Source organism: Simplicispira sp. GW247-4R2A, from assembly GCF_059424465.1.
In genome coordinates this window covers 29,839-87,005 of sequence record NZ_JBWKZM010000001.1, presented here as the reverse complement: position 1 = coordinate 87,005, position 57,167 = coordinate 29,839, and the positions used below count along the sequence as shown (strand labels likewise).

Sequence of the window (57,167 nt, the reverse complement as noted above, 5' to 3'; positions counted from 1 at the left end):
GCTGATCGACGCCTATTTCTCCGGCACCAAGCTGCAATGGCTGCTCGACAACGTGCCCGGCGCGCGCGCCCAGGCCGAGCGTGGCGAACTGGCCTTTGGCACGGTCGATAGCTGGCTGATCTGGCAGCTCACCGAAGGCGCGGTGCACGTGACGGACGTGACCAACGCGTCGCGCACCATGCTGTTCAACGTGCACAGCAACCAATGGGACGAGGAACTGCTGGCGCTGCTGCGCATTCCCGCCTCGCTGATGCCACGCGTGCAGCCTTCTTCCAGCCACTTTGGCGAGGTCGTGCCCAGCCTGCTCGGCCACAGCATGAAGATCGGCGGCGTGGCGGGCGACCAGCAAAGCGCCCTTTTCGGCCAAGCCTGCTTCACGCCCGGCATGGCGAAAAACACCTATGGCACCGGCTGCTTCCTGCTGATGCACACCGGCCAGGCGTTCCGCCAATCGGAAAACGGCCTGCTCACCACCAGCGCCGCACAGACCACCACCGAGCCGCAGTTCGCCATGGAGGGCAGCGTTTTCGTCGGCGGCGCCGTGGTGCAGTGGCTGCGCGACGGCCTGCGTGCCATCAAGAGCAGCAGCGAAGTGCAGTCGCTCGCCGAGAGCGTCCCCGACGCTGGCGGCGTGATGATGGTGCCGGCCTTCACCGGCCTGGGCGCGCCTTACTGGCAACCCGAGGCACGCGGCACCATCACCGGGCTGACGCGCGGTAGCACGCTGGCGCACATCGCCCGCGCGGCGCTGGAGAGCATTGCGTACCAGAGCGCCGCGCTGCTGCACGCCATGTCCCGGGATGCGGTCGCCGCCGGCAGCGCTCCAGTGGCCGAACTGCGGGTGGATGGGGGCGCCTGCGTCAACGATTTGCTGATGCAATTTCAGGCCGATCTGCTGGGCATTCCGGTGGTCCGCCCCGCCGTGGTCGAGACCACGGCCCTGGGCGCCGCGTATCTGGCGGGCCTGTCCTGCGGTGTCTACGCCAGCACCGATGAGCTCTCGCGCCTATGGCGCGCCGAGCGGCGTTTCGAGCCCACGCTGGCGCCAGTGCGCGCAGCGGAACTGATGGCCCGCTGGGAACACGCGGTGCGCCAGGCCACGCTCGCGCCCTGAAAACCCGGGAGCAGCCCGAGAAGGCCGTGCACTGGCGCGCACGCTGCGCTACGGCGACAATGCAGTGGCCTGCTATGTCCCTCTGGAACCGCCATGCCTGATACCTCTTCCGCACCTGTTCCCGCTGCCCCAAACCCTGCCACCGCGCCCAACGCCATTGCCTTCATTGGCGGAGGCAATATGGCCAGCGCCTTGATAGGTGGCCTGATTGCCCAAGGCTTTGCGCCCGAGCGGATCGAAGTGGTCGAGCCCTTCGAGGCCGCGCGAGACGCCTTGCAAGCGCAATTCGGGGTTACCGCGCAGGCGCTGCCCGGCCCGCAACTGCGCAGCGCCGACCTGGTCGTCTGGGCAGTCAAGCCCCAGGTGTTCCGTGAAGCCGCACTCCAGGCCCGGCCACTGACAAGCGCTGCGCTGCACCTGAGCGTGGCGGCCGGCATTCGCAGCAGCAGCATTGCGCAGTGGCTGGGCAGCGAGCGCGTGGTGCGCGCCATGCCGAACACGCCAGCGCTGATTGGCCGGGGCATCAGCGGCCTGTTTGCCCGCCAGGCAGTGGATTCTGCCGAGCGCCAGCGCATCGAGCAGGTCATGGCGCCCACGGGCGAGACGCTGTGGGTGGAACAGGAACACGACCTGGATGCCGTCACCGCGCTCTCTGGTTCCGGCCCCGCCTATGTCTTTTACCTGCTCGAAGCCATGACCCGCGCTGGCGTGGGCATGGGGCTGAGCCAGGCGCAGGCACACCGCCTCGCCGTGGCCACCGTTGGTGGCGCTGCCGAACTGGCACGCCGCTCGGACGACCCGCCCGAGGTGCTGCGCCAGCGCGTCACGTCCAAAGGCGGCACCACGCATGCCGCCATCGAGGCGCTGGAGCGCGCGGGGGTGGCGGGACACTTCGTCCACGCCATAGAAGCAGCGCAGCACCGTGCGCGCGAACTGGGCGACGAGTTCGGCACCTGAAATTTCAAGTGTTTTAGGCTTCTAACGCTTATCTGGTAAGCGTTAGAAGCTATTATTTTTATAGTTTTCCGCGCACCCACATATCGAGCACCACGCCGGCAAACAGCGTCAGCCCGATCCAGTGGTTGAGCCGGAACGCACGGAAACACCCTTCGCGCGTGCGCTGCCAAATCATCTGCGCGTGCCAGGCGACTTGCACCAGCGCCAGCACCAGGGCAACGCCCCACACGGCGCCAAAGCCTTGCAGGCGCAGCGCCCAGCCCCAGACCACGATCAGCGCCAGATAAAACATGAGCACGGCCATCACATCAAAGCGCCCTAGCGTGATGGCCGAGGTCTTCATGCCAATCTTCAGGTCGTCGTCGCGGTCGACCATGGCGTACTCCGTGTCGTAGGCCAGCACCCAGAACAGGTTGCCCACCAACAGCCACCAGGCCAGCGCCGGCACCTGCCCGAGCACGGCGGCAAAAGCCATGGGAATACCAAAACTGAAGGCCACGCCCAGCACCGCCTGCGGCATGGACACCACGCGCTTGGCAAAGGGATACGCCACGGTGATGGCCAGCGCCGCGAACGAGAGCGCAACGGTGAGCGCATTGGTCAGCAGCACCAGCCCGAACGCCGCCAAGGCGAGCACGGCGGCCAGGGCCAGCGCTTCGCGCACCGATACCGCTCCCGTGGTCACAGGCCGCCCCGCCGTGCGCTTGACGTGGCGGTCGAACTCGCGGTCGGCCACGTCGTTGACGCAGCAGCCCGCGCTGCGCATCAGAACCGTGCCCAGCGCAAAGATGGTGACCAGCCGCCAGCCCGGAAAACCCCCAGCAGCCACCCACAGCGCCGAGAGCGTGGGCCAGAGCAGCAGCAGCCAGCCCGCGGGCCGATTCCAGCGGATGAGATCAAGATACAGAGCAAAACGGGTGCGGGCAACGGACATGGCAGCGGGAGATCGGCAAGCAGCGGCGCGGGCAGCAAGCCCCGCCGCGAGTGTTGAATGTAGCAGCCGCACCTTGGTATCGACGCGGACGGTCTTTTGGCGACAATGGTCCACTGCGAGACCACCGGCCCCGGAAAACCAGGACACGCCTTCACGATGCTGCCACCCACCAACGTTTCCCCCGTGCCCCTTGCGCCCTCGCCGCCAGGCGATCTGCGCCATGGCGAAGCCGACATCAAGGTCTCGCCCCACGTGATGTTCGGCTTTCTGCTGGCGGCACTGGCCACGGTACTGATCGGCATCGTGACGTACTGGGCGTTGGCGGAGCGCGACAGCGTGCTGGAGCGCCTGGGCCGAGCGCGGCAATCCGTCGTGCTGCTGCAAAACGTGATGCGCACCACGATCGAGGCGGAAAACGGGCAGCGCGGCTTCCTGCTTTCGGGCGAGCCGCGTTACCTGGCCGGATACCAACTGGCCGTTGCAGAGATGCCCGGACAACTCGATGCCTTGTACCGCACGCTCAACGAGCGCGAAGCGCTGGTGCAGCGCCACAAGGAACTGGCGTCGCTGGTGGATGCCAAGTGGAAAGAGCTTGCCCAGACCGTCGACCTCTACCGCAGCGGCAAGCGCGAGGAGGCCCTGGCGCTCCTGCGGACGGGCCATGGCCAAGCCACCATGGAACAGCTCCTGCAAGTCGGCGACATGTTCGCTTCCGACTTGCAGCAACGCGCCGACCAGCTCCGGGACGAGTGGCGCACCTCGGCCAGTTGGTCCACCTGGGTCACCGTGGGAGGCTCGGCATTGTTGCTGGTGCTCATCGGCATGGCAGCCGCCATGTCGGCACGTGAGCAGGCCACCAAAGCGCGCCAATCCTGGGTGGACCGTGGTGTCCTGGGGTTGGGCGCGGAGCTGCAGGGCGATCACCCTCTCGAAAAACTGGGTGAGATGGCCATGCGCCACCTGGCCCATTACATGGGCGCGCAGGTGGGCGCGGCCTACGTGGTGCGGGGTGCGCAGCAGTTGGAGCTTTTCGGCGCCTATGCGCTCGACTCACAGCACGTCATCGGGACCTTGGTGCTGGGCGAAGGCCTGCTGGGCGAGGCCCTGAGCTCGCGCGCACTGCACCATGTGCGCGAAGTGCCCGAGGGCTACATGCGCGTCACGTCCGCCACCGGGTCTGCCACCCCGCGCGAACTGCTGTTGGTGCCTGCGGTCTATGGTGGACGCGTGTCGGCGGTGCTGGAACTGGGGTTTTTCCGCTCCGTGCGGCTGGCGGACAAGGAACTGCTCGAGCGTGCCTCGGAAATGCTCGCGCTGGCCATTCGCGCCGCACTCGACCGCAGCGAGCTCGAACGCCTGTTGGGCGAGACACAGCGCCAGTCGGAACAACTGCAGGCGCAGCAGGAAGAGCTGCGCGTATCCAATGAAGAGCTGGAGCAGCAAAGCCGCATCCTCCAGGCTTCGCAAGCCCATATGGAGCTGCACCAGACCGAACTGGAGCAGACCAACGCGCAACTGGAGAAGCAAACCAGCCAGTTGGAAGAGCAGCGTGAAAAGCTGCTGATGGCCCAGGAGGTTCTGACCACCAAGGCCAGGGAACTGGAGCTGGCCAGCCAGTACAAGAGCGAATTTTTGGCCAACATGAGCCACGAACTGCGCACCCCGCTCAATTCCGCGCTCATCCTGGCCAAGCTGCTGGGCGACAACAAGACGGGCAACCTGAGCGCCGAGCAGGTGAAATACGCGCAAACGATCCATGCCGCCGGCAACGACTTGCTCGCATTGATCAACGACATTCTCGACCTCGCCAAGATCGAATCGGGCCAGGTCGACGTGGACATCGAAACCGTCCCTATCGCCAAAACACTGGCCGCATTGCTCGACCCGCTGCGCCCGTTGGCCGGGCACAAGGGCCTGACGCTGGCCAGCACCGTCGATTCCGACGTCCCTGCCAACCTTGAAACCGATCCGCGGCGCCTGGGCCAGATACTGAAAAATCTGCTCTCCAACGCCATCAAGTTCACCGAAAGTGGTTCGATCGAGGTGCACGTCGGCATGACCGCCAGCGGCCGCGTGGCATTTGCCGTGCGTGACACAGGCATTGGCATCGCAGCCCACCAGCAGGCGCTGGTGTTCGAGGCCTTTCGACAGGCCGACGGCAGCACGCACCGCAAGTACGGCGGCACCGGGCTTGGTCTGTCGATTTCGCGCAGCCTGGCGCAGCACCTGGGCGGCGACATTCGGTTGCAGAGCACACAGGGTAAAGGCAGTGCCTTCACCCTGGAATTGCCCGTGCACTTGGCGCAGGCCATGCCTCCCGCCCCTGCGCCGGCACCGGCCCCGCCGCCACGGGGGCTGTCACCGCCTCCCGCACCGGTCCCGGCCGCACCGTGGAGCAAAGGCACGCGCAGCCTGCTGGTGGTGGAAGACGACCCGCGCTTTGCCCAGATCCTGCAAGAGTTGGCATCGGAAATGGGCTTCGAATGCGCGGTGGCGGCCACCGCCGCCGATGGCCTGGAGATGGCCACGGTCCGCAAGCCTGCCGCCATCGTGCTGGACGTGAATCTGCCGGACTTTTCCGGACTGGGCGTGCTCGACCAGCTCAAGCGCAATCCGACCACGCGCCACATCCCGGTGCACATCGTCTCGGTGGTCGACTACGCCAAAGAGGCGCTCGAGCGCGGTGCCGTGGGCTATGCACTCAAACCCGTCCCGCGCGAAGAACTGGTGCGTGCGCTGGAACGCCTGGAAGGGAAATTCACCCCCGGGCTGCGGCGCGTGCTGGTGGTCGAAGACGACGCGCGCCAGCGCGAGAGCGTTCGCTCGCTGCTGCAGAGCGAAGGGGTGGAAATCGTGGGCGTCGAGACCGCAGCGCAGGCCCTGGAACACCTGGTGCGCAGCACCTTCGACTGCATGGTCATGGACGTCAACCTGCCAGATCTGAGTGGCTACGCATTGCTGGAAAAAATGGCCGGGCAGGAGGAGGTGTCGTTCCCGCCTGTCATCGTTTACACCGGCCGTGCGCTCACGCGCGACGAAGAGCAGAAATTGCAGCGCTTCTCGCGCTCCATCGTCATCAAGGACGCGCACTCTCCCGAACGCCTGCTCGACGAGGTCACCCTGTTCTTGCACCGGGTGGAATCGGAAATGACCGAGGAGCACCGGCACATGCTCCAGGTGGCACGCAACCGAGAGGAAGCGTTCGAAGGCCGCACCGTGCTGGTGGTGGAAGACGACGTGCGCAACGTTTTTGCACTCGCCAGCGTACTCGAGCCCACCGGCATCCACGTGGAAATTGCACGCAATGGCCGCGAAGCGCTTGAATGGCTGGACGCTCACACCGGCAAGGAGTGCGCCGACCTGATCCTGATGGACATCATGATGCCCGAGATGGACGGCTACACGGCCATGCGCGAGATCCGCAAGCGCCCCGATGGCCGGCGCATTCCCATCATTGCGCTCACGGCCAAGGCCATGCGCGACGACCAGGAAAAATGCCTGGCCGCTGGCGCCAGCGACTACATCGCCAAGCCGCTGGACGTGGACAAACTGATGTCGCTGGTGCGCGTCTGGATGCCGAAGTAAGGGACTCCTCCATGCCACACCGCAAACCTCCCAAGACGGTGGACATCGAGCAGCGGCTCCTGATCGACGCCATCTACCTGCGCTACCACTACGACTTTCGCTCCTATGCCCAGGCGTCGCTGTGCCGCCGTCTGAATGCGGCGCTGGCGCGGTTCCAGTGCAAAACCCTTTCGCAGCTGCAGGACCGCGTGCTGCACGAGCCCGACGTGTTTGCCGGCATGCTTGACTACCTGACGGTGCAGGTGAGCGACATGTTCCGCGACCCCGACTACTTTCGCGCGCTGCGCGAGCAGGTGCTGCCGCATTTGCACACCTACCCCTTGCTCAAGATCTGGGTGGCGGGCTGCAGCACGGGCGAAGAGGTGTATTCCCTGGCCGTTCTGCTGCAGGAAGCCGGGCTGCTGGAACGCACCCTCCTCTACGCCACCGACATCAACGCCAAGGCCCTGCAAGCCGCAAGTGCCGGCGTGTTCGACGTCGAGCGCGTGCCGGCTTTCTCGCAGAACCACGCCGCCTCGGGCGCCGTGACCTCGCTGTCGGACTACTACACCGCCGCCTACGGACGCGTGGTGTTCTCGGACCACAGCCTGGCGACGGACAGCGTGTTTTCCGAAGTGCACCTGGTGTCGTGCCGCAACGTGCTGATCTATTTCGAGCGCGCGTTGCAGGACCGCGCCCTCGGGCTGTTTCGCGAGGCCCTGTGCCAGCGTGGTTTTCTGGGCCTGGGCAGCAAGGAATCGCTGCGCTTTTCTACCCAGGCCGACGCGTTCGAGGACTGCGTTCCGCTGCAGTGCATCTACCGCAAGAAGGCTTTGGCGTGAACACCTCCACCCGGACTTTCGAGGCCATGGTCGTTGTGATAGGCGGCTCTGCCGGCGCCATTGATCAGGCCAAGGGCCTGTACCTCGTGCAAGCGCCCGACAGCGCCTCCTCGCCCACCATGCCATGGGCTGTGCTGCCACGGATCCCGCAGGTTCCCCATGTCCTTAGCCCTGTGGCGATGGCCGAAACCCTCACCCGACTGCATACCCGAGGATTGCTGTGAAACGATCTGCCAATCTGGATGCGCAAGTCGCGGCACCGATCAAGTGCCTGATCGTCGACGACGTTGCCGAGAACCTCGTTGCCCTCGAAGCCTTGCTGCAACGGGACGACCTGCTGATCCTCAAGGCACGCTCAGGCGCCGAGGCCCTGGAGTTGCTCCTCGAACACTGCGACATTGCGCTCGCATTGCTCGACGTACAGATGCCCGAGATGAACGGTTTTGAATTGGCCGAAATGATCCGCGGGCGCGAACGCACACGCCATATTCCTCTGATTTTCATTACTGCTGGCGCCCAAAATATCGACTGGCAGTTCAAGGGCTACGACGCCGGGGCCGTGGATTTTCTCTACAAGCCTATTGATCCCCATATGCTGCTGAGCAAGGTGGAGGTGTTCTTCACGCTGCACCGCCAGAAGCGCGCGTTGGCGCGCGAACTGGCCGAGCGCACGGAAGCGCTGCGCATCAACGAAATGTTCATGGCCGTCTTGAGCCACGACCTGCGCACGCCGCTGACCTCGGTCACCCTGGCATCGGGCGCGCTGGTTCGCGCCTGCACGGACAAAAAGAACGCGGCGCTGGCGGGCCGCATCCTGTCGAGCGCGCGGCGCATGGACGGCATGATCGAAAACTTGCTCGACCTCACACGCATTCGCCAGCATGGGGGCCTGAGCCTGCATCCGGGGCCACTCGATCTCGGCGAACTGTGCGCACGCGTTGTCGAGGAACTGCGGGACCACGGCACCCGAGAGGTGGTGCTCAGCAGCGCGGGCGTGCTTTCAGGTTCCTGGGACGGTGACCGCCTGGCCCAGGTGCTGACCAACCTGCTTGGCAATGCGCTGCGGCATGGCGCAGCCGATCAACCCATTGGTCTGCACCTGGACGGCACCCACACGAGCGCCATTCGCATGGAGATCAGCAACGGTGGTTGCATCCCTTCCGACCTGCTGCCGCTGTTGTTCACGCCATTTCGCAGTAGCGCAAGCAAAGGGGGGCGCCGCGATGGACTGGGCCTGGGCCTGTACATCGTGCAGCAAATCGTCACCAGCCACGGCGGCGGCATTGCAGTGCACAGCACGGACGACCACACCCGCTTTACTGTGACGCTTCCGCGAAACACTGGATCGTCGCCGCCCAGCCGATGAATGGACTAATCGGCGCTGAGTGCCTGCTCAATCTCCCGCAGCAGAGCGTCGAGCTGTTCCAATTCAAACGGTTTGAGCAACGTGCGCACATGCGGCCCCCAGGCCTGCGCATGCTTGCCCAGCTCGTAGCCCGAACACAGCACCACCCAGCGGTCCGGGTTCCTGGTCAACAACTGGTGCGCAAACTCGATCCCAGAGAGTCCGGGCAAACTCACGTCGGTCACCACCACATCGAAGGGGGTCTGCACGTCCTGCGCCATGCCCTGCTCTGCACTTTCGCACAGCACCACCGAGCGCCCTTCGCCCTCCATCAGCATGCCGATGGTTTCACGCAGATCCTCATGGTCTTCAACGTACAGAATTCGCATGGAGTGCTGGCCCGAACCCGGATGGTGGTCAATCCAACGATCATCTCAAGGGCGACGCGCTCAACTTTGTAGGACAGCGTCTTGAAACCAGGCGACGCCTACTCCTCCAGCAGCGAGCGCAACATCCAGGCAGTCTGCTCGTGCACCGTCAAGCGCTGGGTGAGCAGGTCGGCCGTGGGCTCGTCGCCCACCTTGTCGGCCAGCGGGAACAGCTCGCGTGCCGTGCGCGCCACCGCCTCATGGCCCGTCACCAGCACACGCACCATGTCCAGTGCGCGCGGTGGCGTAGCGGGTGCATCGGGCAGGCTGGCAAGCTTGCCGAACTGGGCGTAGGAACCCGGCGCCACATGGCCGAGCGAGCGGATGCGCTCGGCAATCGGATCCACCGCGTTCCACAACTCGGTGTACTGGCCCATGAACATCAGGTGCAGGGTGTTGAACATCGGCCCTGTGACATTCCAATGGAAGTTGTGCGTGGTCAGGTACAGGGTATAGGTGTCCGCCAGCAGGTGCGAAAGGCCTTTGGCAATGCCGGCGCGGTCTTTCTCGGAAATACCGATGTTGATGCGCGGCACGGCGGCGGTTTTGTCGGTGGATTTGGCGGGTGCTTTGGCCATTGGGTTCTCCTTGATGGGGTTAAGAACAGTCACTTTGGTCCACTATAGGCCGCATTCAGGTGAGGCGTTTGACGCCGGGCAAGCCACAGGCCACCACCGCATTGCGCAGCGCAGCAATCGCCTCGTAGCGCGTGAAGCTGCGCCGCCACACCAGCACCACGCGGCGCGTGGGCGGGGCGCTGCCGTCGGGCTCGACGATGGGCAGGTAGCGGATATGCGGGTCATCAGCGTGGCGCCGCCGGGGGGCGCTGGTCAGCGCCGCATCCGGCACGGCCAGGCGCGGCACCAGCGTCACGCCCATGCCGGCGGCCACCATGTGCTTGATGGTTTCCAGCGATGAGCCTTCAAAGCGCTTGTGGATGCCGTCGCCCTGTGGAGCGACGCGGGCAAATTCCGGGCACACCTCCAGCACATGGTCGCGAAAACAGTGGCCGGCGCCCAGCAGCAGCACATGCTCGTTCTTCAGTTCGTCGGTGGAGACCGATGTCTGCTGCGCCAGCGGGTGTTTCCCCGGCACCGCCGCCAGAAAAGGTTCGTCGTACAGCGCGGCGCTGGCCAGGCCGGCATCCGGAAAGGGCTCGGCAAGAATGGCGCAGTCGATCTCGCCGGTGCGCAGCATTTCCAGCAATTTGACGGTGAAGTTCTCCTGCAGGATGAGCGGCATCTGCGGCGTGCGCTCAATGACGCTGCGCACCAGCTCAGGCAGCAAATAGGGGCCGATGGTGTAGATCACCCCCAGGGTGAGCGGCCCGCTCAAAGGGTCTTTGCCGCGCAGCGCAATCTCTTTAATAGCCGCCGCCTGCTCCAGCACCGCCTGCGCCTGGCGCACGATCTCTTCACCCAGCGGCGTCACCGAGACGTCCCCCGCGCTGCGCTCGAAGAGCTTGAGATCGAGCTCTTCTTCCAGCTTTTTGACCGCCACCGACAGCGTCGGCTGCGAGACATGGCAGGCTTCTGCCGCGCGCCCGAAATGGCGCTCGCGGGCGACGGCGACGATGTATTTGAGTTCGGTGAGGGTCATGGGGGCAGGCAACTATCGCGGCACAGGCCCCTGCCCGCAGCGCGCAGCGCTGCGGGAGGAGGGGGAAGCGGCGAAGCCGCGCAGGGGGTGGTCACAATTCAAGCCTTGAGGTAGTCGGATTTTCCGCCCAGCCAGCGCTCCAGGTGCTGCGTCGCCAATTCGGGATGGTGCTCCAGCATTTTCGGCGCGGTTGCGCGCGCCCAGTCCAGCAGGTGCGTGTCGGTGGCGAGGTCGGCAAAACGCAGGAGCGCGTCGCCCGACTGGCGTGCCCCCAGGAATTCTCCGGGGCCACGGATTTCAAGGTCCCGCCGTGCGATCTCGAAGCCATCGCTGGTCTCTGCCATGGCGCGCAGGCGCTCTTTCGCCGTCTCGCCGACACGCCCGCTGTCGTTGGTGGCGTACAGCAGCACACAGGCCGAGGCAGTGGCGCCCCGCCCCACCCGGCCGCGCAGCTGGTGCAGCTGCGAGAGACCAAAGCGCTCCGCGTGCTCGATGACCATGAGCGAGGCGTTGGGCACGTCCACGCCGACCTCGATGACGGTGGTGCTGACCAGCACACCCAGATGGCCTTCGGTAAACAGCGCCATCACGGCCTTCTTTTCGGCGCTCGGCATGCGCGAATGCAGCAGGCCGACCGCCACGCCAGGCAGCGCCTCGCTCAGCTCGGCATGCACGGCAGTGGCGTTGGAAAGATCCAGCGCCTCGCTCTCTTCGATCAGCGGGCAGACCCAGTACACTTGGCGCCCCTCGGCGACCTGCGCGGCGATGCGCGCGATGACCTCGTCCTTGCGGCTGTCGGCAATGAGCTTGGTGACCACCGGCGTGCGGCCAGGGGGCAGCTCGTCGATGACGGAGACATCCAGGTCGGCGTAGTAGCTCATGGCCAGGGTGCGCGGGATGGGCGTGGCGCTCATCATCAGCATGTGCGGCTCCATGCCGTGCGCGGCGAGCTTTTGGCGCAGCGCCAGGCGCTGGAGCACGCCAAAGCGGTGCTGCTCATCGACGATGGCCAGCGCCAGCCGATCAAACGCGACCTGCTCCTGGATGACGGCGTGCGTGCCGACCACCAGCGCCGCCTCGCCGCTGGCCACCCGCGCCAGGGCCGCCGTACGTTCCTTTTTTCTCTGGCCGCCCACCAGCCAGGCGACGCTGCGGCCCTCTGCCGCCAGCAGGGGCTCCAACCAGCCGAGCAGCTTGGCGAAATGCTGCGCAGCGAGGATTTCGGTCGGCGCCATCAGCGCGCACTGCCAGCCTGCGTCAATGGCGCGGGTGGCGGCAAGCGCTGCCACCACCGTTTTTCCCGAGCCCACGTCGCCTTGCAGCAAGCGGTGCATGGGCTGCGCACGCGCCAGGTCGGCGCCGATTTCCCGCACGACGCGCACCTGCGCCGCCGTGAGCGCGAAGGGCAGCCCAGCCTGCAATCGGGCGGTGAGCGATGCGGCGCCCTGCACCGGCGCCAACACCGGCGCGCGCAGGCGCGAGCGCTCGCGCCGCGCCTGAAACTGCGAGAGCTGCTGCGCCAGCAGCTCCTCGGCCTTGAGCCGCTGCCAGGCCGGGTGGCTGTGGTCTTCCAGCGCCGCCAACGCCACATCAGGCGTTGGGCGATGCAAAAAAGTGAGCGCCTCGCGCAGATGCATCAAGCGCTGGGGGCCATTTTTTCTTGAAAAATGAGCGCACGTAGGAGCGAGCTCTGGCACCAGGGTTTCCGGCAGGTCCACGCGCGTCAGGGCACTGGCCACCAGCCGGCGCAGCAAGGGCTGGGGCAAGCCGGCCGCCGTCGGGTAGACAGGCGTCAGGGCCGTGGGCAGCTCGCCGCCTGCCGCACGAAACACCGGGTGCAGCATCTGCCGGCCCCAGAAACCTCCCCGCATTTCGCCCCGGATACGCAGGCGCGCGCCCACCGCCAGCGTCTTTTGTTGCGAGGGGTAGAAGCTGAAGAAGCGCAGCGTGCAGTCGCCCGACGCGTCCTGCACCTGCACCACGAGCTGGCGGCGCGGGCGCAACTGCACCTCGCTGGCGGTGACGGTGGCTTCGATTTGCGCCAGTTGACCATCGCGCGCGCTGGCGATCGGCACGATGCGGGTCTCGTCCTCGTAGCGCAGCGGCAGGTGCAGCGCCAGGTCGATGTCGCGCCTGAGGCCCAGTTTGTGCAGGGCCTTTTGAATGGCAGGGGCAAGGGCGCGGGGCGCAGGCATGGTGGAAGCAGCAAGCGTATCGAACGCCAAGCATAGACGGGACGGAGCATCCCCCGCCGCAGTCCGCACGCCAGCCCAGGAACATGCCGGCCATCTAGAATCAGTCCTTCCCTGACCGCACGCCCTGCCCCGCCATGCTCAAGCGCATTCAAACCCGCGACCTCGTGCTCGGCATGTATGTGCAGGAGTTCTGCGGCTCATGGATGGACCACCCGTTCTGGCGGGCGAAGTTTTTGCTCAAAGAGCCGTCCGACCTGGCGCGTATTCGTGCCACCAGCATCACCGAATTGTGGATTGACACCGATCGTGGGCAAGACGTCGCCGCAGGCACGGTGACGCTCACGCAGGAAGAGGTCGAAGCGCGCATCGACACCGATTTCAGCGATCTGGCCGCGATGCACGCCATGGAAAGCACCGCCGCGGCCAAGCCGCGCCCAGCACCGATGGCGCCGCCGCGCCGCAACGCACCGGCCAGCATGCAGGACGAATTGCGCGCCGCGGCTGCCATTTGCAGCCGGGGAAAAGATGCGGTGATCTCGATGTTCAGCGAAGCCCGCATGGGGCGTGCGGTGGACGCCGCTCAGGCACAGCGCCTGGCGCAGGAAATCAACGATTCCGTGACGCGCAACCCAGGCGCGCTCATCAGCCTGGCACGGCTGAAGACGGCCGACGACTACACCTACCTGCATTCGGTGGCGGTCTGCGCGCTGATGGTGGCACTCTCGCGCCAGCTGGGCCTTAGCGAGGCGCACACGCGCAGCGCGGGCCTGGCCGGCCTGCTGCACGACCTGGGCAAGGCGGCGGTCCCGATCGAGGTGCTGAACAAGCCGGGCAAGCTCACCGACGAGGAGTTCGACATGGTACGCCGGCACCCCGTCGCGGGCTACGAAATGCTCAAGGAGGCCGGCCAGGTGGGCGCGCCGGTACTCGATGCCTGCCGACACCACCACGAGAAGATGGATGGCACGGGCTACCCGGACCGGTTGGCGGGAGAAAAAATCAGTCTCATCGCCCGCATGGCGGCGGTGTGCGACGTGTACGACGTGTACGACGCGATTACATCCGACCGCGCCTACAAACGCGGCTGGGACCCTTCCGAATCGCTGCGCCGCATGGCCGAATGGACCGGGGGACATTTCGACGCCCGCGTCTTCCAGGCTTTCGTCAAGAGCATCGGCATCTATCCCGTGGGCTCGTTGGTGCGCCTGGTGTCGGGTCGCCTGGCGGTCGTGACCGAACAGGGCAGCCGCTCGCTGGTCACCCCGAAGGTGAAGGTGTTTTACTCGACACGCTCCAACCTGCGCATTGCCCCGGAAATCATCGATCTCGGTGCCGTCGGGTGCAACGACCGCATCGCGGCGCGCGAAGACCCGGCGAAATGGAACTTCCCCGACCTCAACGCAATGTGGTCGGGCCTGCCCAGCCACGCCCCGGCATGAGCGCCATTCGCACGCTCACGCCCAATCCGGCACTGGACCTCTCGGCGCGCACGGCGAAGGTCGAGCCGACCCACAAGCTGCGCTGCAGCGACCTGCAGCGCCACGCCGGCGGCGGCGGCATCAACGTGGCGCGCATGCTCCACCGCCTGGGGATTGATGTGCGGGCCCACTACCTGGCCGGCGGCGTGGCGGGTGCGCAGCTCACAGCGCTGTTGGCTCAGGAGGGTGTGCCCGCGCAGTGCCAGCCCATTGCCGGAGAAACGCGCGAAAACCTGTCCGTGCTGGACAAGGCCAGCGGCCAGGAGTTTCGCTTCGTCATGCCAGGCCCGCAGCTCGCGCAGCAGGAGTGGCAGACCTGCCTGTCCGCCATGGCAAGCCTCCATCCGGCGCCGCAGTGGCTGGTGGCCAGCGGCAGCCTGCCACCCGGCGCGCCAGACGATTTTTACGCGCGCCTGGCACACCAGGCGCAGAACGCTGGCGTGGCCCTGGCACTCGACACCTCGGGCGCCGCCCTGGCGCGTGCGCTGGACGCGGGCGTAGCGCTGGTCAAGCCCAGCCTGGGCGAGCTGCGCAGCCTCACCGGCCTGCCGCTTGCCGAGCGACATGAAGCCATCGCCGCCGCCACCGCGCTGGTGCAGCGCGGTGCAGCGCGCATGGTGGCGCTCAGCCTGGGGGCGGAAGGTGCCGTGCTCGCTACTGCGCACGGCGTGTGGCAGGCACCCGCCGTGCCTGTGAGTGCGGCGCAAGGCACTACCGGTGCAGGGGACTGTTTTCTGGGGGGGCTGCTGGCAGCGTTGGTACGGGGAAAAACCCCGCCAGAGGCTTTGCGTTGGGCCACCGCCGCCGGTGCTGCCTCGCTGCTGGCCAGCGGCACGGCGCTGGCCAGTGCGGCAGATGTGGACAAGCTGCTGGACCAGGTAATGGTCTCGCCGATCGCTGCGGTATAGCCCCCGGCAAGCCCCCCGCGCAGCGGGTCAGCGCGGCGCCAACACCCAGCGGTTGCGCCCGCCAGCCTTCGCCTCGTACAGCGCGGCGTCGGCTTCCTCCACCAGGCGGCTGCTGCCATCTTTGTGGGGCGGCACCTGCGCGGCGACGCCCACGCTCACACTCACACAGGGCGACACCTGGGACGCGCCATGCACCAGGCCAAGCGCCGCCACATTCGCCACGACACGCGCGGCCACGGTGGTGGCGCCTTCGGCATCGGTGTCGGGCAGGATGACGGCCAGCTCTTCGCCACCGTAGCGTGCCACCAGGTCGGTGCTGCGCGTCAGGGTGTCCTCCACTGCACGCGCCACGGCCTGCAGGCACGCGTCCCCCTTGGGATGGCCATGGCAATCGTTGAACTGCTTGAAATGATCGACATCGATCATCAGCAAGGCCAGCGGCTGCTCGCGCCGAAATGCCGCGGCGCAGGCCTGCGCCAGACGTTCATCAAAATAGCCCCGGTTGGCGATGCCCAGCAGGCCGTCGGTGCGGGAGAACGCCTCCAATTGGAGATTGGCGTTGAGCAACTCTTCGTTGGCGTGCGCGAGCTCCTGGGTGCGCCCGGCCACACGCATCTCCAGTTGTCGGTTGACGTCGATCAGCCCGGCGTTTTGCTGCGCCAGTACATGGTAGAGCCGGGCGATCAGTTTGAGCAGCGCCTGCGTGGTTTTGCTCTCGGGGAAGTCCTTCTCGTTGCGCCATGCCTGCTCGGGCGTGGTGCCCGCGGCAATGGCCACGATCTGCCGCGCCAGCGCCTGGTCGGTTCCCAGGATGTGCAGCCCCAGCCAGGAGGTAAGAAATCCGATGATGGACTCGGCCGTGTCCGGCATGGAATGGCGCGCCGACCAGATGGTGCGGATCTGCTCGACAAAGTGCGCGTGCTCAGCCTCGTGCGACACAATGTGGCGCGGGTCGAGTCCCACCCCCCGCATCAGCGCTTCCTCATCGGCAAAGTGGTATTCGGTATAGGCCACCAGACGCGCAAACGTGTCGTTCAGCAGGGCCTCGCGATCGTCCAGATCGGTGCTCTGGAAGGTGCTGCTCAGTTCATTGAACAGATCCACCAGCGCGTGGTGCTGGACATCCACGTCCTCGACGCCTGTGATGAAGTTCTGGTCCCAGACAAAGGCATCCATGGGCGCTGTCCTTGAAAAATCGTGTGCCATTCAAGCTTACGCGCCCCAGGCGGTGCGCGGTTTGACACAATCGCGCCCTTTTCTCCTGATTTTCCCGATCTTTTCTAAGCGGGCCTGTTCAGCCCCTTGCCCTATGACGTCCCATTTGCCCGATTCCACCGCGCGCGCCTTCACCCTCAGCGATTTTGATTTCGACCTGCCCCCCGAGCGCATCGCCCAGCACCCTGCGCCCGAGCGCAGCGGCTCGCGCCTGCTCGATGGGCGCGGCAACGCCCCCTGCGACCGCATCTTCCGCGAACTCCCGGCCTTGCTGCGGGACGGTGACTTGCTGGTGTTCAACGACACCCGTGTCGTCAAGGCGCGCATCTTTGGCGAGAAGGACAGCGGCGGCAAGCTCGAACTGTTGATCGAGCGCGTGCTGACGGGCCACGCCGGCTGCGAGGTGGTGGCGCACATGAAGGTCAGCAAGAAGCCGCCCGTGGGCGCGCGCATCCACTTGGCGGGGGGCATGGCAGCCGGCGGTTTTGACGCCACGCTGCTGTCCCGCTGGCCCGATGCCGAAGGCCCGCTGTTTCGCTTTGCCTTGCACGGACCCGCTGGCGAGAGCGCCTGGGAGCTGATGGAGCGCTGCGGCCACCTGCCGCTGCCGCCCTACATAGCCCGCGACCAGGCCAGCGGCCACGACGCCGACGAAGCGCAAGACTCCGAGCGCTACCAGACGGTGTTTGCCCGTGCCCCCGGTGCGGTGGCGGCGCCCACCGCCGCCCTGCACTTTGACAACGCGGTACTCGCCGACCTGGCCGCGCGCGGCGTCGAGCGCGCCAGCATCACGCTGCACGTGGGCGCGGGCACCTTCCAGCCGGTGAAAACGGAGAACCTGGCCGAGCACCGCATGCACGCCGAGTGGTATTCCATCCCGAGCGCCACGCTGGCGGCGCTGGAGCGCTGCCGCCAGCGCGGCGGCCGCGTGGTGGCCGTGGGCACGACGACGGTGCGCACGCTCGAATCCTGGGCGCAGAGCGGGCTGGCCGAGGGCGAGACGCGCATCTTCATCACGCCGGGCTTTGCCTTCCAGGTAGTGGACCTGCTGCTGACCAACTTCCACCTGCCCAAAAGCACGCTGATGATGCTGGTCAGCGCCTTTGCCGGCTACGAGCGGGTGATGGCGCTGTACCGGCACGCGGTGGCGGGGCAGTACCGGTTCTTCAGCTATGGCGATGCGATGCTGCTGGCGCGCAGCGCGAGCGCGCCAGACCGGTAGCGGCCCGGCCTCTGCAGGGCGGCGATTGCACTATCGAAAAGATAGCTGCTAGCGCTTATGGGATATGCGCTAGCACCCTATTTCATTCAAATCTTACAGCCCCAGGTGCTGCGCCACGAAATCGGCGTCCTTGTCGCCCCGGCCCGAGAGGTTGACCAGGATGTTCTGCTCGGGCGACAGGGTTTTCGCCAGCTTCATCGCATAGGCCAGCGCGTGGGCGCTTTCAAGCGCCGGGATGATGCCTTCGGTGCGCGAGAGCGCCATGAAGGCGTCCAGGCACTCGTCGTCCGTCACCGCCTCATACTGCACCCGGCCCACGTCCTTGAGGTAGCAGTGCTGCGGGCCGACGCCAGGGTAGTCCAGGCCCGAGGCAATCGAATACACCGGCAGCGGCTCGCCGCGCTCGTCCTGCAGGTTGTAGCAAATGAAACCGTGGATGGCGCCTTTGGTGCCCAGCGTCATGGTGGCGGCGTGGTCGGGGGTATCCAGGCCACGTCCGGCGGGTTCCACGCCGACAAGCTGCACATCGGCATCGGGCAGGAATTCCGTGAAGATGCCCATCGCGTTCGAGCCGCCGCCCACGCAAGCCGTCACCACGTCGGGCAGGCGCTGGTGCTCTGCCAGGAACTGCGCGCGCGCCTCGCGCCCGACGATGCTCTGGAAGTCGCGCACCATCTTCGGGAACGGGTGTGGCCCCACCACCGAACCGATGGCGTAGAAGAAATGCACCGGGTCCAACATGTACTCTTCAAACGCACTGTCCACCGCGTCCTTGAGCGTGCGCGTACCGCGCGTGACGGGCACCAGCTTGGCGCCCAGAATTTTCATCTTGGTGACGTTGGGGTGCTCCTTGGCAATGTCGATCGCGCCCATGTGGATTTCGCAATCGATGCCCACCAGCGCGCAGGCCGACGCCAGCGCCACGCCGTGCTGGCCCGCGCCCGTTTCGGCCAGCACCTTGGTCTTGCCCATGTACTTGGCCAGCAGGGCTTCGCCCAGGCAATGGTTGATCTTGTGCGCGCCAGTGTGGTTCAGGTCTTCGCGCTTCAAGTGGATGTGCGCGCCACCCTGGCGATCGGACAGGCGCCTGGCATAAAAAATCGGACTCGGGCGGCCGACGTAGTGCGCGTACAGGTCGGTCAGCTCGTCCTGGAACGCCGCCGTCTTGCGGACCTCTTCGTAGGCGACGTTGATGCCGTCCATCACGGCCTTGAGCTCGGGCGGGAGGATCTGCCCCCCATATTCGCCAAAGTAGCCCTGGCTGTCGGGCATTTCCAGAAACTGCTGTGCCATGCGATGTCCCTCTGTGTGGTGAAAAAACTGTGAAATCTTAGAGCCTGTTTGTGGGCGCAGTTCTGCCAGCTAGGTGTTATTGATTCCGCCTCACAAAATTTGAGATCTCTCGCGACGACGAACCGCGCACGAACACAGGATGTTGTCGCAATCGACCCCACACGCCACACCCTCATTCACGCTGATTAGGCGAAACGATGCCGTACCTTTGCATCCGGCGGTAGACCGTCGCCCGGCACATGCCAAGACTGCGGGCAGTTTCCGTCACATTCCACTGATACTGGCGCAAGGCCCGCAGAAGTACGTCTCGTGCACTCTCGGGGGTTGAGGGCGCATAGGTCGGCACGCCAGGATCGATACCCAGCGACAACAGCCTGGGCGGTGGCAGTGCCGTGCAGATCGTCCCGGTGATTTCGGCAGGAAGATGCTGCACACCAATGGTCTCACCACCGCTCAAGGCCAGCGCGGCCCGCAAGGTGTTCTTGAGCTGGCGGATATTGCCCGGCCATGCATAGCCGGCCAACAGGGGCAGCACATCCTCGGAAAAACCTGGCGTGCAGCTACCCAGGTCACTGGCTTCGGCATGCAAAACCGCCTGAATCAGTGATTCCTTGTCCAACCGATCCCGCAAGGCAGGCAGCGCCAGCGTGAACCCCGCAAGCCGGTAATACAGGTCCAGGCGGAACGCTCCCGATGCCACCAGATCCCCAAGATCGCGGTGGGTTGCGCAAATGACTTGCAGATCCACGGGCGTGGGTTGCTCGGCACCCAGCGGCATTACCTCGCGCTCGGCGAGTACTCGCAGCAGCCGCGTTTGCAGGGCCAGTGGCATGTCGCCAATTTCGTCCAGAAACAAGGTGCCCTTGTGCGCCAGAAGTATCTGGCCACGCACCCCTTTGGAACGGGCTCCGGTGAACGCACCATCCCGGTAGCCAAACAGCTCGCTCTCGATCAGAGCCTCGGGAATGGCGGCACAGTTGAGTGCCACAAAGGCCTGGGCAGCGCGTTCGCTGGCTTCGTGCATGGCTTTGGCAAACGCCTCTTTGCCGGTGCCCGATTCGCCGTGCAGCAGTACAGGTAGCCCTTTACCCAGCACACGCAGCGCCTGCTGGACGTTGCGCTCCATGCGGGTATCGTCGCCTGCCAGGCGCCTCAGGGCTGCGCTTGAGGAGTCTGCACGCTGCGGTGTACAAATCGGCGCAGATAGGTTTGCCAACGGGCGGCGGCGCGGGTGACGTGCCAAGGCGAAACACTGGCTCCCCGAGTGCAGCAAGCGCAATGCGAACGGATCAAGCGTTGACTGTGTCAGAGCCTCCAGGGCGTCGAAGCGAATTCCAAACACATCCTCCACCCGGGCATGCGCAAAGGAGGCAGGCGTTGCCCCCACGTCCTGCAAAAACCGCTGGTTGGCTGCCACGATATGTCCGCCTTCGTCCAATGCAATTAGTCCCTCGGTCGCAACTTCCATGAACTCCCGCCGGCTGGAGATACGCAAGACCAGGAGGCGTTCGTACTGGCGCAGGAAGTTCGCGTTCTCCACCATGCGTGCGGTGTACTTGACCATCTGCAACACCAGGTGCTGGCTGCGCTTGTCGCCAGGGGACTGCAGTGCCGAGGCATCAAGCACGGCGAGAAGCTCGCCGTTGGGCGCAAGAATGGGCGCCGCGCTGCAGGTCAACGCATGGTTCAGTGCCCTGAAATGCTCTGTCTGGTGCACCGTGATCGGCTGTCGTTCGGTGGTTGCCAAACCCACGGCACAAGTGCCTTCCTTTTCCTCAGACCAGCAGCTTCCCAGGTAGAGGCCCGCGCGCCGCAGATCGCGGTCGATGACTGGGTTGTGGATGAAATCCACCGTCACCCCTTGCGCATCGGTCAGGAGCACGACATAGCCGGCATCGCGGATCTGCATGAACAGCGACTCGGTGCCGCTTCGTGCCACTGCGAGAAGTGGCTCTATCGGTGTGCGGTGCTCACGCACGGCGCTGACGGGCAGCACGCGCGGAGGGTCGCAGCGCCCCGGATCCAACTGGTAAAGACTGATCGAACGTTGCCGCGAACGTTCGATGATCACGTCATCGGCGTCTATCGACACATTGATCGGCGGGTTGTCCGGCCGAGCAAAGGCCGTGAAGCGAGAGGCCTGGGCCATGGTTCTGTCTCCTGCGGTGGGCGTCGTGGGCCCACACGTCATCTTGCGTCTGCTGTCATGGATGCTGCCCCATATTACGGCAATCACCATCCGCAACCTCGGAAGCGCCACCCCCCTTCAAACCGACGCGGGCGGCGCTACAGAGCAATGCGTCAGACTTAGCCAGTCGTCCAGCCGCCGAACAAGCGCCGCCGGTTGGTCCGCATGCACCCAGTGGCCAGCACCGGCAATATTCTCAAGAACGGCATCGGCAAACAGCGTACGGATCAGCGGCATGTGATGCTCACGCAGGTAACAAGAAGAGGCTCCGGCAATGAACAGCGCAGGCACCCGGGATTTGCGCTGGCGCACCGACACCGCAAAGCGCAGCAGCTCCGGCATGCTTGCGGCAATGCCGTGCCAGTGGATACGCCAGGCCCACCCGGCACCACGACGCACCAGGTTCTGCAGCAGCATGGCACGAAGGCGCTGCGACGGCAGGTAGCGGGCCAATTGTGCGTGCGCATCTTCGCGGCTGGTGACGCTGGACAGATCAAGCCGTAGCGCAGCATGAATCAGTGGCATGAATCTGTCGGGATATGTATCGGGCGCGATATCCACCACCGCCAGGCGACTTGTGCGCTGCGGATGGCGCTGCGCAAAGGCCATTGCGAGCTTGCCACCCATGCTGTGGCCCACCAGAGCTGCCTGCTCTATGGCATGTGCATCGAGCAGCTCACGCAGGTCCTCGCTCATCAGGTCATAGTCCATGCGCTCTGTGTGGGGAGATGCACCGTGGTTGCGCAAATCCACCGTCAGCACGCGGTAGCACCGCGCCAGCGGAACGGCTATGTGGTGCCACTGCGCGCACGAGCCAAACAGGCCGTGCAGCAGTAGCACCGGTTGGCCTGCGCCATAGCTGCGCCAGGCAAGCCGCACCGGCGGATGGCTGGCAACGGGGGGAAATGCAGGCCCGCCACCCACCGCTGTCCTTAGAGCTCACGCCGGTTCATGGCCCCGGCGATGTACTCGGCCTGGCGGATTGCCAGGGCGACAATCGTCAAGGTCGGATTGGCCGCGGAACTCGACGTGAACTGACTTCCGTCGGAGACGAAAAGGTTCTTCACATCGTGCGACTGGCCCCACCGGTTGACCACACCGTCGCGCGCCTTGGCACTCATGCGATTGGTGCCCATGTTGTGGCTGGCGGGATAGGCCGGCATATCGACCACGCGCGTGGCGCCCACTGCCTCCGACAGCTTGCGCCATTGCACCAGTCCGTGCGCTGTGATCCGGTCGTCATTTGCATGGTAGGTCTTGGTGACGATAGGTATGGGCAGGCCGTACTGATCCTTCTCGGTCGGGTGCAGCGTGATGCTGTTTTGCTCGCGCGCCAGGTCTTCCCCACAGACCCAGACGCAGCTCATGTGGTCGTACATCTCGAGTGCCGACGTCACATCACGGCCCCAGCCGCCGGGCTTCATGAACGCTGCGGTGTAGGGCAGGTGCAGCGCCAGGCCTTCAAGGTAGTAACCGCCGAAGAAACCTCGCTGGGTATCTGGGGCCACTTCGTCGGCGACCACGGCCGCAATGTCGAACCCACGGTACATATAAACCGGCTTGCGGTGGATGGCGACCGCTGCTGCCGTGGCATGGTTCATGTAGTTCCTGCCGACCTGGCCCGAGGAGTTGGCGAGACCGTCAGGGAACATGCTGGAGGCCGAGTTAAGCAGCAGGCGGGGTGACTCAATAGAGTTGCCGGCCACACAGACCACGCGCGCACTCTGCAACTGGCGTTTGCCGTCCTTGTCCATGTACAGGACGCCGCTGGCCTTGCCCGACTTGTCATGCACGATTTGCAGCACCATCGACTCTGGCCGAAGCTCAACGTTGCCAGTAGCCAATGCCCTGGGAACTTCGGTGTAGAGCGTGGACCATTTGGCGCCGATCTTGCAGCCCTGCATGCAAAAGCCGATCTGCTGACAGCCCGGTCGCCCGTCATAGGGAATCGAATTGGATGCGACAGGGCGGATGATTTGTTTGTAGCCCACCTTGCGTGCGCCAACGTCAATCACCTTGTAGTGGTTGTTGGGCGGCATCGCGGGCAGACCGCTGGCCTGGGTTCCCGTCACACCCATCTTCTTTTCGGCTTGGAAGTAGTAAGGCGCAAGATCCTTGAGGGTGATGGGCCAGTCCAGCACGTTGGCCCCTTCTACGGTGCCGTAGTGGGTGCGTGTCCGGAAATCGTGCTCTTGGAACCGAAGTGCCACGCCGGACCAATGGATGGTGGAACCACCCACGCCCTTGACGATCCATGCCGGCAGGTTGGGATAGGTCTTGGTGTGGTGCCATCCGCCTGCCGAGATACGCTTGTCCAGCCACGAAATTTTGTTGAACATGCCCCATTCATCGTTCTCGAAGTCGGCCTGTGTGAAATGTTTTCCCGCTTCAAGCACCACACACTTGACGCCGCGCTGCGCCAGTTCGTTGGCGAGTGTTCCGCCACCGGCGCCCGAGCCGACGATGACCACCACGCTGGTGTCGTCGAAGGCGAATTTTGTTTCTTTTGCCATGTTGTGTCTCCTGCTGAGGGTGCTGGCTCAGAGCCAGTCGAGGTCGTTGAAGCCGCGCGTGAGGTAGCCGCCCTTTTGCCAGGACGAGCCTTCGTAACCAAACAGCGGCCACAGCTCCTTGTTGTTGTAGAGACCGGTCACCAGGTCGCCCTGTATCTTTTTGAAGAAAGGGGTGCCTTCTATTGCCTGGAGCAGCACCACGCGTTCTGGCTCGGTGGGCACCTGCACATAGGGCTTTGCGTAGAGCTTCATTGCGCTCGCGTCGAGCGCTGCCACCCCGTCGCGAAGCAGGGCATGCAGCGCCGGGTCTTTCGCCGCCGCTGCGTCGTAGGGGGCCTCGGCATGCAGGTAGTACCGATCGGGCAGCTTGTCATGCGGAAAGATGTCGCGGGCCATGCGTACCAGGGTGTTCCCGGTCTCGGCGCCCAACACCGGGAAAGACTGCGCCTGCGCGCTCGCGGGCGCCATCGAAAGTACCGACAGCGGCGCCACCGTAGCGCCAAGGGCGCCAAGCCCGCTGCCACGCAGAAAGCTGCGGCGGGCGATCTGGGGCCGCTTGTCAAGCATGCGCATGGGCACAGCCGCAGGCGACGTGGTCTCCAGCGCGGTGGCGACGGTTAGACGGGAATCGTGGGTCATGATGAATGTCTCCTTGTTGTAAAAATCGCTACGTCACTGTGTGCAGTTCTGGCGTTCAAGCCGTCTCCTGAGAGCCTCTGCCACCGAGCGCTCCAGCGCCTGTGCATCAAAGCTGGCGTCAAGCTCCTCGCGGCAACTGCTGGTGAGCTGCGCCAGTTGCTGCGCATCGCCAGAAGCGCGTGCCAGCGTGCGGCACAGCAGCGCCCAGGGAGAAGCCTCCAGCAGCACACCCCCTACGAGCAATACGCCCGTGCGCTTGCGTACCTGTGCCAGCCCGACCAGCTTGCGGCCATCGGCTGTCAGCACTTCCCAAGGCGATAGGCCACCGAAGCAAGCCCAGTCCACACCTTGTGGCCGCTGCGGCGGACCGGTTGCCCGAAGGCTCTCGGGTGACACCGCGTGTGCACCAACCAGGCCAGCACCACGCAGCACCTGCGCCAGGTCTTCGCCCAGCCACCGGTAGCTGCCGACCGGGCCCGAGGTAGCCAGGGGATGGTCCGGCGGCAGAGCAACCGACAACCCCAGCATCCAGGGCCCCGTCAGCACGGCGCCACCACCAGAGGCACGAACCAGTACCGGCATCCCCACCAACTCATCGGCGCCGGAGAGGAGGCGCCGCTGCGAGCAACCCAGCACCACCACCGGCTGTGCATAGCGCCACAGGCGCCAGGCAGGCAGCTGTACCGGCTCGGCCAGCTGCTGCTCATTCCATAGCTGCTCATGCACGGCCATGGGGAGGTCGCCTATGGCACGCTCATAGTCCATCGCAGGTTTCCAAGTGCTCACGCACACTGCGCAGGAACAGCGCCGCGGGATGGCCGTCCACCGCCCGGTGGTCAAACACCAAGGTCAGGGTGCTCATGGGAGCGATCGCAAGCGACCCGTTGCGCACAACAGGCCGGTCCGTCACGCGGCTCAGACCCAGGATGCCAACTTGGGGCGGGTTCAGGATTGGCGTAAACCAGTCGATTCCCGTCATGCCAAGATTGGTGACGGTGAAGCTGCCGCCCTGGTAAGTTTTGGGCGGCAAGCGGCCGTCGCGGGTGCCTTGGGCCAGCTCCCGTGACGCCGTCGCCAGCTGCTCGATGGACAGGGTGTCGGCATTCCGAATCACCGGCACCGCCAGGCCGTCACTCAAGGCGACGGCCAGACCCAAGTGAATCGCACTTGCACGCTCGATGCCACCCTCACGCATCCAGGCATTCAGCGCAGGGTGCTCGCGCAGCGCCAGCGCCACGGCGCGCAGCACCAGCGAAGTGACCGTCATGCGCAGCGGCGCACCGGGCGCCGCCTGGCGCTCTGCCAGCAGCGCCAAGGCGTGCGACAGATCAACTTCGGCACCCATGGCAACGCGCGGCGCCTGCCAGCCCGCCGTCATATTGCGCGCGATGCTGCCGCGCAGGCCCTTGAGCGCAATCAACGGCGCAGGCTGCCGGGATTCGGCAGACTCAGCAGATTCGGTATCGGTGGCCACTGCGCTCATTGGAGTGTCGCCAGTGCCTGGCCTGGTTTGAAGGTCTCTTCTGCGGCCACCAGAATCTTCCCGATCACGCCATCCATCGGCGCCAGCACTTCATGATTGGCTTTGACGACCACCACGCTGACAACTGGCTGCCCTGCACTGACGTGGTCCCCCTCTTTCACCAGCCAATCCTCTACAAGGGCTTCGGTGCCGGGCTCTACGTCCTGCCAGGCTTCAGCGTTGAGCACAATTGCAGTCATGCGGACGCTCCTTCAAGCTGGGGCGCCCCCATCAGCCGTTGCGAGGCGGCGACGATGGCCTCGACCTGCGGGATCACAAACTGCTCCAATGGCCGGCTATAGGGGATCGGCACATCGGGCACTGCCAGTCGGCACACAGGGGCCTTCAGCTTCACCGTGTCCAGGTTCTCGGCAATCAACGCGGCGATTTCGCCGGAAAGGCCGAAACTCAGGTAGTCCTCATCGGCCACCAGCAGGCGACCCGTCTTGCGCACCGACCGCAGCACGGCCTCACGATCAAGCGGCACGACCGTGCGCAGATCAATCACCTCGGCCTCAATGCCGGCAGCGGCCAGCTGTTGCGCCGCAATCAGCGACTTCTGCACCATCTGGCTGAGGGTCACGATGGTCAGGTCGCGGCCCTCGCGCACCACATTTGCCTGACCGAACGGAATCACGTAGGGTTCCAGCGGAACCGCATTTGTGCTGCCCTCGAAATACGACATCCATGGCAGCCCCATGATCCCTTTGTGGAACAGGAACACCACCGGGTTGTCTTCGCGGATGGCCTGGGTCATCAGCCCCTTGGCGTCATAGGCGTTTGAGGGCACCACCACCTTCATGCCAGGCATGTGCGCAAACGTTGCGTACAGGCATTGCGAATGCTGCGCCGCGTCGTTGTAGCCCCCGCCGATAGCGGCCATAAGCACCATAGGCAGACGGATATTGCCGCCCGCCATGTAGGTGTTCTTGGCCATGTGGTTGTAGATCATGTCCATGCACACACCGAAAAAGTCGACAAACATCAACTCGGCAATCGGGCGCATGCCTTCGGCTGCGGCACCAATTGCCGAACCGATGAACGCTGTTTCCGAAATCGGGGTGTCCATGATGCGGTCCTTGCCATATTTGGCGAGCAGGCCACCGGTGGCACTGAAAATGCCTCCGTACTTGGCCACGTCCTCGCCCATCACAAAGACCTCGTTGTCGCGCTCCATCTCCTGATCGATGGCCTCCGAGATGGCTTGCGCCATGGTCAGCTTGCGTGCTGTCTGGGTAGTCATATCGCGTCTCCTGTTCTAAGTGATGGCGGTGTCAGGAGAAGACGTGCATCAGCGCGTCTTCCGCCTTGGGATAGGGGCTGGTGCGACCGTATTCGTAGGCCTCTGCGATGCGTACGCCGACACGCGCTCGCAGCGCCTTGTCCGCAGCGTCGTCCAACAGCCCTGCGCGTCGCAGGTGCTCACCCAGAAGCGGAATGGGGTCGTGGCGGCGCAAGGACTCCACCTCGCCTTTAGGGCGGTAGGTTTCTGGATCGCCTTGGAAATGACCGAGATAGCGGTCGGTCTTCACCTCAAGCAAGGTCGGACCGTCACCGCGCCGCGCCCGCTCAATCGCGGCACCAGCAGCCGCATACACCGCCAGCGCATCGTTTTGCTCCACCAGCACACCAGGCATGCCATAGGCGGCGGCGCGACTGGCATTCCAGGCGACTGAGGTGGATTCAGACTTCTCGACTGAGATGCCGTACTTGTTGTCTTCGCACACAAACAGCACCGGAAGCTTCCACAGCGCGGCCAGGTTCATGGACTCATGAAAGGCGCCCTGGTTGGCCGCCCCTTCGCCGAAAAAGGCCACAGCCACCCAGTTCTTGCCACGCTTCCTGGCCGCAAGGGCCGCGCCACAGGCCGGCGGCATGCTGGCACCGACGATGCCACTGCAACTGAACTTGTGCGCGGGATCGAAGAGATGCATGTGCCCCCCCTTGCCACGCCCCAAACCCGTATCCTTGCCAAATATTTCCGCCGTCATGGGCTTGAGTGGAACGCCCTTGGCAATGGCAAAGTGATGAGGACGGTGCGAGCCCACCACCGTGTCATCGTCGTGAAGATGGGCGCAGACGCCCACGGCCACAGGCTCCTGCCCGGCGGCCAGGTGCATCTCACCGGGTACCGGTCCGGCGCCGATATCAAAAGCCAGACCCTTCTGGATGTGCGGGGGCAGCTTGCCTTCTAGATAGATCCGGGCCATCGTCTCTTCGTATTCCCGGATCTCTATCATTTTTTCGTACATCCAGAGTTGTTGCTCCGTAGTCGCATTCATATCGAGATCTCCGTGTCGTTGTCTAAGGATTCCCCGCACGCGCTTACCGGCGGAGACAGTGCGCTGAAAGGGCCTGTGCCCGTGTTCTGCACAGAGGACTACGCAATGGGCATGCCATCTGCAGCCAACAGGTCAAATTGGCGGGAAAACCCTGAGACAAAAGGGTCAAAAGACGCTGTTTGGCGTCAGCCAGAGCGTGTTTCTGGCATGGCTGATCCGGGTGAGAGCCATGCAATGCGACATGGCATTGCGACATCTGCTCCACCTGTCGCAGCGCGACGCGACAGGTGTCGCCGCCACGAGGAAGATCCGCTGGATGGCTGCGACAAGTCGGCCGGAGCATCCCTTTGAACACTTCCTGTCCGTTTGGCAGGGCCCTGCGACGGACACAGAACGCATTGACACTCGAAATATGTCAATCCCTCATCCACTTAATGCGCAGAAAGTAAAGATTGCGCCTCTATGTCCGGACTTGATGTGGCGCGAGTCATGGTCCCGGATGGGATTGGCTGGCGAATGTCCTATGGGTTTGGCGCACCTACGGTGCACGGCAGATCAACGACAGGTACGCGCAGGAACCATGCGGGGCACCGCCCCCATGGCGGGAGGCTGGTTGGCGGAAGGCAGTTCCACGCAATAGTCGCCCCACGGCCCCGACACCTTCGTGGTGCGCGAGCCCCCAGGGCCACGCAGGTCGCGCACCACGGCCTCCGCGCCCATGGTGGCGGGCACTTCCCCTGCCCAGGTCTGTGGCGCATGGCCCAGCCCTTGCCGGCGCTGCCAGACCCTCTCCCGCGCCAGCGCGAGCGCCACTACGTCTGGCCCAAGAACGGCCTGCAGTTGCGCAGCAGAAGCGGGCAGGCTTTGCGCTGATGCTGATGCTGACGCTGCTGCTGCTGCGGCGGCGGCGACCACTGGCGTCTCCCTCTCAGGGCTTGCGGTGGACTGGCGCACGCGCCCCCTTGGAAGCGGCCGGACGATGGCCACCGTGGCACGCCTCATGGCCCTCGGCGCTGCGGAGCGCGCCCCGGCCGCTTCGCCAGTTTCGCCCGGCACAACCCCGGCAGCCGGTGCGGGCACAGGCGTGGGCGTGGGTGCCAGCGCCACCCACAGCATGGCCGGGGGCTGCATCTGCGATTCAGTCGGCAGGACGGACTGGGGCACCAGCGTCCGCCACAGCACCGCCAGCCCGACGCCATGCAGCATCAGTGACCCAGCCACCGCCCAGACCAGGCGCTGGCGTGCCGGGACAGCGCACGCCTGTTTACTGCTGCGGGGAACCACTCGCCAGACCAGCCGGTGGCGCCGCCCCTTCATCGGGAATCCAGGTCAGCAGATCCCCTGGCTGACACTGCAAGTAGCTGCAGATGGCGGACAGGGTCTCAAATCGCACGCCCTTGACCTTGCCGCTCTTGAGCAGGGACAAATTGGCCTCGGTAATGCCCACATGGGCCGCGAGATCTCGCGACTTGACCTTTCGACGCACAAGCATCTCATCCAGCGTGACAACTATCGCCATGGGTGGGTGTCCTGGATGAATTACACGAACGCGTTGGCTTCGGCCTGCAGGCGGCAGCCCTCAGCCAGCACATGGGCCAGCAGCAGCATCATGAGCCCCACCACCAGCATGCTCATTTCAAACGAACCCAGGCCCAGCACAATCAGCCCGCCGTTCTGCCCGGACGCGAGCCACGACAGCAGCGCCGTCACCCCCATCTGGTAGAGCAGCGAGGTCACAAACATCGCCAGAAAACCCCAGCCGACACCACGAAATCCGCGCACCACCACGGTCCCGAACACCTCTCCCGCCAAAAAGGCACGGCAAATGCGGTGCACGCACCACACGGCATAGAACATGGCCAGTGCGGGGATGCACTCGAGCCCCACCCCCACCCAGCGCCACGGCAGGTCCATGGACTGTGGCGGCGTCAGGCCGGCCAGCAAGGCCTGTGCAGGCACCACGGTCAGAGGCATCCAGCCAGCCCAGCCGCCCTCCTGCCCAATCGCCGCCCAGCGCGCCAGCGAAATCCCGAACGACACCAGCGCACACACCCAACTGGCAACCAGCAAACCCCAGGCGAGGCGCCGAAACGAGGGCTCCTGCACCGGCGAACCTTGAGAGGTCATGGAAGGAAACATGGTGTGCACCTGATGAAATTTCTTTAAAACAATAATAATATACTGTTTTACAGAAATACCATCGAACAATGGCCTTGGACCTGCCCATCCCACCCGATCGCAGCGAGCATCCGCCCGCGCGGCAGACGGCCTCTGCGCTGCACGCCCTCTGGCGTGTCTTGCCAGCGCTTGCCATGGCGTCGGCCGTGCTGGCCGCCTGTGGCAGCGTACCCGTAGCCTCGCTGTGGAAACTGCGCAAGCTCAACCTGGAGACGCTGGACCCCGCAGCGCTGCGCGCCGCGGTGGTGCACCGGCCCGGCGTGCAACTCCATGGCCAGGGTCTGGTACTGACCGTGAGCGTGTCGCGCAAGCTGCGCCAGCCCAACGGCGGCACCGTGACCGAGCAACTGGAGGAAAAACTCCCCCTGCAGGAGCTGCGCAGCACGGCCGAACGCAGCCTGCTGGCAGAGTACGACGGCCCCCAGACCTCAACGCAAGTCTGGCGCGTCGACCCCGCCGCCCTGCCCCGGTTGCAGGCCCTGCGTGCGAGGGCACTGGGCTGGAAAGGAACGGATGGCGGGCAACGCGCGCTGGGCCTGGGACTGGAACTGGCTGGCTGCCAACAAAAGGGCGCTCACAACCGGGCCGTGACCACCCTGATCCGCTTTACCGAGCCGGGCGAATACATCCCCATCGTGCGCAACATGGATCTGGCCGAAACCATGTCCGCAGCAGATCTGAAACAACGGTTTCCAGACTGCCCCGCGGGCTGAGATCCTACGGACTCGCGGTGCCTTCAGCCCCCATGCGCCAGGCGAAACGCCCGCGCCTTGCCGAAATGCCCGCAGCCGATGAAGGGCACGGGCGGGCGCAGGGCCGACAGGGGCGACGGATGGTTGGCACACAGCACCAGGTGCTGCGGGGCGGTGATGAGTGCGCGCTTGGATTGCGCGTGCGCGCCCCAGAGCATGAAGACCACCGGCTGCGCCTGCGCGGCGACGTGGGCGATCAGCGCATCGGTCAGCAGCTCCCAGCCGCGCCGGGCGTGGCTGCCGGGGCGGCCTTCTTCGACGGTGAGGGTGGTGTTGAGCAGCAGGGCGCCGCGCTCGGCCCAGGCCACCAGGCTGCCGCCGGGCACCGGAAACGCGGGCGGCGGCTGGCCCAGATCGCGCTCGATTTCCTTGAAGATGTTGCGCAGCGAGGGCGGCAGCGCCACGCCCGGCGCGACGGAAAACGCCAGGCCATGCGCCTGCCCCCGGCCATGGTAGGGGTCCTGGCCCAGGATGACGACGCGCACTTTCTCAGGCGGCGTGAGCTCGAGCGCGCGCAGCGGCTGCGGCGGGAAGATGCTGGCGCCGGCCGCCAGGCGCTCGCGCAAAAAGGCCAGCAACCGCACGCCAGCGGGCGAGGCAAAGAAGCCATCGACCAGCGGCTGCCAGCCTGGCGCCACCGGCCAGTCGCGCGGGTCGGCGCTTTGCAGTTGGTCTGGCGCTTGGCAGGCGGTATTTTTCATGGTCAAAATAGCCTCCGGAGCTTATTCCATAAGCGCAAGTAGCTATTAATTTTATGGATCATTCCCCTAATGTCGCGCTGCGCGGGAGCTATGAAACTGACGCGGCCCAGGCCAGCGGCCACCTTGCAAGGGCCGCCCCGACGCACTGGTGGCGTCCCCCTGCCCGCATCACATAGCGATGCGAGAGCGGGGCGGAAGGTGCGCAGCGACTCAGGGGGGTGTTCCACATCACGCAAACAGCTCGGCCAGCGCCAGCCCCGGTTCTTCGGCCCGCATGAAGGCTTCGCCCACCAAAAACGCCTGCACGCCAGCGGCGCGCAGCAGCGTCACATCGGCGCGCGTGGCCACGCCCGATTCGGTCACCAGCAGGCGCCCGGCCGGCACCTGCTTTTGCAGATCCAGCGTGGTCTGCAGATTGACTTCGAAGGTCTTCAAGTTGCGGTTGTTCACGCCAATGAGCGGGGTTTGCAGGCGCAGCGCTCGCTCCATCTCGGCAGCGTCGTGCACCTCGACCAGCACCGCCATGTCAAGCGCGCGGGCAATGGCTTCAAAGTCGCGCATCTGCGCATCGTCAAGGCAGGCGGCGATCAGCAGCACCGCATCGGCGCCGATGGCGCGCGACTCGTACATCTGCCATTCATCGACCATGAAATCCTTGCGCAGCACCGGCAGCTGGCAACTGGCGCGCGCCTGCTTCAGGTAATCGATGCGGCCCTGGAAGTACTGCCGGTCGGTCAGCACCGAGAGGCAGGCGGCGCTGACCTGGCCGTCGCCCTCCGAATAGCTCTGGGCAATATCGGCGGGCTCGAAATCGGCGCGCAGCACGCCCTTGCTGGGGCTGGCCTTTTTCACCTCGGCAATCACCGCGGCCTGGCCCCGCGCGATTTTGCCGCGCAGCGCGGCCTCGAAATCGCGCGTCAGCACGCGGCTCTCGGCGTCCTGGCGGATGGTGGCCAGGGGCGTGCGCTGCTTGGCTTGTGCGATTTCTTCGTGCTTGGTGGCGACGATTTTTTGCAGGATATCGGACATGTTCAAAGTGTGGGGGCTTGGGCGTGGGTGAAGGTGACGAGCTGGTCCAGACGCTGCTTCGCCGCGCCACTCGCCAGCGCCTCGCGCGCACGCGCCAGTCCGTCGGCAATGGATTCGGCAACGCCGGCCGCATACAGCGCAGCGCCTGCGTTCAGGCAGACGATGTCGGCCGCCGGGCCTTCTGCGCCGCCCAGCACGGCGAGCAGCATGTCGCGCGATTGCTCGGGCGTCTCCACGCGGAATGCCCGGTTGCTGGCCATCGCCAGGCCAAAGTCCTCCGGGTGGATTTCGTATTCCCGCACCTGGCCGCCCTTGAGTTCACCGACCAGCGTGGCCGCGCCCAGGCTGATTTCGTCCATGCCGTCGCGACCATAGACCACCAACGCGTGCTCGGCGCCCAGGCGCTGCAGCGCGCGCACCTGGATACCGACCAAATCCGGGTGAAACACACCCATCAGGATGTTGGGCGCGCCCGCCGGGTTGGTCAGCGGCCCGAGGATGTTGAAGATGGTGCGCACACCCAGCTCACGCCGCACCGGGGCGACGTTTTTCATGGCCGGGTGGTGGTTGGGCGCGAACATGAAGCCGATGCCGACCTCGGCAATGCTGCGCGCGATGGCCGCGGGCGGCAGGTCGATGCGCACGCCGAGCTGCTCCATCACGTCGGCGCTGCCGGACTTGCTCGACACGCTGCGCCCGCCGTGCTTGGCGGTGCGCGCACCGGCGGCGGCGGCGACAAACATGGCGCAGGTGGAAATGTTGAAGCTGGCCGCGCCGTCGCCGCCCGTGCCCACGATGTCCACCAGGTGCGTGGTGTCCGCCACCGGCACCTTGGTCGAGAACTCGCGCATCACCTGCGCGGCGGCGGTGATCTCGCCGATGGTTTCCTTCTTCACGCGCAGGCCGGTGATGATGGCCGCCGTCATGACGGGCGAGAGCTCGCCCCGCATGACCATGCGCATCAGGTGCAGCATTTCGTCGTGGAAGATTTCGCGGTGTTCAACGGTGCGCTGCAGCGCTTCCTGCGGGGTGATGGACATGGGGGCGTTCCTTTCTGTAGGAAGGGGTCAGTACACCGCCGTGCCGCTGGCGGCGGGCACGGCAGCACGGTCGGGCGAATGGGCGAAGAACTGCCGCATGCAATCGAGCGCGTATTCCACGCCGGCGGCATCGACATCGAGGTGCGTGACAAAGCGCAGGCCGATCAGGCCGGTGGCGCGCACGCCACGCTGCTGCAGCCAGTCGAGCAAGGCCGGGCCACGGCCGTCCGCCACATCGACAAATACGATGTTGGTGCTGGCCGAGCGCACCTTGAGGCCGGCTATGCCCTGCAGGCCGCCCGCCAGTTGCTGCGCCAGGGCGTGGTCTTGTGCCAGCCGATCTACATGGTGCTCCAGCGCATGCTGCGCCGCAGCGGCCAAGAAGCCGGCCTGGCGCATGCCGCCACCGGCCATTTTCCGAATCCGCCGCGCCCGCGCGATGAGCTCGCGCGAGCCGCACAGGGCCGACCCGACGGGGGCGCCCAGGCCCTTGCTGAAGCAGACCGAAAGGCTGTCGAAGTGGCCCGCGATCTCGCCGACCCGCGCAAGGGCGCTCTGGCCGGGCGCGGCGGTTGCCACGGCGGCGTTGAATACGCGCGCGCCATCCAGATGGGTGGCAAGGCCGTGCGCGCGGGCAAGCTCGGTGGCGCCGCGCAGGTAGTCATCGGGCAGGACGTGGCCGTTCCAGGTGTTCTCCAGACACAGCAAGCGGGTGCGTGCGAAATGCGGGTCGTCGGGCTTGATGGCGGCGGCAATGTCGGCCAGCAGCATGCGGCCCTGCGCGTCCTGCACCAGGGGTTGCGGCTGCACGCTGCCCAACACGGCCGCACCCCCGCCTTCGTAGCGGTAGGTGTGCGCGTTCTGGCCCACGATGTACTCGTCGCCGCGCTGGCAATGCGCCAGGATGCCGCAAAGGTTGCTCTGCGTGCCGCTGGGCATGAACAGCGCGGCCTCTTTGCCGGTAATGGCGGCGATGCGCTCTTGCAAGGCATTGAGGGAAGGGTCGTCGCCAAACACGTCGTCCCCGACCGGCGCGGCCACCATGGCGGCGCGCATGGCGGCCGTGGGCTGCGTGACGGTGTCGCTGCGCAGGTCGACCTGTCGAGTGGAGTTGGTGAGGTTGGTGGGGGTCGTGCGGCTCATGTCGGCTCCAGAAAATGCTTCCACAACGCGTGGCAGTGCCCGCACCTCATGCGGCGGCGGGCAGGTCGCTCAGCGCCAACCGCACCCCGAAACCGATGAACAGCGTGCCGGCCACGCCGTCCAGCCAGCGCATGCCGCGCTGCAAGGCCCCCGCGCGCCGCGCGGCCCACGCGGTGGCCAGGGCCCAACCGCTGTTGACGAGCGTGCTGTTAAAGGTAAACAAAAGACCCAGCGCCAGGAACATGGCGCTGGCGTGCGCGCTGCCCGGGGCAATGAACTGCGGCACGAAGGCCAGGAAGAACAGCGCCACCTTGGGATTGAGCACATTGGTGAGAAAGCCGCGGCGAAACACCGTGGACAGGTCCACATCCGGCGCGGCGGCGGCGCTCGTCCCCGGAGCGGTGCGCTCGCCGCGCAGGGCGGCGCGCAGCATGCGCGCACCGATCACCACCAGGTACAGCGCCCCGACCAGCTTGAGCACGCCAAACGCCGTGGCCGACGCGGCGACCAGCGCGCTGACCCCGACGGCCGCCGCCGCCACGTGCACGCAGCAGCCTGCCGAAATACCGAGCGCCGCCACCACGCCGGCGCGGGCGCCACGGCGCGCGGCGTGGGCGATGATGAAGAACACGTCAGGCCCCGGCGTGAGGTTGAGCAGCAGGCCTGCGGCGACAAACAGCAACCATTGGTGAGCAGCCATAAGGGTCAATCCAAAAGTTTTGGTGTTTTTGGCCTCTAGCGCTTATGCAGCAAGCGCTTCCAGCTATGATTTCGGTAGTTCATCAGCCCCTTGGAGCAGGAAGTTGCGCAGCAGCGCATGCCCGTGCTCGGAGAGGATGCTCTCGGGGTGGAACTGCACACCCTCGATGGGGAGCTGCTTGTGGCGCACGCCCATGATTTCGCCATCCTCCGTCCAGGCGGTGATCTCCAGCACCTCGGGGCAGCTCGCGCGCTCGATGGACAGCGAGTGGTAGCGGTTGACCGTGAACTGGCGCGGCAGCCCGGCGAACACCCCCGTCTGCGTGGTGGTGATGACGCTGGTCTTGCCGTGCATGAGCTGCTGCGCGCGCACGATGCGGCCCCCGAACGCCGCGCCGATGGCCTGGTGGCCCAGGCACACACCGAGAATCGGCAACCGACCGGCAAAGTGCGCAATGGCCGGCACCGAGATACCGGCCTCCTGCGGCGAGCAGGGGCCGGGCGAGACCACCAGCCGGTCCATGGCGCCGGACGCAAGGCGCGCATCCAGATCGGCCAGCGTGACTTCGTCGTTGCGCACCACTTCCACGTCGGCGCCCAGTTCGCCGAAGTACTGAACGATGTTCCAGGTGAAGCTGTCGTAGTTGTCGATCATCAAGAGCTTCATGCGCTTTCTCCCTGGGCGGCGTGGCTGCGCAGCCGCGCGAATTCGCGTTCCTCGAAGGCGATGCAGGCCTCCATCAGGCTGCGGTAGATCTGCTCGATGACGTCGCTGTCACCGCCTTCCTTCGAGGCCGCGCGGCGCACGCGCTGCACGATGTCTTCGATGCGCGCCTCGTCCCGCACCTGGCTGGCGCGCTGCTTGATGCGCGCGGCCTGCGTCATGTAGCCGACGCGCTCGACCAGCAGCGGCACCAGCACGTCGTCGAGCGCATTGATGGCGCGGCGCACGTCCTGCATGTCCTGGCAGGGCTTCACTTTTTCGATCGCGCGTGTCATTCCAGGCCCTCCTCGACCAGTTCTGCGGCGCGCAGGATGGCGCGCGCCTTGTGTTCCGTCTCGCGCCATTCGAGCTCGGGCACCGAATCGGCCACCACGCCGGCCGCGGCCTGCACGTACAGCTCGCCGTCCTTGACGATGGCGGTGCGGATGGCTATCGCCACGTCCATATCGCCCGCGTAACTCAGATACCCGCAGGCGCCGCCATACAGGCCACGTTTGGTGGGTTCCAACTGGTCGATGAGCTCCATGGCGTGCACCTTGGGCGCGCCGGTCAGCGTGCCGGCCGGGAAGGTGGCGCGCAGCACGTCCATGTTGCTCATGCCGGGCTTCAGAATGCCTTCGACGTTGCTCACGATGTGCATGACGTGGCTGTAGCGCTCCACCGCAAAGGCCTCAGTCACTTTCACGGTGCCGGTCTGGGCGATGCGGCCGATGTCGTTGCGCGCCAGGTCGATCAGCATGACGTGCTCGGCGCGCTCCTTGGGGTCGTTGATCAGCTCCTGCTCGGTGCGCTTGTCCAGTTCGGGCGTGGCGGCGCGCGGGCGCGTACCGGCCAGCGGGCGGATCGTCACCTTCTCGCCGGCATCGGTTTTCTCCTGGCGCACCAGAATCTCCGGGCTGGCCCCCACCACGTGGCTGTCGCCAAAGTGGTAGTAGTACATGTAGGGGCTGGGGTTGAGCGAGCGCAGCGCCCGGTAGAGCGACAGCGGACTGGCATCGAAGCGCTTGTGGATGCGCTGGCCCACCTGCACCTGCATGAAGTCGCCGCCGGCAATCAGCTCTTTGGCGCGCTCCACGGCCGCCAGGTAGTCCGCCTTGGCGAAATCGCGCTGCGCCGGGTGGCCCTGGCTGGCCTGCACCTGCGGCGCGCTGACCGAATAGCGCAATTGCTCGCGCAAACTGCGCAAACGCTTCTTGGCGCCGCTGTAGGCCTCGGGGCGCGCCGGATCGGCGTAAACGATGAGGTAGAGCTTGCCCGACAGGTTGTCGATAACCGCCAGCTCTTCACACTGCAGCAGCAGGATGTCGGGCATGCCCAGGGTGTCGGGCGGGCAGCTGTGCTCCAGCTTTTTCTCGATGTGGCGCACCACGTCGTAGCCAAAGTAGCCCGCGAGGCCCCCGCAGAACCGGGGCAGGCCCGGCCGCAGCGCCACCTTGAAGCGCTTCTGGTAGGCCTCGACGAAATCGAGCGGGTTGCCGGGCGCGCTTTCGAGCACCTGGCCGTCGGTCACCACTTCGGTCACCGCGTCGGCACCGAAGCCGCGCGAGCGCAAGAGCGTGCGCGCCGGCAGGCCAATGAAGCTGTAGCGGCCAAAGCGCTCGCCGCCGACCACCGATTCGAGCAGGAAGCTGTACGCGCCATTGCCTTGGGCATGCGCCAGCTTGAGGTAAAGGGAGAGCGGGGTTTCGAGATCCGCAAACGCCTCAATCATGAGGGGAATGCGGTTGTAGCCTTCGCGAGCGAGGCTGTGGAATTCAAGTTCAGTGATCACGGAGGTGTCCTGCCAAGGCGGCAGGCGGGCCAGCAGGCTGGCGCGCCGGGGTTCATCGTAGGGGGCCTGGAGGCCCCCGGGGCGGGCACCAGGCAGCAGGCCGGACGCTCTAACAACGCGGTGCAGTGCGAGCCCGCCAGGGCCAGGCTCCCCGGTCGCTGCGACCTGCGATGAATGCGCGGTGAATGAACATTCGGCAAAGTGTAGCAAACCGCGCGTGCACCGTGCGTTGGATGGCCTCAAAACGGAACCCGGCTGTTAAGCGAAAACCCTGTTGCGCAAGCCAGAACAATTTGCAACACTCAATAAAATAGTACGAACGTTCTTTTTTTAGGAGTCGCTATGCCACGGTTTTCCCGTACCGCCCTCACCTGTCTTCTCAGCGCCCTGCTGGCTGCAGGCACTTATGCGGCTCCCGTCACTCTGGCGGATGTGAAATACGCGGACAGCATGAAGCTGCAGGATTCCGCGCTGCAACTCAATGGTGCAGGCATTCGCTACAAAGCCATTTTCAAGGTCTATACCGCAGGCTTGTACCTGGAAAAGAAGGCCTCGACACCGGCGGAAGTGTTTGCCTTGGCAGGGCCCAAGCGCCTGTCCATCACCATGCTGCGCGAAATCGATTCGACGGAACTAGGCAAGCTGTTCTCCCGCGGCATGGAAGACAACATGGACCGCGCCTCATTCTCCAAGCTCATCCCTGGCGTGCTGCGCATGAGCCAGATTTTCTCTGACCACAAAAAGCTTGAGGCAGGCGACAGCTTCATGATCGATTGGGTGCCAGGCAAGGGCACCATCATCACGGTCAAGGGCGTGGTCCAGGGCGAACCGTTCAAGGAGCCCGCCTTCTTCAATGCCTTGCTCGGTATCTGGCTGGGCAACAAGCCGGCCGACTGGAAGCTCAAGGACGCCCTGCTCGGCAAGGACTGAGCCTTCTGTTTCGCCGTACCGAGCGAGCAAGCTTGAGGCCTGTCGCTTCAAGCGCCATGGGCGAGCGCTGCAAGCGAATCCACCCAGGCGTCGGCGTCCACCTCGCGCGCTGGACGGCCATGGTTGTAGCCGTAGGTCACCAGCAGTACCGGACAGCCTGCAGCGCGTGCCGCTTGGGCGTCGTTGGCCGAGTCGCCAATCATCAAGGTGCGCGCCGGCTGCACGCCCAGGGCGTCGCAGGTGCGCAGCAGCGGCAGGGGATCGGGCTTCTTCGCCTCGAAGGCATCGCCACCCGATACCTGAACAAACAAGGCACGCAGGCCCGTGCCGACGAGCAGCGCCTCGGCGAACGCCGTGGGCTTGTTGGTGACGCAGGCCAGGCGCAGGCCGGCACCGGCGAGCGACTCCAGGCCCTCGCGCACCCCTGGATAGACCTGTGCGTACTGGCCGTTGATGGCGTGGTAGTGCTGCTGGTAAGCGGGCCAGGCGCGGGTGTAGAGCGCTTCTATTTCAGTAGCATCAATCGCTTGGCCATTCTGCCGGAGCACGTGATTTAGCACGGATTTGAGCAAATGCTCGGAGCCCTTGCCGACCATTTTTCCGATCAACCCGGCGCCAATCGCTGGCAAATCGAGCTCTGCGAGCATGCGGCCCAGTGCCTCGGTGAAATCGCCCAGCGTGTCCACCATCGTGCCATCCAGATCGACCATCGCGGCGTCCACATCGAACCTGTACCCCGACACCCCCAATATGGCCATGCTGCCCCTCCAAGCAAGAAAGTGTGCGAGTTTAGGGGACGTGCGCTGTCATCAACGTCTGACAGACAGCCCCCCATGGGCAGGCCATGCTGCTGGCCATGCCCTGCCTTCCGGCAGAGCACTGCACCACAAAGGAATTGCCATGCACCCCATTCGATACACCTTGTCGCTTGCGCCCCTGACGCTACTGCTGCTGGTCGGCACAGCACAGGCCGCCGCACCCAGCGACGCGGCACACCAACGCTACGAGCAAGACCGCCAAGCCTGCCTGAGCGGCAACACCTGGGAGGCACGCGATACCTGCCTCCGGGAAGCCGGCGCTGCCTTGCAGGCTTCGCGCCGCGGCAATCTGACCAGCGACGATGCCACGCGCCTGGCCGACAACGCCTTGCAACGCTGCGACGTGTTCAAGAACCACGAGGACCAAGCCGCTTGCGTAGCCCGTGTGCAGGATGCAAGCAAGGTCAGCGGCTCGGTGAAGGAGGGCGGTTTGCTGCGCGAGAGCGTGACCACCACCACGACGGTCGTCGAACCCAAGTAACCCTAGGGCAAGCAGATCGGGCCTCGCAAAAACGGGCTCCACTTTCAAACCGCAAGGTAGGCGTGCACAGCGACCTACCTTTTTGTATGTCTCTGTCCGACCTAAGGCGATGCTGAATAAGTCAGCGCGATGACGCGCGCCGTGCATTGGGATGGGATGCAAGGCGCAAACCGCAGCCATAGCCGCAGCTATGGCGAGGATTTGCAACGCAGCAGACCGCCCGAAGCACGGATGCGCGGCGCGTGAGGGACTTGTTCAGCATGGCCCTACCGCCGGCATTGCCCTGCGCGCAAGACCACAGGCCGATGCCGATACCACCTGCCCCGGTACATGCCCTACACCGTAGGCACCGAGGCAACCTGTTTCGGTGCCGCATTACGCGAGACGACCACCAAGTAGCGGCCGCCTTCGTCACCAGTCGGCAACACAGCCCACTCCCCTCCCCCCAGCATCTGCACGCCCTTCTGGCGGGCATCAGAAACCACGTCGTGCGCATCGTCGAAGCACACCGTGAACTGGTGCGTGGCGCCGCCTCGGACCAATTGGAGGTGAATCTGCGGCCAATGGCCAGGAAGGCAGGGCCGCAGGCGCACGCGCTCTGCCTGCACTTCAAGGCCCAGAATGGATTCGACCGCCGCACGGTGCATCCAGGCCGCTGACCCGGTGTACCAGCTCCACCCTCCTCGGCCCACATACGGCGCCTCGGTGTAGACATCGCCCGCCATGGCATAGGGTTCGAGCGCGTAGGCCGCCTTTTGCTCTGGATCGGCGTTGCGGTGCGCCGGGCTCAGCTGGGTAAAGGTGCGGTAGGCGCCATCCCCGTCGCCCAGCCGCGCCTGGGCCATCAGCTTCCAGACGCCGGCGTGCGAATACTGGCCGCCGTTCTCCCGCACACCGGGCGGATAGGCCTGGATATAGCCGGCGCTTGGCTCCATGTGCTGCAGCGGCGGCGTGAGCAGGCGGTTGAGGCCGGCGCGCTCGTCCACCAACAGCTCAGCGACCGCAGCCATGGCCAGGTGTTGGCGCTCGGGCGTTGCCGCCCCGGACAGCACGCTCCAGACCTGTGCAATCAGGTCGATGCGGCACTCGGCCGCGTCGCGCGTGCCCAGCGGCGTGCCGTCGTCGAAGAAGGCGCGTTTGAACCACGCGCCGTCCCAGGCCGGTCCGGCCAACGCCACGCGCCAGCCTTGCGCGGCCTGGCGCCAGCGGTCAACGCGTTCATGGTCGGCGCGTGCCTCGGCCAGGGGCAGGAACGCATCGGTCACGGCGCACAGGAACCAGGCCAGCCAGACCGATTCGCCGCGCCCCTTGTCGCCGACAAGGTTCATGCCGTCGTTCCAGTCGCCGGAGCCGATCAGGGGAAGGCCATGCACGCCGACCTTGAGGCTGCTGTCCAAGGCCCGGGCGCAGTGCTCATAGAGGCTGGCCGACGCGCTGCTCACGGTCGGCACGAAGTAGGCGTCGTGCCCACCTTCGGGTATGGCCGGCCCGTCCAGAAATGCCACCGCTTCGTCAAGCACGGCCACATCGCCCGTCACTTGAACGTAGCGCGCCACGGCTTCGGGCAGCCACAGCAGATCATCGGAGCAGTGGGTGCGCACCCCGGCGCCCGTGGGCGGGTGCCACCAGTGCTGCACGTCGCCTTCCTCGAACTGGCGCGACGCCGACAGCAGGAGCTGCTGGCGCAGCAAGTCCGGCGCCACGATGGCCAGGGCCATGGCGTCCTGAAGTTGGTCGCGAAAACCGAAAGCGCCGCCCGCCTGGTAAAACCCCGCACGCCCCCACATGCGGCAACCCACTGCCTGGTACAGCAACCAGTGGTTGACCAGCGCATCGAACAAGGGGTCGGGCGTTTGCACCTGCACGGGCGCCAGCAGTTGCGCCCACTGCGCATGCGCCGCCGTTTCCCGGCGCGAGGCGTCTTGCGCCGCGCTTTCATCCAGACACACCCGAGCGAGCGCAAGCGCCTCCTCGTGGCTTGCACCATGGCCCAGCAGAAAGACGCAATCCCGGCCAGATCCGGCCGGCACCTCCAGCGGGCACGACAGCGCAGCACAAGGGTCCAGCCCCAGACCTGCCTGCTCGGCCAGGTGATCGGGCACGACACGGTGGCCGCGCGCGTCAAAAAACTCGCGCCGGTCGCAGGTCCAGTCGATAGGCGCAGGCTGCGCCTGCGGCGTGCAAACGGCAAAGAACGCCGTGCTACCACCGTAGCCCGATTGGGCGTCGCGCTGGATGGCAAGCAGCACCGGCACCGGTGCGCTGGGCGCAGCAGCCATCTCGCCGCCATCGCACGCGGTGGCAACGCTCTGGCGGTCCAGGCGCTGGCTGCCCATCACCCACTCGATCAGACCGACAGCACGCAGGCGCAGCGTCTCACTCCCGAGGTTGGTGATGGCCAGGTGCACTTGTTTGAACGGGCGCTGCGGGTCCACGCACCAGCTCGTGCGCACCGCCAGATCGCCATGGCGCTGCTCAATCACGGTGAGCCCCTGGCCGTGCTCGATCTTGCGCACGCCTTCGAACCCTTTGCCCACGCCAAACAGCGCCTTGGTGCGCACGTTCTGCAGCCAGAAGGTCTCGCCGCCCGGGTCGGAGACGGGATCGTTGGACCAGACCGTGAGCTTGTGCTGCTGGCTGTTGCCGGCCCAGCTGTAGCCGGCGCCGGCTTCCGACACCTGCGTGCCGAAATCCGGGTTGGCCAGCACATTGATCCACGGGCGCGAGAGCTGCTGTTGCGCTGTGATGTCAAAGCGGAACGCTCCGCTCTGCGCGTCGAATTCGCCTGTCGGCGCACCGCCTGGGTTGCCGGCGAGTGGCGGATTCGGCGACGCAGGGTTCTGGTCGATGCGTGCATCCAGCGCAGCGTCGTGCCATTGCGCCAGGTCGTGCACTTGCTGCGGCAGCGGCCGCCCGTCGGCCGACAAGCGCACCCGCGCCAGCATGCGCAGCGTCGTGAGTTCTTGGTCGGAGAGTTCGGGCAGGCGCAACAGGTGCATGCCGCAGGCCCGCGCCGGGTCCACGTCCGTGCTCTGCGCCTTGTGGACTTCCTGCAGTTCCTGAAGGGCGAGCTGCAGCGGCATCTGGTAGGACGGTGGTTCAGCGTTGACCACCACCAGGTCACATGGCAGCCCCCCCCAGGACCACAGCCGCAGCGCCTGCACCATCGAGCGCACCAGCCGCACCCCGTGCCCCGCGCTGATTTCCACCAACAGCATGGGGCGATCGCCCGAGATGCCGAAGCGCCACAGCGTGCGCCGGTCGCCCAGATACTTTCCACCGGTGGGCAGGGCCCGCGGGCCGGGACGGGCGTGCAGCATGGCGATCAGGGTGGAAAGCGTCTGAATGGCCGCGCGGTCTTCGCGCACGATGCCCATATCGCGCATGCGCACCGCGGCCAAAGTGGCAGACATCAGCACAGCGCGCTCCACCACGGCTGGCTGGCGGTACCGGTCGACGAGCGTCTCAAGCGCATCGCGGTGGTTGGCTGCGGCCGTAGCCAGCGTGAACTGTCTGTGCGACTGCGCTGGCACCACGAGGCGCAGCGACAGAACCGCCACGGGATCCAGGCCCGTTGGCAAGGTGGTCTTCCCGGCAGGAGGCGCATCGCACTGTGCCAGTGGAGCGGCAGCGTCGCGGTTGCGACCGAGCCACGCTGCGCGGTCGGTCTGCACCCGAAGCGCCAGCGGCTCGCCCTCGCTGTGGGCGAGAAAATGCACCGCATACAAGGGCTGCTCGTCGCTGGTATGGGGGTGCCGGTCAAAGTACAGCGCCTGATCGGCGTTCACCCACTCGGCTTTCACGAACAGGTTGGCGAACGCCGGATGCGCCTCGTCGGCGCGGGCTTCCATCAGCGACACCTCGAACGCCGAGAACAGCTCCAGCTCGATGGGCGCCGAGGTCAAATTCCACAGCTCGATGCGCCGCAGCTCCACATCGTCTTCCGGGCTGACCCGGACGGTGCAGCAACTGCGCAGATCCGCCCACTCGGCATGCAGACTGGCATGGTCGCCATGCAGGGTGGCACGGTAGGCCGCACGCGGATCCGCCGCCGGATGCTGCGTGATCGACACCAGGGGCGATTCACCCTGCTGAGTGCCCCCCACGCGGCGCAGGTAGACAAAGTGGCCATAGGCATCGCGCAAGGCATCTTCTCGCCAGCGTGAGATATCGGCGCTGCCATAGCGGCTCCACCCGGCGCCATTGGCGCGCAGGGACACGCTGTACTTGCCGTTGGACAGCAACAAGGTGGGTTCGATGGCCGTGGCTCCAGGCACCACGGCCCGCGATGGCGAGACCCGCGCCGTGGCGCGCAGCGCACGGCGCGGCTGCATCAGCGGCTCGACGAGGCGCGGAATCTCGCGCGGGATGGCTTCCTGCAACAGGCCCGAGACGGCGCGCAGACGCGGGTCTGCCATGGTCCAGCGGCGCGGGGCCGAATCGAGCAACACATTGGCCAAACCCACCAGCGTCATGCCCTGGTGGTGCGCCATGAAAGTGGACACGGGCTGGAAACGGCTGGTAGCGCTCTGGCGCTCCGGGCTGTAGTCGAGCGCCTCAATAAAGCCCACGTCAGCGCGGGCGTGCAAGGCTTCGAGCCGGTGAAAATTGGCCACGGCGGCGGGCGCGTCAAACATCACCGCCAAACCGGTTGCATACGGGGCCACCACGAGATCGTCGGCAGGCGTGCGACGCAGCGCCAGTCGCGGCACCCCCTGAGGGGCGTATTGGTAGGCCAACGTGTGGTCGCCTGCGGCATACGCGCATTCCGAAATGCCCCACGGCACGTCACATCGCTGCGCATAACGCTGTTGTTCGTAAATCGCCGACCATGCCGCGGTATTGAGCGCACTGCCCACCGGCTCATCGAGCAACAGGGCCGGCATCAGGTACTCGAACATGGAGCCCGACCAGGAGCGCAAGGCCGCATGCTTGCCCACGCCATAGTACGGCCGCCCCAGCGCCCCCCAGTGCTCCGCCGGCACATCGCCCTTGGCGATGGCCCACAGACTGGCGAGCCGTGCTTCCGACGCCAGCAGGTCGTAAAAGCTGTTGTCGAGCGCTGCGTCCGCCACCCGGTAGCCAATGTGGAACAAACGCTTGCCCGGGTGGTACAGAAACCCAAACTGCGCCTGCACCGCCATTTGGCGGCAACGCGCAGACACGGCTTGCAGCCGGTCGGCGAGCGGCGCGGGGACGTCTTCCTCCGAATGCGCCCACAGTGCCTCGCAAGCACCGGAAAGCGCCAGCAGATGGCCACACAGGTTGCCGCTGTCGACTGTCGACACGTAGCTCGGTGTGAGCACGTCCAGCGTGCGGGTGTCGTACCAATTGAAGAGATGCCCCTGGTAGCGCGGGAGCGTGTCGAGCGTGCCCAGCGTGGCCTCACAGCGTGCCAGCATCTGCGCGGTATCAATCCAGCCAAAAGAGCGCGCGCAGGCCACCGCCACCAGATACAGACCAATGTTGGTGGGTGAGGTTCTCTCGGCCACCATGGTGCTGGGCACGGTCTGCACATTGTCGGGCGGCAGGTGGTGCGTTGGCTCTCCGACATGGCGAACAAAGAACCCCCAGGTGTCGCGGGCGATCCCCGTCAGATAGGCATTTTCCCGCGGGGTAGCCTGCGGCCTGAACTGGACGCCCCAGGCACGGCTGGCCAGCCAGATCCAGACAGGCGTCGCCGCCCAAGTGGCACAAAGCAGCGCACTGAACACAGGCCACGCGGTGTTCTGCCGCCACAGCAGCAGCCAGAGCAGCGCCGACGCCAAGGTGACGGGGGCGTGCGCGACGACGAGACCTGTCAAGCGGGTCTGGGCAGCTGCCTGCGCGCTCGCCGCCGTGGTCCATTGCAGCAGGCCTCGGTGGCTGACAAAACTGCGCCACAGCGCGCTGGCTGCCGCGTGGAGCAACAGCATGGCCTGCTGCAGCAACGTGACAAGATTCCACAGCGTGCTGCCAAAGGCGCGCAACACCTCTTTTGCGGCTTGCCGGTAGAAATATTCAATGGCCACATTGTCGCGAGCAGGGGCCAAGCCAGCCAGCGCACCGATCAGCGGACCAGCGCCGAAAGCCAGCAGCACCCACGCCAGCGTGGCCCAGGGAGAGAGGGGCGCACCCGCCAGCGCCAGCACCAGCAAGGCCACCGACGCCGGCGCCACCAGCGAGCGGCGCAGGTTGTCGATGAGTTTCCAGCGGGCAATTCCGAGCAGGGCATAGCGGCGCCACTGAAGCATGAGCGGCAGCAACTGCCAGTCCCCGCGCGTCCAACGGTGAATACGGGCGGCCGCCACGTCGGCGTGCAGCGGCGCGTCTTCCATCAGCGTGATGTCGCTCACCGTGGCGCAGCGCGCGATTGAGCCTTCAAGCAGGTCGTGGCTGAGAATCTGGCCCTCTGGCAGCCTCTGGCCCAACACCGCATGCATGGCACGCACGTTCAGCAGGCCTTTGCCAACAAAGCTTCCTTCGGAAAACAGGTCCTGGTAGATCTCGGACGTGGCGGCGCTGTAGGGGTCGATACCGCAGCGGCCCGAAAACAGCCAATGGAACGGCGTCGCCGTGGCAGGTTCAGGCAAGGGGGTGGTCAGGCGGGGCTGCAAAATGCCAAATCCCGAAACGACCCGCCGCAGTTGGCCATCCACCTGTGGGTGGTTGAGCGGGTGCGCAGCCACGCCCACCAAGGCCCGCAGGGTTCCAGGTGGCAGGCCGGTGTCGCTATCGAGCGTCACGATATACGGCGTGGCAGCCACTGGTTGCGACAACGGCCCCAGGTCCACGAAAGGCGATTCGCCACCTTCTGCAAGCAGCTGAACCAGGCGTTCAAGCTTGCCACGTTTGCGCTCCCAGCCAATCCAGCGGCGTTCGGTCGGCGCCCAGCTGCGCTCACGGTGCAGCAACAGAAAACGGCGCGGCGCGCCCTTCAGGTCCATTTGGCGGTACCGCGCCTCCAGCGCCTCAAGCTCCGATTGCGCCTGCGCCAACAGCGCGGCGTCCCCTGGCTGCATGGCGGCATCGGCATCGGCGTAGTCGCTCAATAGGGTAAACTGGGCGCAGGCCTCGCTGTTGGCAAGGTAATGCTGTTCCAGTTGCAGCGCCAGCTCGTGCACGGTCTTCAACGATGTCAGCATCGCCGGCACCACCACGAGCACGCGGTGCTCGGGCGGAATACCCGACAACAATGCGTACCGCGCAAGACGCCTGGGCGGCAGGGACTCGCTGAGCAGGCGATGCACCACGGCAAGGACGGCCTCCCCCGCAGGAAAAATGGCCAGCAGGCCCAGGCCCCACAGTACAGTGCCAGGAGTGGAGCGCCACGAAAAATCCTGCCCCAACAACAACCACGCCGCCGCGGCCACACTTCCCACCAAGAGCACGGCCACATAGGCGGGCAGGATGCTGCGCCGCAACAATTGCCGAGCGACCCAGAGACGCTGCGTGCGCATGCCCAAGACCGTGTACAGCGCCTTGCGGCCCGGTCCGCGCAACCAGTACCCAGGCGCTGCCAACGCGTCGCCAGGGTCTTCGTCCCTCTCGCCTGGCGCCTGGCTGGCACTTGCCGCCCCCCTTGCGCCAGCACCCGCCACGCCTTCTGGGGGCATCAGCGCCAGCAACTGGCCGGCAATGAAGGATTCGCTGTGCGGGCTGCGCCGGGCGAGACGCTGGATGGCAAACAAGCTGACGTCTTGCGTGTCTTCGCGCTCCGCCAGGAACGTGGACGATGCCTGCAGGGTACGCACCAGCACGCTGGTGTGGTTCACCACTTCTCGCCAGTCGGCATCCTCCAGGGTATGCAGCGCCAGAATGGCGTTGCGCATGCTCAGATTGTCGGCGGCCTTTTCCACATGCTGTTCGACCTGGGCAGAGGAAGGATCGGGCAACAGCCTGGACAGGCTTGCGCGCACCGGATCGAGTGCAGCGCCTGGCAGGGTCAACCGTGGCGTGGCGAAATCAAGGCTGTCGGTGTTCAGCCTTTCATGTACCTGCAGTGCAAAGGGTCGGCCCACACCACGTCGCGCCATGGCATCGAACCGCTGCTCCAGCGCTTCAGGACGGGGCGCGCCGGATTCCAGCAGCGCATCGCACCACCGATCCGCGGCCTGCCGCGCCGCCATGGCCGTCGCCACCCGTTCCGCCAGGCGGCGCAGATTTTCCACCAGCAGCACGCGCAGCGTAGGCGCAAGCGCCCAGATTTCACCAAACGTCAGTTCGCTCACCGTCTGGTAGGCGTTCAGAAAGCTGACCAGCAGATCGCTGTCGATGGCGCTGTCTGTGTGCGCCACAAATGCCCACGCTACGCCATAGATGCGGGGCATGCCGGCCAGGTGCTCACCCCTGAGAACGGGCAGGCTCGCGTAGTAGCGTCTGGGCAAGTGCAAGCCGATCTCATCGGTCTGCGCCATGAGCATCTGAAAATTGTCGAGCAGCCATTCGCCTGCAGGGCTCACATGGTGGCCCGTGCGCTCCTGCTCGGCGATGTAGGCGTGCGACTGGCGCAATACCCGAAGGTTCTGCTGAAGTCGCGGATAAAAGGGGCGCGCCGGTGACAGCGCACTGCCGCTGTCGAAATGCGCTTGCGCCAAACTTATCCCATGCTGCTCCAGGCGGGCAACACCGAAAATTTCCGAACGAATGGGCGGCTCCAACTCGCCCATTTGTGGGTTCAGAAAACCTTGGAAGCCGCCGCTGCTGTTCGCGCGCCTGGCTGTGAAGTTGCGCAGCGCCACGGGAAAGGTCAAAGTTGCTGTTTACCAGTACACGCTAAGAGCGAGCAGGCCGCTTGCCACGGCGACCATGCTGACGGAGCGGCCACTGAGAAAAGCATCCAGTGCTTCCGCCGTGCAACACACTCTGTGCCAGGCGCCATTGGCCCGATCACACGCACAGACATAGCGTCGGAGGCTGTCATGCTCCACCACAACGGAGCTTCCAGGCGTACGGGGCAGAGAAAAGGAAGGATGGGAGCGGTTTGTCATGGAACTTCGCCTTTTGCGGCTCGGCGTAAACACACCCCACATGCCAAGCCCTTTGATGCAAAGTCCATGCTAGGTCTGCCCAAACAGCACGTCTGTCAGAGAAGATGCCGACAATACCTGCCCCGGCCAGGCCCTGGCAGCCCCTGCACAGGGCTGACCACCCCACAGCTGACTGGTCAGCCCTGTGCCAGTCGTGCGCGCATCGCGTCGATCACGCCCTTGTAGTCGCTTTGGCCGAAAATGGCGCTGCCTGCGACGAAGGTATCGGCGCCGGCGTTGGCCACGCGGCGAATGTTGTTTTCCTTGATGCCGCCGTCCACTTCCAGCCGGATGTCCTTGCCGCATGCATCGATGCGGCGGCGCACGTCTTCGATCTTGCGCAGCGCCGAATCGATGAAGCTCTGGCCGCCAAAGCCGGGGTTGACGCTCATGATGAGAATCACGTCGATGTCGTCGATCACCCAGTCAAGCACATCGAGCGGCTCCGCCGGGTTGAAAACCAGGCCCGGCTTGGCCCCGCTGGCGCGAATCGCCTGGATGCTGCGGTGCACATGGTGCACCGCGTCGGGATGAAAGCTGATGATGTCGGCTCCCGCCTCGGCAAAGGCTGCCGCCAGCGCATCGACCGGCTGGACCATCAGGTGCACATCAACCGGCACGGGCATGCCGCCTGCCGTCTTGGCGTGGGGCTTGAGCGCCTGGCAGACCATCGGGCCAAACGTGAGATTTGGGACGTAGTGGTTGTCCATCACGTCGAAATGAATCCAGTCGGCGCCGGCAGCGATGACGCTCTTGACTTCTTCGCCCAAGCGGGCAAAGTCGGCTGAAAGAATCGAAGGGGCAATGCGGAAGGTGCGGCTCATGCGAGCGATTGTCGCAGTTACCATGCGCCCCATGCAGCAGCTTCCTTTTGACATCGACGTGCAAACGGCCTTCCTGGCCGAGCAGTCCGCGCCCGAGCGCCATGTGTTTGCCTTCAGCTACACCATCACCATCACCAACACGGGCACCGCCCCGGCGCAGCTCATCGCGCGACACTGGGTCATCCAGGACGCCGAGGGCACGCAGGACGACGTGCGCGGGCTGGGCGTGGTTGGCCAGCAGCCGCTGCTGCGGCCGGGGGAGCATTTTCAGTACACCAGCGGATGCCATTTGCGCAGCGAGACTGGCAGCATGGAGGGCAGCTACCGCTTCGTGACCGAGGAAGGCGACCCGTTCGATATCCCCATCCCGCGCTTCGTGCTGGATGCAGCCCAGGGCGGCGCATTGCGCGTGCTGCACTGACGCATGGAGTTCCTGCCCCACTGGCCGCTCTCGGCCAATACGCTTTTTTTCTTTGGTTTTCTGCTGTTTTGTGGCGCATTGGGCGGCTATGTCGCGCACCGCTGGCGCTGGTTGCCGAGCATCACCGGCTTCATGGTGGTGGGTTTTGTCGCCGGCCCGAATGTGCTGGGCGTGATCAGCGAGGCAGGTCTGGAGCAATCGCGCATCGTGGTAGACGTCGCACTGGCGCTGATCCTTTACCGCCTGGGATTGTCGATCGATACAAAGCGCTTCGCCCAGGATCGCCAGGTGGTGCTGGTATCGCTGGCCGAGAGCGCACTGACTTTTGCGGCCGTGTTCTTCGGGTTGGCGCAGGTCGGCGTCACGGGGCTGGCGGCGGCCGTGATCGCAACCATCGCGATTTCCTCATCGCCCGCGGTGCTCATTCACGTCGCCCATGAGATGCGGGCCTCAGGCCCGGTGACCGAGCGTGCCATGCTGTTGGTGGCACTGAACAACGTGATTGCTTTTATCGCCTTTGCGGCAGTCTTGCCGGCGCTCTACGGCGAAGCCAATGCACCCTTTGCCGTGATGGTCGGCGCCCCGCTGTACCAGGTGCTGGGCTCGGGCGCGCTGGGGCTTGCCATGGGGAGCCTGCTGCATCTCGCAGCGCGCAAGACCAAGGTGGCCGAGCAGTACCAGCTGGCGCTGGTCATCGGCGCCGTGATGATGACCGTGGGCGCCGCGCTGGTGCTCAAGCTCTCTGCGCTGTTCGCGCCGCTGGTGCTGGGCATGGTGGTGCGCAGCATGGAGCGCGCCAAGCTGATCGCCAACATCGAGTTCGGGTCATCGTTCGAACTGTTCTTCATCGTGCTGTTCGTCTACGCCGGCGCCAACCTGCATGTCGCCGCCATCGTCGACCATTGGCCGGCCGTGCTGGTATTTGTCGGCGCACGCGCCGCCGCCAAATGGCTGGGCGTGGGCGGCTCGGCGCTGCTGCTGGGCGCAAGCGCGCGCCAGGCAGGCAGCACCGGTCTCTTGCTGCTACCCATGGCCGGGCTCGCGATTGGCCTGGTGAACACCACGCTCACCCTGTTCCCGGAAAAGGGCGCGCTGGTAGGCTCGGTGGTGCTTGCCGCCGTGGCATTGCTGGAAACCCTGGGGCCACCCATTGCGGCGCGTGCACTGCGCTGGTCGGGCGACAAGGTCGAGGAGAATGGGGCTTTGCCCAACCAGGGCGGGCACGCCAGCACTGCGCCGGCCCAAGCGTCCCGCCACACTGGCGACCAGGCCGGCACCGCCGACGCCGCTGCAGAACTGCCGATCGGGCGCAGCACGTAAGAACGTGTTTGCGATCTAAGGGCGCGGCACGCGCCGACACAGCGGCCCGCCAAGCGCCTTGTATATTCGACTGGCGCCCAGGCCGGCTCCTGGGAAACAAGTCTGCAGGCCATGCCGGCAGATTGAAGGAACCTATTGATGAATGAAATCCTGAGCTTCTGGGCCCAGTGGCTGCGCCCCTCGGCGGGAATTCCGACCGTGCAGTGGTCTCTGCTGCTGGCCGTGGCGGCCATCACGGGTCACTTGCTGCAGCGCCACATCGGCTTGCCCAAGGTGGTCGGCTACACCGTCGTTGGCACCGTGGCTGGTCTTGCCGGGTTCAGTGGTGCTCCCTGGCCGCTGCAGGGCAGCAGCCTGTTCCTGCTGGAACTGGGCCTGGCCGTGGTGCTGTTCGAGGCCGGCGGGCGCATTCCGCTGCGCTGGTTTCGCCACAACCCCATGGTGCTGGTGCAGAGCTTTGCCGAATCGGCACTGACTTATTTCGCCGTGCATTGGCTGCTCGTGTGGCTGGGGCTGGAAGAGCGCGTGGCCAGCCCCCTGGCGCTCGTCGCCCTGGCCGCATCGCCCTCGGTGCTGACGCGCGTGGTGGCCGACACCCGCGCCGCCGGCCCGGTGACCGAACGCGCCATCGTGCTGGCCACCCTCTCCACCTTGTACGCGCTCACGCTGGGCAGCGCCGGCGCGGAGCTGATCAATCGGCCGGCCGTTGTGCTCACCGACACGATCTATCCGGTGATGGTCGTGCTGGGCGTCTCGATTGTGGTGGCGGCGGTGCTGGCGCTGACCTTGCGCACGGCCTTGCGCTTCATGAGCCCGACGAGCGAAAACACCTCGCTGCTGCTGCTGACGCTGGTGGCGGCAGCCACCGCCGTGGCAGCGCACCTGGGCGGCTCGGCGCCATTGGCCGCGCTGCTCGGCGCCATGCTGCTCAAACAGCTCAACCCACGCCCCTGGGCCTGGCCGCGCCACCTGGGCAACGCCTCGGCGCTGCTGACCATGCTGATGTTCGTACTGGTCTCCACCGTCGCGGCGCAGGCCGACTGGAGCGGGCGCGTCGCCGGACTGGTGCTGGCGCTGATTGCCGCCCGGCTCGTGGCCAAGGTGGTGGGCGTGGCCCTGGGCAACGTGGGCAGTGGGGCGAGCTGGCGACAAGCCCTCTGGGTGGCGAGCGCGATGACGCCGATGTCCTCCATCGCCCTGCTCATCGCCTCGCAGTTCGTGCTGAAGTCGCCCGAAACCGGGCCGATGATCGCTCAGATCGCCCTGCCGGCGATCTTGCTGATGGAAGTGGTGGGCGCCGTGATCTGCACGCTCGCGATTTACCAGGCCGGCGAGAGTTCCAAACCCTGGGCGCTGACCACGCGTGTGAGCACCGGAGACCCGCATGAGTCTTGAAGCCTTCACCCACTCCGAACCGCTCACCCTGGGCGTCGAGCTGGAACTGCAGCTCGTCAACACGCACGATTACGACCTGGCGCCCTACGCCGACGACATGCTGCGCCTGATGCAGCGCCACCCGCTACCGGGCACGGTGGTGCCCGAGATGACGAACAGCATGATCGAGATCTCGACCGGCATCTGCCATTCGAGCAGCGAGGTGCTGGGGCAGCTCTCGCAGATCCGCGATGCATTGGTCAAATGCGCCGACAAACTCAACATCGCCGTGGTCGGCGGCGGCACGCACCCTTTTCAGCTCTGGCACGAGCGGCGCATTTACGACAAGCCGCGCTTTCAGGAACTCTCGCAGCTCTACGGCTACCTGTCCAAGCAGTTCACCATTTTTGGCCAGCATGTGCACATTGGCTGCCCAGACGCCGATTCGGCCCTGCTGATGCTGCACCGCATGTCGCGTTTCATTCCGCACTTCATTGCGCTCTCGGCGTCCAGCCCCTATGTGCAGGGGCAGGACACGGCGTTCGACTCGGCGCGGCTCAACTCGGTGTTTGCCTTCCCGCTGTCAGGCCGCGCGCCCATGGCGCTCACCTGGGCCGACTTCGAGGCCTATTTCAACAAGATGACGCGCACCGGCGTCGTCAAGAGCATGAAGGATTTCTACTGGGACATCCGTCCCAAGCCCGAATTCGGCACGATTGAAATCCGCGTCTTCGACACGCCGCTGACGATTGAGCGCGCCGCCGCGCTGGCCGGCTTCGTGCAGTCGCTTGGCGCCTGGTTCCTGGCCGACCAGCCCTTCATGCCCACGGAGGACGACTACCTGGTCTATACCTACAACCGCTTCCAGGCCTGCCGCTTCGGCATGGACGCGGTCTATGTGGACCCCGCCACCGGCGACCACATGCCGCTGCGCGAGCACATCATGCGCACCATCGACCAGATTGCCGGGCACGCTGCCGCGCATGGCGCCTCGGGTGCCCTGCACCTGCTGCGCAGCGAGGCGGCGGCCGGCCAGAACGACGCCCGCTGGCTGCGCGAGCGCCAGCGCGAAGAGCAGTTGCTGGCCGAAGTGAGCCGCCAGGCGGCGCAGCGGTTCAGGGGGGCTCCCCCCTGAGTCGCCTTCTCCCCAGGATGGCGCCCCCAGCACCCGGAGTGCACACGGCATTTGCATGCCGGGGCGGCCCTTGCCCCCACAATGAACGCCCATGGGTGAATTCGAGCTGATTGCAAGGTATTTCAAACGCCCGGTGCGCCGCGCGTCCCTGGGCGTGGGCGACGACTGCGCCCTGCTGGCGCCGCGCCTGGGCATGCAACTGGCGGTCTCGTCGGACATGCTGGTCGAGGGGCGGCATTTCTTTGCCGATGTAGACCCGCAAGCGCTGGGCCACAAGGCGCTGGCCGTCAACCTGTCTGACCTGGCGGCGTGCGGCGCCGAGCCGCTCGCCTTCACGCTGGCCCTCGCCCTGCCGCAGGCCGACGACGCCTGGCTGGCCGCATTTGCGCGCGGCCTCTTGGCCTTGGCCGACGCGCACGGCTGCGAACTGGTCGGTGGCGACACCACGCGCGGCCCGCTCAACATCTGCATCACCGTGTTCGGCGAAGTACCCACGGGCCAGGCCCTGCTGCGCAGTGGCGCACAGGTGGGCGACGACCTGTACGTGAGCGGCACGCTCGGCGACGCCCGCCTGGCGCTCGAAGCCTTGCAGGGGCGCATCGCGCTGCCCGCAGACGTTCTCGCCACTGCGCGCCAGCGGCTGGAGCGCCCCACGCCGCGCGTGGCGCTGGGCCAGCGGCTGCGTGGCGTCGCCACCAGCGCCATCGACCTGAGCGACGGCCTGCTGGGCGATGTGGGCCATGTGTTGCAGGCCTCGGGCGTGGGGGCGAGTATCCAGGTGGAGAAAGCTATGGAATTGCTAGCTGCTAGCGCTTATCAATCAAGCGCTGGAGGCCAATTTGAACAAGATTTCTGGCGGCGATGCGTGCTCGCGGGCGGCGACGACTACGAAATCGCCTTCACCGCCCCGCCGTCCGCGCGCGCGGCAGTGGCCGCGGCGGCGCTGCAGGCCGACACGGCCGTGCGGCGCATCGGCCAGATCGAGGCGGCAGCGGGCCTGCGCGTGGTGGATGCAGCGGGCCACGAGCTGCGCTTGGCCTTCCCATCCTTCGACCACTTCGCCTGAAGCCAGCACAGACTGCCACCATGCCATCGCCATGAGCCGCGCCGCCCGCCTGCTGCAACTGCTCGAAGCCCTGCGCGGGCACCGGCGCCCGGTGAGCGCGACCACCCTGGCCGCCGAGTTGCACGTGAGCCCACGCACCCTGTACCGCGACGTGGCGACGCTGCGCGAACAGGGCGCCCAGATCGACGGCGCGGCCGGAATGGGCTATGTGCTGCAGCCCGGCTTCACGCTGCCGCCGCTGATGTTTGGCGAGGACGAGATCGAGGCCCTGGTGCTGGGTGTGCGCTGGGTGGCGCTGCAAGCCGACCCCACGCTGGCCCAGGCCGCGCGCCAGGCGCTGGAGCGCATCCGCGCCACCTTGCCGGGGCCTTTGCGCCTGGCCGTGGACACCAGCGGGCTGCTGGTTCCGCCGGGGCGCCCGGTCGCGCCCGAACCCTGGCTGCCCACGCTGCGCCGGGCCATCCGGACCGAGCAGTCGGTGCACATCGCCTACCGCGATGTGCACGAAACCGTCAGCCAGCGCACCGTGTGGCCCTTTGCCATGGCCTTCTTCCAGGAGTCACGCATGCTCGCAGCGTGGTGCGAACTGCGCCAGGACTTCCGCCACTTTCGTGCCGACCGCGTGGTGGCGCTGACCGAAACCGGCCTGCGCTACCCGGCGCGCCGCCACACGCTCATGCGGCGCTGGCGCGACCAGATGGGCTACCCGCTCGCGCTGGACTGACATGGCGGGGCAAGCCGCAACCCCACACCACTGCTGACAGTTTCTGACACGGCGGCAGCCTACGCTGGCGCCTTCGTTCAACTCCCAAGGAAGCGCCATGGCCCATCCCTTCACCCTCTACACCCACCCCATGTCGCGCGGCCGCGTGGCACGCTGGATGCTCGAAGAATGCGGCGCCGCCTACGAGACGGTGCTGCTCGACTACGGCACGACAATGAAGGCGCCGGCCTACCTGGAGATCAACCCCATGGGCAAGGTGCCCGCACTGCGGCACGGCGACACCGTGGTGACCGAAGTCGCGGCCATCTGCGCCTATCTGGCCGACCAGTTTCCGCAGAAGCAACTGGCGCCGGCCCCGGCAAGCCCTGCGCGCGGCGCCTACTACCGCTGGCTGTTCTTTGCCAGCGGCCCGATGGAAGCGGCGACCACGGCCAAGTCCCTGGGCCTGCTGGCCCCGCCGGACAAGGCAATTCAGGCAGGTTACGGCCGCTACGAGGATGTGATGGACACGCTGGAAGCGGCTGTCTCACAAGGTCCTTACCTGTGCGCGGACCACTTCACCGCGGCCGATCTGTTCATGGCGGCGTTCCTGGGCTGGGGCATGCAGTTCGGCAGCATCGAAAAGCGCCCGGCGTTCGCCCGCTACGCCGAGCCCCATCTGCAGCGCCCCGCCTATCGGCGTGCGACAGAGATCGACGACGCGCTGATGGCGCAGGCGCAGAAGCCCTGAGCCCCACAACACACCTCCCGGGCAACGCCCCCGGTGCCACCGCTGCCAGCAGCGGTGGCAC

The 57,167-nt window shown here is 65.8% G+C and carries 49 protein-coding genes (1 of these 49 running past the window's edge); 19 read left to right on the top strand and 30 right to left on the bottom strand.

The genetic code is table 11. The features are described 5' to 3' along the window. Positions 1-1,114 carry the 3' portion of a glycerol kinase GlpK gene (gene glpK, locus AC07ZH_RS00405; RefSeq protein ID WP_495198088.1) on the top strand. 383 nt of this gene lie to the left of the window's left edge, so 1,114 of the gene's 1,497 nt are visible here — the last part of the coding sequence; its start codon lies beyond the left edge, outside the window; it ends in the stop codon at positions 1,112-1,114. A gap of 93 nt (positions 1,115-1,207) precedes the next feature. Continuing rightward, positions 1,208-2,071: a pyrroline-5-carboxylate reductase gene (gene proC, locus AC07ZH_RS00400; protein WP_495198087.1), complete on the top strand. Its 864-nt coding sequence runs from the start codon at positions 1,208-1,210 to the stop codon at positions 2,069-2,071. Between the two features lie 58 nt (positions 2,072-2,129). Here proC and ubiA read toward each other — a convergent pair whose 3' ends face one another. Continuing rightward, complete coding sequence (gene ubiA, locus AC07ZH_RS00395) at positions 2,130-3,005, bottom strand: 4-hydroxybenzoate octaprenyltransferase (RefSeq protein WP_495198086.1); 876 nt, start codon at positions 3,003-3,005, stop codon at positions 2,130-2,132. Between the two features lie 255 nt (positions 3,006-3,260). Between ubiA and AC07ZH_RS00390 the strand changes: the two genes are divergently transcribed. The 4 genes from AC07ZH_RS00390 to AC07ZH_RS00375 are packed head-to-tail and all read left to right on the top strand — an operon-like array spanning position 3,261 to position 8,777. Further along, on the top strand, positions 3,261-6,590 hold the full coding sequence (locus AC07ZH_RS00390; RefSeq protein ID WP_495198251.1) for a response regulator: 3,330 nt from the start codon (positions 3,261-3,263) through the stop codon (positions 6,588-6,590). A gap of 11 nt (positions 6,591-6,601) precedes the next feature. Continuing rightward, the gene (locus AC07ZH_RS00385) at positions 6,602-7,411 is read left to right on the top strand and encodes a CheR family methyltransferase (protein ID WP_495198085.1); all 810 of its coding nucleotides are present in this window, start codon (positions 6,602-6,604) and stop codon (positions 7,409-7,411) included. Next, positions 7,408-7,635: a hypothetical protein gene (locus AC07ZH_RS00380; protein WP_495198084.1), complete on the top strand. Its 228-nt coding sequence runs from the start codon at positions 7,408-7,410 to the stop codon at positions 7,633-7,635. Before AC07ZH_RS00385 ends, AC07ZH_RS00380 begins: the two co-directional genes overlap by 4 nt. Next, positions 7,632-8,777, top strand: a complete 1,146-nt coding sequence (locus AC07ZH_RS00375; protein WP_495198083.1) for a hybrid sensor histidine kinase/response regulator — start codon at positions 7,632-7,634, stop codon at positions 8,775-8,777. The genes AC07ZH_RS00380 and AC07ZH_RS00375 overlap by 4 nt, the downstream gene beginning before the upstream one ends. Before the next feature lie 5 nt (positions 8,778-8,782). Here the strand turns inward: AC07ZH_RS00375 and AC07ZH_RS00370 are convergent, their stop codons facing one another. The 4 genes from AC07ZH_RS00370 to recG all read right to left on the bottom strand — a co-directional run bounded on the left by AC07ZH_RS00370 (position 8,783) and on the right by recG (position 12,978). Next, positions 8,783-9,145, bottom strand: a complete 363-nt coding sequence (locus AC07ZH_RS00370) for a response regulator (protein WP_119109371.1) — start codon at positions 9,143-9,145, stop codon at positions 8,783-8,785. A 98-nt stretch (positions 9,146-9,243) separates the two neighbouring features. Next, complete coding sequence (locus tag AC07ZH_RS00365; protein ID WP_119109372.1) at positions 9,244-9,762, bottom strand: Dps family protein; 519 nt, start codon at positions 9,760-9,762, stop codon at positions 9,244-9,246. A 55-nt stretch (positions 9,763-9,817) separates the two neighbouring features. Then, positions 9,818-10,783, bottom strand: coding sequence for a LysR substrate-binding domain-containing protein (locus AC07ZH_RS00360; RefSeq protein WP_495198082.1), 966 nt, complete (start codon positions 10,781-10,783; stop codon positions 9,818-9,820). Between the two features lie 98 nt (positions 10,784-10,881). After that, positions 10,882-12,978, bottom strand: a complete 2,097-nt coding sequence (gene recG / locus AC07ZH_RS00355; protein WP_495198081.1) for an ATP-dependent DNA helicase RecG — start codon at positions 12,976-12,978, stop codon at positions 10,882-10,884. A 134-nt stretch (positions 12,979-13,112) separates the two neighbouring features. Between recG and AC07ZH_RS00350 the strand changes: the two genes are divergently transcribed. Continuing rightward, positions 13,113-14,417, top strand: coding sequence for an HD-GYP domain-containing protein (locus tag AC07ZH_RS00350; protein WP_495198080.1), 1,305 nt, complete (start codon positions 13,113-13,115; stop codon positions 14,415-14,417). Beyond that, complete coding sequence (locus tag AC07ZH_RS00345) at positions 14,414-15,364, top strand: 1-phosphofructokinase family hexose kinase (protein WP_495198079.1); 951 nt, start codon at positions 14,414-14,416, stop codon at positions 15,362-15,364. The genes AC07ZH_RS00350 and AC07ZH_RS00345 overlap by 4 nt, the downstream gene beginning before the upstream one ends. A gap of 27 nt (positions 15,365-15,391) precedes the next feature. Here the strand turns inward: AC07ZH_RS00345 and AC07ZH_RS00340 are convergent, their stop codons facing one another. Further along, a complete protein-coding gene (locus AC07ZH_RS00340; RefSeq protein ID WP_119109376.1) occupies positions 15,392-16,540 on the bottom strand; it encodes a GGDEF domain-containing protein in 1,149 nt (382 codons plus the stop codon). A gap of 133 nt (positions 16,541-16,673) precedes the next feature. On the opposite strand from AC07ZH_RS00340, the gene queA reads away from it, so the two are divergent. Then, positions 16,674-17,801, top strand: a complete 1,128-nt coding sequence (gene queA / locus AC07ZH_RS00335) for a tRNA preQ1(34) S-adenosylmethionine ribosyltransferase-isomerase QueA (protein ID WP_495198078.1) — start codon at positions 16,674-16,676, stop codon at positions 17,799-17,801. A 93-nt stretch (positions 17,802-17,894) separates the two neighbouring features. Here the strand turns inward: queA and trpB are convergent, their stop codons facing one another. From trpB to AC07ZH_RS00270, 13 genes are all read right to left on the bottom strand, one after another. Further along, positions 17,895-19,094 carry a tryptophan synthase subunit beta gene (gene trpB, locus AC07ZH_RS00330; protein ID WP_119109378.1) on the bottom strand — a complete coding sequence of 400 codons (1,200 nt, stop codon included), beginning with the start codon at positions 19,092-19,094 and terminating at the stop codon, positions 17,895-17,897. A gap of 172 nt (positions 19,095-19,266) precedes the next feature. Continuing rightward, the gene (locus tag AC07ZH_RS00325) at positions 19,267-21,243 is read right to left on the bottom strand and encodes a sigma-54-dependent Fis family transcriptional regulator (RefSeq protein WP_495198077.1); all 1,977 of its coding nucleotides are present in this window, start codon (positions 21,241-21,243) and stop codon (positions 19,267-19,269) included. 117 nt (positions 21,244-21,360) lie between these two features. Continuing rightward, on the bottom strand, positions 21,361-22,161 hold the full coding sequence (locus AC07ZH_RS00320; protein ID WP_495198076.1) for an alpha/beta fold hydrolase: 801 nt from the start codon (positions 22,159-22,161) through the stop codon (positions 21,361-21,363). Positions 22,162-22,214: 53 nt separating this feature from the next. Beyond that, positions 22,215-23,795, bottom strand: coding sequence for a GMC family oxidoreductase (locus AC07ZH_RS00315; RefSeq protein ID WP_495198075.1), 1,581 nt, complete (start codon positions 23,793-23,795; stop codon positions 22,215-22,217). A 27-nt stretch (positions 23,796-23,822) separates the two neighbouring features. Beyond that, positions 23,823-24,434: a gluconate 2-dehydrogenase subunit 3 family protein gene (locus AC07ZH_RS00310; RefSeq protein ID WP_495198074.1), complete on the bottom strand. Its 612-nt coding sequence runs from the start codon at positions 24,432-24,434 to the stop codon at positions 23,823-23,825. A 33-nt stretch (positions 24,435-24,467) separates the two neighbouring features. After that, positions 24,468-25,220, bottom strand: a complete 753-nt coding sequence (locus AC07ZH_RS00305) for a lipoyl protein ligase domain-containing protein (RefSeq protein WP_495198073.1) — start codon at positions 25,218-25,220, stop codon at positions 24,468-24,470. Then, complete coding sequence (locus AC07ZH_RS00300) at positions 25,189-25,917, bottom strand: dihydrolipoamide acetyltransferase family protein (RefSeq protein WP_495198072.1); 729 nt, start codon at positions 25,915-25,917, stop codon at positions 25,189-25,191. Before AC07ZH_RS00300 ends, AC07ZH_RS00305 begins: the two co-directional genes overlap by 32 nt. Next, positions 25,914-26,156 carry a lipoyl domain-containing protein gene (locus tag AC07ZH_RS00295; protein WP_495198071.1) on the bottom strand — a complete coding sequence of 81 codons (243 nt, stop codon included), beginning with the start codon at positions 26,154-26,156 and terminating at the stop codon, positions 25,914-25,916. Before AC07ZH_RS00295 ends, AC07ZH_RS00300 begins: the two co-directional genes overlap by 4 nt. Then, the gene (locus AC07ZH_RS00290) at positions 26,153-27,199 is read right to left on the bottom strand and encodes an alpha-ketoacid dehydrogenase subunit beta (RefSeq protein ID WP_495198070.1); all 1,047 of its coding nucleotides are present in this window, start codon (positions 27,197-27,199) and stop codon (positions 26,153-26,155) included. Before AC07ZH_RS00290 ends, AC07ZH_RS00295 begins: the two co-directional genes overlap by 4 nt. 31 nt (positions 27,200-27,230) lie before the next feature. Next, positions 27,231-28,238, bottom strand: coding sequence for a thiamine pyrophosphate-dependent dehydrogenase E1 component subunit alpha (locus tag AC07ZH_RS00285; protein ID WP_495198069.1), 1,008 nt, complete (start codon positions 28,236-28,238; stop codon positions 27,231-27,233). 555 nt (positions 28,239-28,793) lie between these two features. Continuing rightward, positions 28,794-29,555 carry a hypothetical protein gene (locus AC07ZH_RS00280; RefSeq protein ID WP_495198068.1) on the bottom strand — a complete coding sequence of 254 codons (762 nt, stop codon included), beginning with the start codon at positions 29,553-29,555 and terminating at the stop codon, positions 28,794-28,796. Continuing rightward, on the bottom strand, positions 29,503-29,757 hold the full coding sequence (locus AC07ZH_RS00275; RefSeq protein WP_119109380.1) for a helix-turn-helix domain-containing protein: 255 nt from the start codon (positions 29,755-29,757) through the stop codon (positions 29,503-29,505). Before AC07ZH_RS00275 ends, AC07ZH_RS00280 begins: the two co-directional genes overlap by 53 nt. A 20-nt stretch (positions 29,758-29,777) precedes the next feature. Further along, on the bottom strand, positions 29,778-30,377 hold the full coding sequence (locus AC07ZH_RS00270) for a DUF2975 domain-containing protein (protein ID WP_495198067.1): 600 nt from the start codon (positions 30,375-30,377) through the stop codon (positions 29,778-29,780). 68 nt (positions 30,378-30,445) lie between these two features. Between AC07ZH_RS00270 and AC07ZH_RS00265 the strand changes: the two genes are divergently transcribed. Next, positions 30,446-31,129 (top strand): hypothetical protein, encoded by a 684-nt coding sequence (locus AC07ZH_RS00265; protein ID WP_495198066.1) that lies wholly within the window; start codon positions 30,446-30,448, stop codon positions 31,127-31,129. Between the two features lie 23 nt (positions 31,130-31,152). Here AC07ZH_RS00265 and AC07ZH_RS00260 read toward each other — a convergent pair whose 3' ends face one another. The 8 genes from AC07ZH_RS00260 to trpE form a co-directional block, all read right to left on the bottom strand. Beyond that, positions 31,153-31,869, bottom strand: a complete 717-nt coding sequence (locus AC07ZH_RS00260; protein ID WP_495198065.1) for a uracil-DNA glycosylase — start codon at positions 31,867-31,869, stop codon at positions 31,153-31,155. 228 nt (positions 31,870-32,097) lie between these two features. After that, positions 32,098-32,898 carry an indole-3-glycerol phosphate synthase TrpC gene (gene trpC / locus AC07ZH_RS00255; protein WP_495198064.1) on the bottom strand — a complete coding sequence of 267 codons (801 nt, stop codon included), beginning with the start codon at positions 32,896-32,898 and terminating at the stop codon, positions 32,098-32,100. Positions 32,899-32,900: 2 nt separating this feature from the next. After that, positions 32,901-33,938, bottom strand: a complete 1,038-nt coding sequence (gene trpD / locus AC07ZH_RS00250; RefSeq protein WP_495198063.1) for an anthranilate phosphoribosyltransferase — start codon at positions 33,936-33,938, stop codon at positions 32,901-32,903. 27 nt (positions 33,939-33,965) lie between these two features. Further along, a complete protein-coding gene (ltaE, locus tag AC07ZH_RS00245; protein ID WP_495198062.1) occupies positions 33,966-35,081 on the bottom strand; it encodes a low-specificity L-threonine aldolase in 1,116 nt (371 codons plus the stop codon). A 46-nt stretch (positions 35,082-35,127) separates the two neighbouring features. Continuing rightward, the gene (locus AC07ZH_RS00240) at positions 35,128-35,781 is read right to left on the bottom strand and encodes a LysE family translocator (RefSeq protein WP_495198061.1); all 654 of its coding nucleotides are present in this window, start codon (positions 35,779-35,781) and stop codon (positions 35,128-35,130) included. 63 nt (positions 35,782-35,844) lie between these two features. Further along, on the bottom strand, positions 35,845-36,447 hold the full coding sequence (locus AC07ZH_RS00235) for an anthranilate synthase component II (protein WP_119109387.1): 603 nt from the start codon (positions 36,445-36,447) through the stop codon (positions 35,845-35,847). Further along, positions 36,444-36,779, bottom strand: coding sequence for a chorismate mutase (locus AC07ZH_RS00230; protein ID WP_495198060.1), 336 nt, complete (start codon positions 36,777-36,779; stop codon positions 36,444-36,446). The genes AC07ZH_RS00235 and AC07ZH_RS00230 overlap by 4 nt, the downstream gene beginning before the upstream one ends. Then, a complete protein-coding gene (gene trpE, locus AC07ZH_RS00225; protein WP_495198059.1) occupies positions 36,776-38,275 on the bottom strand; it encodes an anthranilate synthase component I in 1,500 nt (499 codons plus the stop codon). The genes AC07ZH_RS00230 and trpE overlap by 4 nt, the downstream gene beginning before the upstream one ends. Before the next feature lie 342 nt (positions 38,276-38,617). Between trpE and AC07ZH_RS00220 the strand changes: the two genes are divergently transcribed. Next, on the top strand, positions 38,618-39,205 hold the full coding sequence (locus AC07ZH_RS00220) for a chalcone isomerase family protein (protein ID WP_119109390.1): 588 nt from the start codon (positions 38,618-38,620) through the stop codon (positions 39,203-39,205). Between the two features lie 47 nt (positions 39,206-39,252). Here the strand turns inward: AC07ZH_RS00220 and gph are convergent, their stop codons facing one another. Beyond that, complete coding sequence (gph, locus tag AC07ZH_RS00215; RefSeq protein WP_495198058.1) at positions 39,253-39,963, bottom strand: phosphoglycolate phosphatase; 711 nt, start codon at positions 39,961-39,963, stop codon at positions 39,253-39,255. Positions 39,964-40,105: 142 nt separating this feature from the next. Between gph and AC07ZH_RS00210 the strand changes: the two genes are divergently transcribed. After that, positions 40,106-40,504 (top strand): hypothetical protein, encoded by a 399-nt coding sequence (locus AC07ZH_RS00210; protein ID WP_119109392.1) that lies wholly within the window; start codon positions 40,106-40,108, stop codon positions 40,502-40,504. Between the two features lie 335 nt (positions 40,505-40,839). Here the strand turns inward: AC07ZH_RS00210 and AC07ZH_RS00205 are convergent, their stop codons facing one another. After that, positions 40,840-49,236 carry a glycoside hydrolase family 94 protein gene (locus AC07ZH_RS00205; protein WP_495198057.1) on the bottom strand — a complete coding sequence of 2,799 codons (8,397 nt, stop codon included), beginning with the start codon at positions 49,234-49,236 and terminating at the stop codon, positions 40,840-40,842. 413 nt (positions 49,237-49,649) lie between these two features. Further along, positions 49,650-50,336, bottom strand: coding sequence for a ribulose-phosphate 3-epimerase (rpe, locus tag AC07ZH_RS00200; RefSeq protein WP_495198056.1), 687 nt, complete (start codon positions 50,334-50,336; stop codon positions 49,650-49,652). 31 nt (positions 50,337-50,367) lie between these two features. On the opposite strand from rpe, the gene apaG reads away from it, so the two are divergent. The 7 genes from apaG (at position 50,368) to AC07ZH_RS00165 (ending at position 57,106) form a co-directional block, all read left to right on the top strand. Then, positions 50,368-50,757, top strand: coding sequence for a Co2+/Mg2+ efflux facilitator ApaG/CorD (gene apaG, locus AC07ZH_RS00195; RefSeq protein ID WP_495198055.1), 390 nt, complete (start codon positions 50,368-50,370; stop codon positions 50,755-50,757). 3 nt (positions 50,758-50,760) lie between these two features. Continuing rightward, positions 50,761-52,077: a cation:proton antiporter gene (locus tag AC07ZH_RS00190; RefSeq protein ID WP_495198054.1), complete on the top strand. Its 1,317-nt coding sequence runs from the start codon at positions 50,761-50,763 to the stop codon at positions 52,075-52,077. Between the two features lie 138 nt (positions 52,078-52,215). Continuing rightward, a complete protein-coding gene (locus AC07ZH_RS00185) occupies positions 52,216-53,472 on the top strand; it encodes a cation:proton antiporter domain-containing protein (protein WP_495198053.1) in 1,257 nt (418 codons plus the stop codon). Next, positions 53,462-54,586: a YbdK family carboxylate-amine ligase gene (locus AC07ZH_RS00180; RefSeq protein WP_119109397.1), complete on the top strand. Its 1,125-nt coding sequence runs from the start codon at positions 53,462-53,464 to the stop codon at positions 54,584-54,586. The genes AC07ZH_RS00185 and AC07ZH_RS00180 overlap by 11 nt, the downstream gene beginning before the upstream one ends. A 91-nt stretch (positions 54,587-54,677) precedes the next feature. Further along, a complete protein-coding gene (gene thiL, locus AC07ZH_RS00175; RefSeq protein ID WP_495198052.1) occupies positions 54,678-55,652 on the top strand; it encodes a thiamine-phosphate kinase in 975 nt (324 codons plus the stop codon). A 31-nt stretch (positions 55,653-55,683) separates the two neighbouring features. Next, complete coding sequence (locus tag AC07ZH_RS00170) at positions 55,684-56,376, top strand: helix-turn-helix transcriptional regulator (RefSeq protein WP_495198051.1); 693 nt, start codon at positions 55,684-55,686, stop codon at positions 56,374-56,376. A 97-nt stretch (positions 56,377-56,473) separates the two neighbouring features. Further along, entirely contained in the window at positions 56,474-57,106 is a 633-nt protein-coding gene (locus AC07ZH_RS00165) for a glutathione S-transferase family protein (RefSeq protein WP_119109400.1), read from the top strand. Positions 57,107-57,167: the final 61 nt, after the last annotated feature.

What these genes read in the sequence shown, in the direction of transcription:
- AC07ZH_RS00180 (WP_119109397.1), top strand. Translation starts at nt 53,462, where the DNA reads ATGAGTCTTGAAGCCTTCACCCACTCCGAACCGCTCACCCTGGGCGTC.
- trpB (WP_119109378.1), bottom strand. Translation starts at nt 19,094, where the DNA reads ATGGCACAGCAGTTTCTGGAAATGCCCGACAGCCAGGGCTACTTTGGC.
- AC07ZH_RS00385 (WP_495198085.1), top strand. Translation starts at nt 6,602, where the DNA reads ATGCCACACCGCAAACCTCCCAAGACGGTGGACATCGAGCAGCGGCTC.
- ubiA (WP_495198086.1), bottom strand. Translation starts at nt 3,005, where the DNA reads ATGTCCGTTGCCCGCACCCGTTTTGCTCTGTATCTTGATCTCATCCGC.
- AC07ZH_RS00285 (WP_495198069.1), bottom strand. Translation starts at nt 28,238, where the DNA reads ATGAATGCGACTACGGAGCAACAACTCTGGATGTACGAAAAAATGATA.
- AC07ZH_RS00170 (WP_495198051.1), top strand. Translation starts at nt 55,684, where the DNA reads ATGAGCCGCGCCGCCCGCCTGCTGCAACTGCTCGAAGCCCTGCGCGGG.
- AC07ZH_RS00310 (WP_495198074.1), bottom strand. Translation starts at nt 24,434, where the DNA reads ATGACCCACGATTCCCGTCTAACCGTCGCCACCGCGCTGGAGACCACG.
- rpe (WP_495198056.1), bottom strand. Translation starts at nt 50,336, where the DNA reads ATGAGCCGCACCTTCCGCATTGCCCCTTCGATTCTTTCAGCCGACTTT.
- AC07ZH_RS00165 (WP_119109400.1), top strand. Translation starts at nt 56,474, where the DNA reads ATGGCCCATCCCTTCACCCTCTACACCCACCCCATGTCGCGCGGCCGC.
- AC07ZH_RS00220 (WP_119109390.1), top strand. Translation starts at nt 38,618, where the DNA reads ATGCCACGGTTTTCCCGTACCGCCCTCACCTGTCTTCTCAGCGCCCTG.
- AC07ZH_RS00370 (WP_119109371.1), bottom strand. Translation starts at nt 9,145, where the DNA reads ATGCGAATTCTGTACGTTGAAGACCATGAGGATCTGCGTGAAACCATC.
- AC07ZH_RS00360 (WP_495198082.1), bottom strand. Translation starts at nt 10,783, where the DNA reads ATGACCCTCACCGAACTCAAATACATCGTCGCCGTCGCCCGCGAGCGC.
- recG (WP_495198081.1), bottom strand. Translation starts at nt 12,978, where the DNA reads ATGCCTGCGCCCCGCGCCCTTGCCCCTGCCATTCAAAAGGCCCTGCAC.
- AC07ZH_RS00325 (WP_495198077.1), bottom strand. Translation starts at nt 21,243, where the DNA reads ATGGCCCAGGCCTCTCGCTTCACGGCCTTTGCTCGGCCGGACAACCCG.
- queA (WP_495198078.1), top strand. Translation starts at nt 16,674, where the DNA reads ATGACGTCCCATTTGCCCGATTCCACCGCGCGCGCCTTCACCCTCAGC.
- ltaE (WP_495198062.1), bottom strand. Translation starts at nt 35,081, where the DNA reads ATGAGCCGCACGACCCCCACCAACCTCACCAACTCCACTCGACAGGTC.
- thiL (WP_495198052.1), top strand. Translation starts at nt 54,678, where the DNA reads ATGGGTGAATTCGAGCTGATTGCAAGGTATTTCAAACGCCCGGTGCGC.
- trpC (WP_495198064.1), bottom strand. Translation starts at nt 32,898, where the DNA reads ATGTCCGATATCCTGCAAAAAATCGTCGCCACCAAGCACGAAGAAATC.
- AC07ZH_RS00350 (WP_495198080.1), top strand. Translation starts at nt 13,113, where the DNA reads ATGCTCAAGCGCATTCAAACCCGCGACCTCGTGCTCGGCATGTATGTG.
- AC07ZH_RS00390 (WP_495198251.1), top strand. Translation starts at nt 3,261, where the DNA reads ATGTTCGGCTTTCTGCTGGCGGCACTGGCCACGGTACTGATCGGCATC.
- AC07ZH_RS00290 (WP_495198070.1), bottom strand. Translation starts at nt 27,199, where the DNA reads ATGACTACCCAGACAGCACGCAAGCTGACCATGGCGCAAGCCATCTCG.
- apaG (WP_495198055.1), top strand. Translation starts at nt 50,368, where the DNA reads ATGCAGCAGCTTCCTTTTGACATCGACGTGCAAACGGCCTTCCTGGCC.
- proC (WP_495198087.1), top strand. Translation starts at nt 1,208, where the DNA reads ATGCCTGATACCTCTTCCGCACCTGTTCCCGCTGCCCCAAACCCTGCC.
- AC07ZH_RS00210 (WP_119109392.1), top strand. Translation starts at nt 40,106, where the DNA reads ATGCACCCCATTCGATACACCTTGTCGCTTGCGCCCCTGACGCTACTG.
- AC07ZH_RS00265 (WP_495198066.1), top strand. Translation starts at nt 30,446, where the DNA reads ATGGCCTTGGACCTGCCCATCCCACCCGATCGCAGCGAGCATCCGCCC.
- AC07ZH_RS00230 (WP_495198060.1), bottom strand. Translation starts at nt 36,779, where the DNA reads ATGACACGCGCGATCGAAAAAGTGAAGCCCTGCCAGGACATGCAGGAC.
- trpD (WP_495198063.1), bottom strand. Translation starts at nt 33,938, where the DNA reads ATGTCCATCACCCCGCAGGAAGCGCTGCAGCGCACCGTTGAACACCGC.
- AC07ZH_RS00300 (WP_495198072.1), bottom strand. Translation starts at nt 25,917, where the DNA reads ATGAGCGCAGTGGCCACCGATACCGAATCTGCTGAGTCTGCCGAATCC.
- AC07ZH_RS00365 (WP_119109372.1), bottom strand. Translation starts at nt 9,762, where the DNA reads ATGGCCAAAGCACCCGCCAAATCCACCGACAAAACCGCCGCCGTGCCG.
- AC07ZH_RS00240 (WP_495198061.1), bottom strand. Translation starts at nt 35,781, where the DNA reads ATGGCTGCTCACCAATGGTTGCTGTTTGTCGCCGCAGGCCTGCTGCTC.
- AC07ZH_RS00315 (WP_495198075.1), bottom strand. Translation starts at nt 23,795, where the DNA reads ATGGCAAAAGAAACAAAATTCGCCTTCGACGACACCAGCGTGGTGGTC.
- AC07ZH_RS00295 (WP_495198071.1), bottom strand. Translation starts at nt 26,156, where the DNA reads ATGACTGCAATTGTGCTCAACGCTGAAGCCTGGCAGGACGTAGAGCCC.
- AC07ZH_RS00270 (WP_495198067.1), bottom strand. Translation starts at nt 30,377, where the DNA reads ATGTTTCCTTCCATGACCTCTCAAGGTTCGCCGGTGCAGGAGCCCTCG.
- AC07ZH_RS00260 (WP_495198065.1), bottom strand. Translation starts at nt 31,869, where the DNA reads ATGAAAAATACCGCCTGCCAAGCGCCAGACCAACTGCAAAGCGCCGAC.
- AC07ZH_RS00280 (WP_495198068.1), bottom strand. Translation starts at nt 29,555, where the DNA reads ATGAAGGGGCGGCGCCACCGGCTGGTCTGGCGAGTGGTTCCCCGCAGC.
- AC07ZH_RS00340 (WP_119109376.1), bottom strand. Translation starts at nt 16,540, where the DNA reads ATGGATGCCTTTGTCTGGGACCAGAACTTCATCACAGGCGTCGAGGAC.
- AC07ZH_RS00275 (WP_119109380.1), bottom strand. Translation starts at nt 29,757, where the DNA reads ATGGCGATAGTTGTCACGCTGGATGAGATGCTTGTGCGTCGAAAGGTC.
- AC07ZH_RS00185 (WP_495198053.1), top strand. Translation starts at nt 52,216, where the DNA reads ATGAATGAAATCCTGAGCTTCTGGGCCCAGTGGCTGCGCCCCTCGGCG.
- AC07ZH_RS00190 (WP_495198054.1), top strand. Translation starts at nt 50,761, where the DNA reads ATGGAGTTCCTGCCCCACTGGCCGCTCTCGGCCAATACGCTTTTTTTC.
- AC07ZH_RS00235 (WP_119109387.1), bottom strand. Translation starts at nt 36,447, where the DNA reads ATGAAGCTCTTGATGATCGACAACTACGACAGCTTCACCTGGAACATC.
- gph (WP_495198058.1), bottom strand. Translation starts at nt 39,963, where the DNA reads ATGGCCATATTGGGGGTGTCGGGGTACAGGTTCGATGTGGACGCCGCG.
- AC07ZH_RS00345 (WP_495198079.1), top strand. Translation starts at nt 14,414, where the DNA reads ATGAGCGCCATTCGCACGCTCACGCCCAATCCGGCACTGGACCTCTCG.